Annotated in this window: 38 protein-coding genes, 1 other RNA gene and 1 pseudogene (1 of these 40 running past the window's edge); 27 read left to right on the forward strand and 13 right to left on the reverse strand. The window is 75.4% G+C overall.

Translation table 11 applies throughout. From position 1 onward, the window contains the following. Nucleotides 1-627: pseudogene (locus SCA03_RS27685) on the forward strand (hypothetical protein); the annotation flags it as partial. A gap of 32 nt (nucleotides 628-659) precedes the next feature. On the opposite strand, the gene SCA03_RS27690 reads toward SCA03_RS27685, so the two are convergent. Next, nucleotides 660-3359, reverse strand: coding sequence for a glycosyltransferase family 4 protein (locus tag SCA03_RS27690; RefSeq protein ID WP_086816451.1), 2700 nt, complete (start codon nucleotides 3357-3359; stop codon nucleotides 660-662). A 455-nt stretch (nucleotides 3360-3814) separates the two neighbouring features. Here SCA03_RS27690 and SCA03_RS27695 point away from each other — a divergent pair, with 455 nt between their 5' ends. Both SCA03_RS27695 and SCA03_RS27700 read left to right on the forward strand, forming a co-directional pair. Continuing rightward, on the forward strand, nucleotides 3815-5188 hold the full coding sequence (locus SCA03_RS27695) for an acyltransferase family protein (RefSeq protein WP_086816449.1): 1374 nt from the start codon (nucleotides 3815-3817) through the stop codon (nucleotides 5186-5188). A 141-nt stretch (nucleotides 5189-5329) separates the two neighbouring features. Further along, nucleotides 5330-6265: a class I SAM-dependent methyltransferase gene (locus tag SCA03_RS27700; RefSeq protein WP_086816447.1), complete on the forward strand. Its 936-nt coding sequence runs from the start codon at nucleotides 5330-5332 to the stop codon at nucleotides 6263-6265. A gap of 56 nt (nucleotides 6266-6321) precedes the next feature. Here the strand turns inward: SCA03_RS27700 and SCA03_RS27705 are convergent, their stop codons facing one another. Continuing rightward, nucleotides 6322-8286 carry an arabinofuranosyltransferase AftB family protein gene (locus tag SCA03_RS27705; protein WP_230988951.1) on the reverse strand — a complete coding sequence of 655 codons (1965 nt, stop codon included), beginning with the start codon at nucleotides 8284-8286 and terminating at the stop codon, nucleotides 6322-6324. A 277-nt stretch (nucleotides 8287-8563) separates the two neighbouring features. On the opposite strand from SCA03_RS27705, the gene SCA03_RS27710 reads away from it, so the two are divergent. The 8 genes from SCA03_RS27710 to SCA03_RS27745 all read left to right on the forward strand — a co-directional run bounded on the left by SCA03_RS27710 (nucleotide 8564) and on the right by SCA03_RS27745 (nucleotide 21807). Then, entirely contained in the window at nucleotides 8564-9286 is a 723-nt protein-coding gene (locus SCA03_RS27710; RefSeq protein WP_086816445.1) for an acyltransferase, read from the forward strand. Nucleotides 9287-9432: 146 nt separating this feature from the next. Continuing rightward, the gene (locus tag SCA03_RS27715) at nucleotides 9433-10611 is read left to right on the forward strand and encodes a DegT/DnrJ/EryC1/StrS family aminotransferase (protein WP_086816442.1); all 1179 of its coding nucleotides are present in this window, start codon (nucleotides 9433-9435) and stop codon (nucleotides 10609-10611) included. A gap of 92 nt (nucleotides 10612-10703) precedes the next feature. After that, nucleotides 10704-11792: a Gfo/Idh/MocA family protein gene (locus tag SCA03_RS27720; RefSeq protein ID WP_230988954.1), complete on the forward strand. Its 1089-nt coding sequence runs from the start codon at nucleotides 10704-10706 to the stop codon at nucleotides 11790-11792. Continuing rightward, nucleotides 11789-14572: a glycosyltransferase gene (locus SCA03_RS27725; RefSeq protein ID WP_086816438.1), complete on the forward strand. Its 2784-nt coding sequence runs from the start codon at nucleotides 11789-11791 to the stop codon at nucleotides 14570-14572. The genes SCA03_RS27720 and SCA03_RS27725 overlap by 4 nt, the downstream gene beginning before the upstream one ends. Nucleotides 14573-14682: 110 nt before the next feature. Then, nucleotides 14683-17364, forward strand: a complete 2682-nt coding sequence (locus SCA03_RS27730; protein WP_141275720.1) for a glycosyltransferase — start codon at nucleotides 14683-14685, stop codon at nucleotides 17362-17364. Between the two features lie 261 nt (nucleotides 17365-17625). Then, a complete protein-coding gene (locus SCA03_RS27735) occupies nucleotides 17626-19488 on the forward strand; it encodes a glycosyltransferase family 4 protein (RefSeq protein ID WP_371863994.1) in 1863 nt (620 codons plus the stop codon). Beyond that, on the forward strand, nucleotides 19391-20641 hold the full coding sequence (locus SCA03_RS27740) for a nucleotide sugar dehydrogenase (protein ID WP_230988956.1): 1251 nt from the start codon (nucleotides 19391-19393) through the stop codon (nucleotides 20639-20641). Before SCA03_RS27735 ends, SCA03_RS27740 begins: the two co-directional genes overlap by 98 nt. Then, nucleotides 20638-21807: a glycosyltransferase family 2 protein gene (locus SCA03_RS27745; RefSeq protein WP_051857148.1), complete on the forward strand. Its 1170-nt coding sequence runs from the start codon at nucleotides 20638-20640 to the stop codon at nucleotides 21805-21807. The genes SCA03_RS27740 and SCA03_RS27745 overlap by 4 nt, the downstream gene beginning before the upstream one ends. Nucleotides 21808-21842: 35 nt before the next feature. Here the strand turns inward: SCA03_RS27745 and SCA03_RS27750 are convergent, their stop codons facing one another. The 4 genes from SCA03_RS27750 to dprE1 all read right to left on the reverse strand — a co-directional run bounded on the left by SCA03_RS27750 (nucleotide 21843) and on the right by dprE1 (nucleotide 29250). Continuing rightward, nucleotides 21843-24437 carry a bifunctional glycosyltransferase/CDP-glycerol:glycerophosphate glycerophosphotransferase gene (locus SCA03_RS27750; RefSeq protein ID WP_141275721.1) on the reverse strand — a complete coding sequence of 865 codons (2595 nt, stop codon included), beginning with the start codon at nucleotides 24435-24437 and terminating at the stop codon, nucleotides 21843-21845. A gap of 86 nt (nucleotides 24438-24523) precedes the next feature. Further along, nucleotides 24524-26875: a bifunctional glycosyltransferase/CDP-glycerol:glycerophosphate glycerophosphotransferase gene (locus SCA03_RS27755; protein WP_141275722.1), complete on the reverse strand. Its 2352-nt coding sequence runs from the start codon at nucleotides 26873-26875 to the stop codon at nucleotides 24524-24526. 95 nt (nucleotides 26876-26970) lie between these two features. Continuing rightward, nucleotides 26971-27744 carry a decaprenylphospho-beta-D-erythro-pentofuranosid-2-ulose 2-reductase gene (gene dprE2 / locus SCA03_RS27760; protein ID WP_030889273.1) on the reverse strand — a complete coding sequence of 258 codons (774 nt, stop codon included), beginning with the start codon at nucleotides 27742-27744 and terminating at the stop codon, nucleotides 26971-26973. Nucleotides 27745-27792: 48 nt separating this feature from the next. Then, nucleotides 27793-29250: a decaprenylphosphoryl-beta-D-ribose oxidase gene (gene dprE1, locus SCA03_RS27765; protein WP_141275723.1), complete on the reverse strand. Its 1458-nt coding sequence runs from the start codon at nucleotides 29248-29250 to the stop codon at nucleotides 27793-27795. A gap of 141 nt (nucleotides 29251-29391) precedes the next feature. On the opposite strand from dprE1, the gene SCA03_RS37060 reads away from it, so the two are divergent. From SCA03_RS37060 to SCA03_RS27780, 3 genes are read left to right on the forward strand one after another with little or no spacing between them, the layout of a single operon-like run. Continuing rightward, nucleotides 29392-30450: a phosphatase PAP2 family protein gene (locus SCA03_RS37060; protein WP_308698363.1), complete on the forward strand. Its 1059-nt coding sequence runs from the start codon at nucleotides 29392-29394 to the stop codon at nucleotides 30448-30450. Beyond that, nucleotides 30447-31424, forward strand: coding sequence for a decaprenyl-phosphate phosphoribosyltransferase (locus SCA03_RS27775; RefSeq protein WP_371863995.1), 978 nt, complete (start codon nucleotides 30447-30449; stop codon nucleotides 31422-31424). Before SCA03_RS37060 ends, SCA03_RS27775 begins: the two co-directional genes overlap by 4 nt. 44 nt (nucleotides 31425-31468) lie before the next feature. Continuing rightward, the gene (locus SCA03_RS27780; protein ID WP_086817945.1) at nucleotides 31469-31951 is read left to right on the forward strand and encodes a GtrA family protein; all 483 of its coding nucleotides are present in this window, start codon (nucleotides 31469-31471) and stop codon (nucleotides 31949-31951) included. On the opposite strand, the gene SCA03_RS27785 is transcribed toward SCA03_RS27780, so the two are convergent. The 4 genes from SCA03_RS27785 to SCA03_RS27805 form a co-directional block, all read right to left on the reverse strand. Then, nucleotides 31944-32888 (reverse strand): carbohydrate ABC transporter permease, encoded by a 945-nt coding sequence (locus SCA03_RS27785; RefSeq protein ID WP_086817944.1) that lies wholly within the window; start codon nucleotides 32886-32888, stop codon nucleotides 31944-31946. The two genes, SCA03_RS27780 and SCA03_RS27785, sit on opposite strands and share 8 nt — an antisense overlap. After that, nucleotides 32885-34252 carry a carbohydrate ABC transporter permease gene (locus tag SCA03_RS27790; protein ID WP_086817943.1) on the reverse strand — a complete coding sequence of 456 codons (1368 nt, stop codon included), beginning with the start codon at nucleotides 34250-34252 and terminating at the stop codon, nucleotides 32885-32887. The genes SCA03_RS27785 and SCA03_RS27790 overlap by 4 nt, the downstream gene beginning before the upstream one ends. Before the next feature lie 257 nt (nucleotides 34253-34509). Next, entirely contained in the window at nucleotides 34510-35868 is a 1359-nt protein-coding gene (locus SCA03_RS27795) for an ABC transporter substrate-binding protein (RefSeq protein WP_030889293.1), read from the reverse strand. Between the two features lie 332 nt (nucleotides 35869-36200). Continuing rightward, nucleotides 36201-40805, reverse strand: coding sequence for an FHA domain-containing protein (locus SCA03_RS27805; RefSeq protein ID WP_230988952.1), 4605 nt, complete (start codon nucleotides 40803-40805; stop codon nucleotides 36201-36203). 560 nt (nucleotides 40806-41365) lie between these two features. Between SCA03_RS27805 and SCA03_RS27810 the strand changes: the two genes are divergently transcribed. The 4 genes from SCA03_RS27810 (at nucleotide 41366) to SCA03_RS27825 (ending at nucleotide 47200) form a co-directional block, all read left to right on the forward strand. Then, nucleotides 41366-43168 (forward strand): serine/threonine-protein kinase, encoded by a 1803-nt coding sequence (locus tag SCA03_RS27810; RefSeq protein WP_141275724.1) that lies wholly within the window; start codon nucleotides 41366-41368, stop codon nucleotides 43166-43168. Between the two features lie 363 nt (nucleotides 43169-43531). Next, nucleotides 43532-44824: a serine/threonine-protein kinase gene (locus SCA03_RS27815; protein ID WP_086815563.1), complete on the forward strand. Its 1293-nt coding sequence runs from the start codon at nucleotides 43532-43534 to the stop codon at nucleotides 44822-44824. Nucleotides 44825-44895: 71 nt separating this feature from the next. Then, a complete protein-coding gene (prfB, locus tag SCA03_RS27820) occupies nucleotides 44896-46008 on the forward strand; it encodes a peptide chain release factor 2 (protein ID WP_030889302.1) in 1113 nt (370 codons plus the stop codon). Nucleotides 46009-46282: 274 nt separating this feature from the next. After that, nucleotides 46283-47200 carry a hypothetical protein gene (locus SCA03_RS27825; RefSeq protein ID WP_030889305.1) on the forward strand — a complete coding sequence of 306 codons (918 nt, stop codon included), beginning with the start codon at nucleotides 46283-46285 and terminating at the stop codon, nucleotides 47198-47200. Between the two features lie 293 nt (nucleotides 47201-47493). On the opposite strand, the gene SCA03_RS27830 is transcribed toward SCA03_RS27825, so the two are convergent. Continuing rightward, complete coding sequence (locus SCA03_RS27830; RefSeq protein WP_030889308.1) at nucleotides 47494-47688, reverse strand: hypothetical protein; 195 nt, start codon at nucleotides 47686-47688, stop codon at nucleotides 47494-47496. A 385-nt stretch (nucleotides 47689-48073) separates the two neighbouring features. On the opposite strand from SCA03_RS27830, the gene ftsE reads away from it, so the two are divergent. The 9 genes from ftsE to SCA03_RS27875 all read left to right on the forward strand — a co-directional run bounded on the left by ftsE (nucleotide 48074) and on the right by SCA03_RS27875 (nucleotide 56294). Continuing rightward, nucleotides 48074-48763, forward strand: a complete 690-nt coding sequence (ftsE, locus tag SCA03_RS27835) for a cell division ATP-binding protein FtsE (protein WP_030889311.1) — start codon at nucleotides 48074-48076, stop codon at nucleotides 48761-48763. A 39-nt stretch (nucleotides 48764-48802) separates the two neighbouring features. After that, a complete protein-coding gene (gene ftsX / locus SCA03_RS27840) occupies nucleotides 48803-49714 on the forward strand; it encodes a permease-like cell division protein FtsX (RefSeq protein WP_086815564.1) in 912 nt (303 codons plus the stop codon). Between the two features lie 67 nt (nucleotides 49715-49781). Further along, the gene (locus tag SCA03_RS27845; protein ID WP_086815565.1) at nucleotides 49782-51071 is read left to right on the forward strand and encodes a S41 family peptidase; all 1290 of its coding nucleotides are present in this window, start codon (nucleotides 49782-49784) and stop codon (nucleotides 51069-51071) included. 27 nt (nucleotides 51072-51098) lie between these two features. Further along, entirely contained in the window at nucleotides 51099-51629 is a 531-nt protein-coding gene (gene smpB / locus SCA03_RS27850; RefSeq protein WP_086815567.1) for an SsrA-binding protein SmpB, read from the forward strand. Between the two features lie 216 nt (nucleotides 51630-51845). Further along, nucleotides 51846-52218, forward strand: a transfer-messenger RNA (tmRNA) gene (gene ssrA / locus SCA03_RS27855). Nucleotides 52219-52376: 158 nt separating this feature from the next. Continuing rightward, entirely contained in the window at nucleotides 52377-53024 is a 648-nt protein-coding gene (locus tag SCA03_RS27860) for a GOLPH3/VPS74 family protein (RefSeq protein WP_063764655.1), read from the forward strand. Between the two features lie 215 nt (nucleotides 53025-53239). Next, complete coding sequence (locus tag SCA03_RS27865) at nucleotides 53240-54172, forward strand: oxygenase MpaB family protein (protein ID WP_030889325.1); 933 nt, start codon at nucleotides 53240-53242, stop codon at nucleotides 54170-54172. Between the two features lie 366 nt (nucleotides 54173-54538). Next, complete coding sequence (locus SCA03_RS27870) at nucleotides 54539-55528, forward strand: LysR family transcriptional regulator (RefSeq protein WP_030889328.1); 990 nt, start codon at nucleotides 54539-54541, stop codon at nucleotides 55526-55528. Between the two features lie 175 nt (nucleotides 55529-55703). Then, entirely contained in the window at nucleotides 55704-56294 is a 591-nt protein-coding gene (locus SCA03_RS27875) for a TetR/AcrR family transcriptional regulator (RefSeq protein ID WP_030889331.1), read from the forward strand. Nucleotides 56295-56309: 15 nt separating this feature from the next. On the opposite strand, the gene SCA03_RS27880 is transcribed toward SCA03_RS27875, so the two are convergent. Further along, nucleotides 56310-56852 (reverse strand): MOSC domain-containing protein, encoded by a 543-nt coding sequence (locus SCA03_RS27880; RefSeq protein ID WP_030889334.1) that lies wholly within the window; start codon nucleotides 56850-56852, stop codon nucleotides 56310-56312. Nucleotides 56853-57009: 157 nt separating this feature from the next. Further along, a protein-coding gene (locus SCA03_RS27885; RefSeq protein ID WP_030890807.1) for an SDR family NAD(P)-dependent oxidoreductase crosses the window boundary here: on the reverse strand, nucleotides 57010-57671 show its 3' portion. The gene runs 94 nt beyond the window's last position; the window shows 662 of its 756 coding nt (coding positions 95-756); its start codon lies beyond the right edge, outside the window; the stop codon is at nucleotides 57010-57012.

Consider the following 57671-nt stretch of genomic DNA (forward strand, 5'->3'; position numbering starts at 1 on the left):
GACGCCGGGCGGAACGCGCAGGCGGCCGATCCGGACGCCCGGGCCGCGCTGGAGCGTGCGGCCCGCCGGCTGGACGCGCTCGCCGGCCCGGGGGAGGGCGCCGACGAGGTCGAACTGATGCTCAGGCAGGGGCCGCCGGAGCCGGGCAGGGCCGCGGCCAGGGAGGAAGCGGTGCGCGCCTGGGAAGCGGCCTACTGGGCCGGTGCACCGCCCGGCGCGCACCGAGTCGTCACCGGCCCGCGCCCCTCGCTGTTCAGCTGCTTCAACCAGGCCGACCTGCTGATCTCGGATGTCTCCTCCGTCGTCTCCGACCACCTCAGCAGCGAGAAGCCGTACGCCGTGGCCAACACCAGCGGCATGACGGAGGAGGAGTTCCGCGCGGCGTTTCCCACCGTCCGCGCCGCGACGGTCCTGGGCCCGGACGGCGCCGGGGTGCCCGGGCTGCTGCGTACCGTCCGCGCCCCCGGGCCCGACCCGCTCGCGCCGGCGCGCGCGGCCCTGAAGGTGCGCCTGCTCGGCCCGGCCGAGCCCCCGTCGCTGGTGCGGTTCGGCCGGGCCGTCCGTGCGCTCGCCGCCCAGGCGGAGGCCCGGCAGCGGCGCGCGGAAGCCCGCGAGCCGCTCGCCTGACCCGGGCCTCGGCCTCGCCCCCCCGGGCGGGGTCAGCTCCCGGCCCGGCCGCCTCCTGTGCCGGCCGCCGCCGTCCGCGACTGCTCCTGCTCAGGGCGTGCACCGGTGGCGCCCGGCTGTTCCTGCGGCACCGTGTGCAGCGTGAGCACGAGGTTGTTGTTGACCGAGAAGTACAGCTGGACGGCGAGATCGCTGCCGCCCAGCCGGGCCCGCGGGGTGACATCGGTCTTCTTGCGGTCGGGAAGGTCGCCCAGCAGCCGGCCCATCCGCACCGGCGCGAGCCCCTCGCCGGGTCTGAGCCACAGGTCCCAGACGCCCTTGCCGGCCCCCTCGGCGAAGGCGGCCGGCAGTTCGTACGGCAGCTCGACGACGACCTCGTCTCCGGCGGCGGGCGGCGCTCCGGTCTCGTCCGCTGCCGCCGGGGGCCGTCCGGTCCCGTCCGCCGTCGGCCCCGGCCCGATCACGCCGTTGTCCGGGCCGAACTCCCCGGGAAGCTCGCCCAGCGCCCGCTCCCGCGCCGGGGACGGGCTCCCGCCGAACCTGCCCGGCAGCTCGAACGCGCGCCGCTCGGCGTTCTTGCCGCGCGGTACCGCCACGAGCGCCGGGCCGCCCGCCGGTTCGGTACGGCCCGCCAGCAGGGACGCGTGCGCCGCCTCGCCGTACAGCGCGGCACGCAGGGTGTAGCCGCGGGCGTCCAGCGCGATGGAGGTGACCTCGGCGTGCCCGGCGCGGCGCCAGGCGCGGACCGCGAGATAGCCGTCACTGGTCGTGTACGGCGTCCACGGGGTGAGGGCGCCGCCCGGGCCGATCGGCGCGGGCAGGGTCAACAGCCGTGCGGTCTCCACGAGTTCGGCACGGACGCGGCGGCGCTTGCCGTCGGAGGCGCGCTCGACGTAGGCGTCCCAGCGTGCCTCGGCGAGATGGGTGCCCGAGCGCGGGACGCGGACCTCCGTCCAGCCGTCCGCGGCCTGGTCGCGGGCCGGGAGCGGGAAGCGGACGGCCGGTTCGCCCTCCCGGTGCCGGGCGGTCAGCACCAGGGCCGAGCGCTGCCGGGGCAGCCGTTCGGCACGCAGCCGCACCACGAGCGAGCCGTCGTCGGCGACGCGCACCCAGGCCGTCGGACGTGCGAACGCGCCGCCGCGTGCCTTCCGCCACGCCCGCACCCGGCGGACGACGGGCCGCAGCACCGGCGCGGCCAGCCGGCGCAGGGACATCCGCGGGCGCGGGACGGCCGCCCCGCCCGCGCGCCCCTCCGCTGTCCCGGAACCCCGCGCGGACGACCGCGTGCCGGGGGCGCCGGAGGTCTGTCCGGCGGCCTTGCCGGACGCCGCGGTCTCCGCGGTGGCCGCCGCTTCGGCAGCGGCGTTCCCGGCGGTGGCGTTCCCTGCGGCGGCCCGCGCGGCGGCGGAAGCCCTCCCCGCACCGGCCGCCCCCGCGGCACCGGCGGCGTTCGCCGCACCCGCGGGCGCCGCCGCACCGCTCGCACCGGCCGCGCCCGGCGGCATGAGCGGGGCGTCGGCGGTCGGTGCGGGGGCGTTCGGGGCGCCCAGGGTGCCGGCGGCCGCGCGCGCCCTGAGCAGCTGTTCGATCAGTTCCTCGTACTCGCCCGCGATCCGCCGGGGCGCGTACCGCTCGGCCTTCTCCAGGGCGGCCTGTCCCATCCGGTGCCGCAGCCGCGGGTCCTCGATGAGCTGGAGCAGCGCGTCGGCGTAGGCACGGATGTTCGTCTGTTCGTCGTCGCCGAGCGGGGAGAGCAGCCCGTCCTGCCCGTTGGCGATGATCTCCCCCGGGCCGTAGCGGCAGTCCGTGCTGACCACCGGGACGCCGCAGTGCATCGCCTCCACCAGCGTCATCCCGAAGGACTCGGCGTCGGAGGAGACGGCGGCCACGGCGCCCTTGGCCCACTCCGTCTCGATCGGGGAGTGCGCGCCCATGAGGAACGCCCGGTCGTAGAGGCCGAGTTCGTTGATCAGCGCGCGCAGCGCCGCGTGCTGCGGTCCGCGCCCGTACAGCCGCAGCGACCACTCCGGGTGCTCGCGCGCGACGAGTGCGAAGGCCCGCAGCAGCCGGTCGTACCGCTTGACCTTGATCAGCCGCCCGGCCGCCACGACGAGCCGCGCCCGGCCGTCGGAGGGCTCGACCGGCGTCTGCGGCACGGCGTTCGGGACGCAGGTGATGTGCGTGGTGGTGTCCGGCAGGGCGGCGCGGTAGTCGGCGGCGTCCGCGTAGGAGACGGTGACGAAGGCGTCCAGGTGCCGGATCGCCGCGTCCTGGTGGGTGCGGATGTGCGGGTTGTGCATCGCGTGGGTCAGATGTTCCTGGCCGATGCGCAGATAGGAGCCGGTGCCGTAGGCGGCGAGGTAGTCGTTGACCTTCGGCCGGGTGCCGATGACGACGTCGGCCCGCAGGGTGCTCAGCAGTTCGCGGACGCGGACGTCCACGAGGCGGGTCGAGATGCCCCGCCGGAGGTGGTCGGCGCCCTCGGTGAACCGTTCGCTGGGGCGCTGGTGGAGCGGGTCGTCCCCGTCGTATCCGGGGGAGGAGCGGCGCAGGTCGATCAGAGAGGTCAGGGTGACGCGCGGGTCGAAGGTGAGCGCCGGCTCCTCGCGGGCCCTGCGCAGACTGACGACCTCGACCTGGTGACGGTCGGCCAGCGCCCGGGAGAGATTGACCGTCGACCTGATCGTCCCGCCGATTCCGTAGGCATTGTCCAGCAGGAACACGATCTTCATCGAGGGCTGCTTTCTGTCGCTGTTCTATCGCTGTGGTGTCGCTGTCGTGTCGTTTCCGTGTCGCTTTTCTGCCGTTTTTCCTGCACGGCCGGTCGGCTGTCGTATGCGGTGGTGCGGCCGGTGCGGGTGGTGTAGGGGAGCGGTCCGGCGGCGGCCTGCCGTGCGGTGCGGCATCGCGCCCGCTCAGCGGCGGACAGCCGGGAGTCAGCCGGGAGAAGGGTCCGAAGGAGTATGTGCTCGGTTGCTGTCCGGTCTGTACCGCTATGACGGGTTCTGTCCTTCGTTCGGCGCAGCGGCGGCATGCCGCGCCCGGCCTGTGGAAAACCGCGCCTACTGTCTGATCAATGGTTTTCGAGACCACCGACCGAGCCGGGCCGGGCGGCACGCCGGCCCGGCCCCGCACGGGCAGCGGTCACGCGGCGCTCGCCCGGAACGAGTGAGCCGAGGACGGCGTGATGGCCTGGGAACCTTCGACCGATACCCGAGCGGCGACCGGGGCTTCCGCTCCCTCGCCCGATGCCGCAGCCCGCTTCTCCTATCTCTCGGAGGCCGGCGCGGCGCCGTTCGCTCCGCCCTCGCTCGCGCCCGCGTGGGAGCGGCGGCCCGGCGGAGTGGGGACGGCCGGAGTGGAAGGTTCCGGGGCCGCGCGGGCGGCCGGGCCCGCCGCACCGGAACGGCCGGGCACCGCGCCGGCCGGGGCCGGGGCCGCACGGGCGCGGCGCCCTAACGGCTCCTCGGCCACCGGGGCGCAGGGTCGCGACCCGTTCCTCGACAACGCGAAGTTCCTGCTGACCGTCCTGGTCGTGATGGGGCACAACTGGATCCCCGTCGTCGACGCGAAGACCGAGGGGATGCCGGCCGTCAAGGCCGCCTTCCTGCTCGTGTACGCCATCCACATGCCGGGCCTGGTGCTGCTGTGCGGGTATCTGTCCCGCGGATTCGACGGGCGGCCCGAGCAGGTGCGGTCGCTGCTCGGCCGGATCCTGCTGCCGTACCTCCTGTTCGAGGCCGCCTACTCCGGCGTCTACACGCTCTTCTGGGACCAGCCCTTCCGGTTCACCCCGAGCGTCCCGCGCTATCTGTGCTGGTTTCTGGTGGCGCTCTTCCTCTGGCGGCTGTCGGTGCCGCTGTGGCGGGCCGTGCGCAGGCCGGTGGCGATCGCCGCGGCCGTCTCCGTGCTGGCCGGCTTCACCGACCTCGGCGGTGAACTCGCGCTGCCGCGCGTCCTGATGCTGCTGCCCTGGTTCGTGCTCGGGCTGCGGCTGCGGCCCGAGCATCTGCGTCCGCTGCGCAACCCGGCGGCGCGCCGCTGGGCGCTCCCGGTGATGGTCGCCGGCGGCGCAGGGGCCTGGTGGGTGGCGCCGCGGGTGAGCCGGCACTGGCTGCTGATGGACGCGGGCAGCGCCGATCTGGGCGTGCAGCCGCTGGTGTACGCCGGGATGCGGATCGCGCTGTTCGGCGTCAGCGCCGTGCTCATCGCCGCCTTCCTCGCCCTCGTCCCCTCCCGGCGGACCGGCTTCACGGCGCTCGGCGCCTGCACGCTCTACCCGTTCCTGCTGCACGGGCTGCTGGTCAAGACGGTGGAGGGGCTCGGCGGATACGAGCCGGTGAAGGCCGGCGGGGCGCTGGCGGTGGCGGGAACGACGGTGCTGGCCGGGCTCGTCGCCGTGCTGCTGTGTGCGCCTCCCGTCCGGCGGGTGCTGTGGCCGCTCGTCGAGCCCTACCGGCTGCGCGGGCTGCGGCTGGGCATCCGCAGGGCGGCGGAGCGGGACGAGCGCGCGCCGTCCGGCCCGGGCCCCGCGCCCCGCCGGGCACACAACGCGGGCTGAACATCCGGTAGCCGGGCGACGGCGGCGCGCGGAAGGTCTCCCCACGCGTCCGCTCAGGGAGTGCGCCGGTCTGTTCGAGGGGCCTATACAGGGCTCCAGGCCCCTCGAACGCCACGTGTCAGCAGAGGAGACCCACTCCCCATGAGCACCGCAGCGACCTCAGCCGCGGACGCGGACCGGCCCGGCGAGCACCTGCCGGAGCCCCGCTCCTTCTACGACGTCCCCGGCTGGTTCTACCGCACCGACGTCATCCTGTTCGACTGGTTCCTGCGGCGGCAGCGGCAGTTGCGCGAGCGCGGCGATCTGCTGGAGATGGGCGCCTACATGGGCAAGAGCGCCGTGATGATGCGCTCCTACCTGGAGCCGGACGAGCGCTTCACGGTGTGCGACCTGTTCGACTCCGAGGCGCCCGACGAGGCCAACGGGCGGGAGATGCGCGGCTCCTACGCCACGCTCACCCGGCGCGCGTTCGAATCCAACTTCCTCGCCTTCCACGACGAGTTGCCGCGCATCGTGCAGGCGCCCACGTCGGTGGTCCCGCGCGAGGTCGAGCCCGCCAGCTGCCGGTTCGTGCACGTCGACGCCTCGCATCTGTACGAGCACGTGCGCGGCGACATCGCGGCGGCCCGGCAGGCGCTGCGGCCCGGCGGGATCGTCGTGCTGGACGACTACCGCTCCGAGCACACGCCGGGGGTGGCGTGTGCGACCTGGCAGGCGGTGCTGGAGAGCGGGCTGCGGCCGGTCTGCGTCTCCGGGCACAAGTTCTACGGCACCTGGGGCGAGGCGGAGCCCTGGCAGGACGCGCTGCACACGGCGCTGCGGGAGCGCGGCAAGTGCTGGTTGCAGTGGCAGGAGGTCGCGGACCGGCGGCTGTTGCTGGTCGGCGCGCGCAAGGCCGACCCGCCGCCGGTGCCGGAGTCGCGGCACGCACCGGCCGGCGGCCCGTCCGACGCCGCCCCGTCCACGGTCGGCCGGCCGCGGGTGCCCCGCCCGCGTGCGCTCGCGCGTGAGCTGCTGCCGCCGGTGGTCACACGGGCCCTGGTGCGGCTGCGCGACGGCCGGAGTCCGGGGCGCTGACGGGCGGCGGGCCGGGCGGTCGGCGGCGCCGGGCGGCAGGAGCGGGCGCCGGTGCGTCAGCGGCAGAGGGCGCGTTCGGCCTCCAGCGGGTCGGCGGGGATGCGCAGCCGGGTGCGTTCCCAGGCGCCGGTGAGGTTGTCGACGAAGCGGCCCGGGCTCATCGGTTCCCGTACGGAGGCGAGGAGTTCGGGCAGCGGCCCGCAGGTGAGCGCGTGCCGGGCGGCGGCGACGCGGCGCGGGTCGACCCCGTACGGGACGGGCGTGCCGGGTGCGGTGAGGTCGGCGAGCACCCAGGCGCGGTCGAGGGGCTTCTCGTGTCCGGCCTTGCGGTCGTGGGTGGGCAGGGTGTGGGCGCCCAGCGGGTTGGCGAGGCCGAGCAGATCGACGGCCCGGGCGTCCAGGGGCAGCACGGCCCCGGCGTTGCCCAGCCGGGCCTCGGCTCCGGCGGCCGGCCCCGGCACGTGCGGGGCGAGCGGCAGCACCGGGTAGCCCTTGTCGTTCGGCAGCCGCAGCACCAGGCCGCGGGTGCCGTCGTGCAGGGTGCGGCGCACGGCCGAGGTGAAGGGCCGGGGCCGCTCGGTGTGCGCGGACTGGGTGACGGGGTGTGCGCCGAGGCTGCGGGCGTAGACGGTGTGCGAGTCGTAGACGATGCGGCGGCCCGGCATGTCCAGCGGCGGCCGCAGCAGGGCGAGGCAGACGGCGCCCCACACGGTGACGGCCACGGTCAGCAGGGCGCCGGCGCGGCCGTAGGGGATCAGGAAGAGCGGCAGCAGCAGGAGGAAGAGGGCCGGCAGGACCATCCGGCCGTGCATGAAGTCGCCGCCGATCTTGACGACGAAGAACGCCGACAGCAGGCCCGCCACCACGGGCGCGGCGATCAGGACGGCGTCCGCGTGGCGTGCGGCGTCCCGGGGGCCGCGCCGACCCGCGGCAGCCGGGAGACCGAGCGCCGCGCCCGCCTCCCCGGCCGCGCTCGTCCGCCGGGCCGGGTGCGCTGACCGGGCGGTGCCCGCCGCGTGGGCGGTGCCCGCCGTGCGTGCTGCGCGTGCTGTGCGGACCGTGTGGAAGACGTGGGCGGCCACCAGCGCCAGCGGGATCCACAGGGCGTACGGGAGCAGTGTGTTGAGCAGGTAGTCCCAGCCGTAGCCCCACTGTGTGCCGGCGGCCTCCTTGGCGAGGGCCGGGAGCGGGACGAGGACGCCGTAGTACCCGGCGCGGAAGATCTCGTAGCCGACGGGGAGCGCGCCGGCCGCGCAGATCCAGCCGAGCGCCGTGCGCGCGGTGCGGCCCCGTCCGGCCGCGGAGGGGTCGGGGGACGGTCCCGCGGGCCGGCGCATCAGCCACAGGGCGGCGAGGAACAGCAGGCCAGCGGGGGCCAGATCGGGCCGGACGAGGGGTGCGAGGCCGAAGACGAACGCGGTCAGCGCCAGGGGCGGACGGCGGCGCACGGCGGTGTCGTCGAGCCCGGCGCGGGCGCGGACCAGAAGCCACCAGGAGCCGCCGAGCCAGGCGAACGAGAGCCCCGTCTCCAGCCCCGAGGTGGCGTAGTCCCAGGTGGCGCAGAGCGGCAGCAGGAGCAGCACCCCGAACGGCAGCAGCGCGCCGGACGGGCGGTGCAGCCGGATCAGTCGGCGGGTGCCGTCCAGCGCGAGCAGATATCCGGCGACGGTCAGCACCAGGCCCAGCGCGACGGCCAGCCGCAGCGGGTCGGTGATGCCGGGGACGGTGCCGCCGGCGGCCAGGAGCCACTGCCACAGGGTTCCGGTGGAGGACTCGGCACGCTCACCGACGTTGAAGACGGGGCCGTTGCCCGCGAGGATCTGGCGGACCGCGCGGGTGTAGATCAGCGCGTCGTCGTTGGTCCAGCGGTGCCGGTGGCCGAGGACGAGGACGGTCGCGCCGCAGGCGGTGATCGCCAGCGCGTTCCAGCGTTGCACCAGCGTGCCCGGCAGGCCGAACGGCCGTGCGGCGCGGGTGGGTTGGGGGACGGGAAGCTCTTCCGTTCGGGCCAGGTCGTCCATGGCGCCCACCTTCGCCCGGTGCGTACGGGCCCCTCGCCCACCGGCGCGCGGCCCGTGCCCGGCTCACCCCCGCGGGGGACGCGCACCCGGCCAGGCGCACGCCCCGGGCCGCGCGCGCCCGCCCGGCCGTCCATGCTCGGAACGGGTGCGCGGCGCACGCGGCACACAGCACGCAGCGGGCGCCGGGCACCGGGGCCGGGCCCGGGCAGCGGAGCAGCGGACCGGCCGCAGGAGTACGGCGAGTACCAGCGCACAGAGCGCGGAGAGCGAGGCGCGCATGACGACCACGCCCGAGACCCCGGAGATCCCCGACGCCCCCGGCGTCCGCGGTACGGCGGAGGTCCAGGACCGCACCGGCCCCCTGTCCCGTTCGTTCCCCGGTTCCCTCCGACCGGCCCGGGTGCTGCCCGGCGCGCAGGTCTCCGAGCGGGCGGCCGTGGGGGACGGGACCACCGTGTGGGAGCTGGCGCAGATCCGGGAGGACGCGGTGCTGGGGGAGGAGTGCGTGATCGGCCGGGGCGCGTACATCGGCACGGGTGTGCGGGTCGGGGCCCGGTCGAAGGTGCAGAACCACGCGCTGGTCTACGAGCCGGCGCAGCTGGGCGAGGGCGTGTTCATCGGGCCCGCCGTCGTGCTCACCAACGACCGCAACCCGCGCGCGGTGGCGGCGGACGGCTCTCCCAAGCGTGCCGGGGACTGGGAGCCGGTGGGGGTCCGGGTGGGCCGTGGTGCCTCGCTGGGGGCGCGTGCGGTGTGTGTGGCGCCGGTGCGGATCGGGCGGTGGGCGATGGTCGCGGCCGGTGCGGTGGTCACCGCGGACGTGCCGGACTTCGCGCTGGTCGTGGGCGTCCCCGCGCGCCGGATCGGCTGGGTGGGCCGCAGCGGGGAGCGGCTGCGCGCGCGGGGGCCCGGGAGCTGGGAGTGCCCGCGCACGGGGGAGCGCTACGAGGAGGCGGAGGCGCCCGACGGCTCCGTCACGCTCCGCGACGCCCGGCCCTGAGCGCTGCGTGCCGTGACCCCGGTGTCCCCCGCACGGCCGCACCGGTGTGGGCGGTACGGGCGAATCGTAGGCCCGGACTGCAAGCGGGCGGCCCGGAACGGGACCACATAGGGGCGTAACTGGCCGGAGACCCGAGGGGCGTCCGCATGCAAGGGCCGCGTGAAGAGATGATTCCGGCTGCGAAACCGCAGCTCGGGGACGAGGAGATCGCCGCAGCGGTACGTGTGCTGCGCGGCGGCCGGGTCGTGCAGGGGCCGGAGGTGGCGGCCTTCGAGGGCGAGTTCGGCGCGCTGGTGGCGGACCGCTCCTGCGTCGCCGTCAACTCCGGGACCTCGGCGCTGCATCTGGCGCTGCTGGCGCTGGGCATCGGGCCGGGGGACGAGGTCGTCGTCCCGTCCTTCTCGTTCGCGGCCAGCGCCAACGCCGTGCGGCTGGCCGGGGCCGAGCCGGTGTTCGCGGAGATCGACCCGGACACCTTCTGCCTCGACCCGGACGCGGCCGCCGGCGCGGTCGGTCCGCGTACCGCCGCGCTGATGCCCGTCCATCTGTACGGGCATCCGGCGGCGATGGACCGGCTGACGCAGCTGGCGCGGCGGCACGGGCTGGCCGTGGTCGAGGACGCCTGCCAGGCGCACGCCGCCGCCCTGGACGACCGCCCGGTGGGCGCCTTCGGGGACGCGGCCTGCTTCAGCTTCTATCCGACGAAGAACATGCAGTCCCTGGAGGGCGGCATGGTCGTCGTCCCCGACCAGGCGCACGCGCGCACGCTGCGGCTGCTGCGCAACCAGGGCATGGAGCAGCGCTACGAGAACGAGATCGTCGGCGCCAACATGCGGATGACGGATGTGGCGGCGGCCGTCGGCCGGGTGCAGCTGACGCGGCTGGCGGAGCGGACGGAGCGGCGCCGGGCGCACGCGGCCGTGCTGGACGAGGGGCTGCGCGGGCTCGCGGGCCTGGTCACCCCGCCCGTCGCGGCCGGCGCCCGGCACGTCTACCACCAGTACACGGTGCGGGTGCCCGGCGGCGCCGAGGCGCGGGAGCGGGTGCGGGCCGGGCTGGAGGCCGCCGGGGTGGGCAGCGCCGTCTACTACCCGACGCCGATCCACCGGCTCAAGCCGTACGCCTCGCTGGGTGCCGATCTGCCCGTCACCGACCGGGCCGCGGCCGAGGTGCTCTCGCTCCCGGTGCATCCGGCGCTCACCGGGGACGACCTGGTGCGCATCGTGCGCGCCGCACGGGACGTGACCGCCACGGCCGAGCCGGTCCCCGGGGAGCGGCCCGGGGAACCGGCCGCCGCCCCCGGCACAGCGGAGGTGATCCGATGACCGCGACGACATCCGCACACCCCGGCCCGCACGGCCGGCCCGGCGAGCAGCCGGCCGCACCGCTGCGTGCCGGGCTCGTCGGGCTGGGCGCCATGGGGCGCAACCACGCGCGGATCCTCGCCGCGCTGGACGGGGTCGAGTTCGTGGCCGCCGTCGATCCGGCCGTCGAGGCCGCGGCCGACGGGCGGCCCGGCCCCGGCGGGGTCCCCGTGCTGCGGGACGTCGGCGAACTGCTCGCGCTCGGCGTCGACTACGCGGTCGTCGCCTGCCCGACGGCGCTCCACGAGGACGTGGGGCTGCGGCTGGCCGAGGCCGGGGTGTGCGCGCTGATCGAGAAGCCGCTGGCGCACACGGCGGAGGCGGCACGCCGGCTCGCGGAGGCGTTCGAGGCGCGGGGGCTGGTCGCCGGTGTCGGGCACATCGAGCGGTTCAACCCGGCGCTCCAGCAGCTGCGGGCCCGGCTGGAGGCGGGCGAGCTGGGCGAGGTCTTCCAGGTCGTCACCCGGCGCCAGGGGCCCTTCCCGCACCGGATCGCCGACGTCGGTGTCGTCAAGGACCTGGCGACCCACGACATCGACCTGACGAGCTGGATCACGGGGCAGGGCTACGCGACGCTCTCCGCGCGCACCGTCTCCAAATCCGGCCGTGACCACGAGGACATGGTGGCCGTCGTCGGCTCCCTGGCGGACGGGACGATGGTCAGCCACCTGGTGAACTGGCTCAGCCCGCTCAAGGAGCGGTTCTGCGCCGTCACGGGCGAGCGCGGCTGCTTCGTCGCCGACACCCTCACGGCCGATCTGACCTTCCACGCCAACGGCGCCGTGGCCACCGAGTGGGAGGCGCTGCGGGCCTTCCGCGGCGTTGCCGAGGGGGACACCGTGCGGTACGCCTTCCCCAAGCGGGAGCCGCTCGCCGTCGAGCACGAGCGGTTCCGGGACGCGGTGCGCGGCGCCGCCGGCGGCATCGTCACCGCGCGCGAGGGCCTGCGGACGGTCGAGGTCTCGACCGCCGTCCTGGAGTCGGCACGCCTGATGGCCGACGTCGGCGGCACCGGGCTGCCGGCGCTGCCCGGCACGGCGGAGCCCGACGGGCCCGCTTCCGGCGTCACCGCCACCGTCCTGCCGTCCGGGGCGCCACCGGCGCCGGGAGCGCACGGCCGGGTCGCGGAGCAGACGACATGAGCGCCCCGGAACAGCCCGTGAGCGGGCGTCCGCAGCAGGAGACCGACGCTCCCCGCGCCCCGCTGGTCCATGTGCAGCCCCCGGCCGACCCGCTGCCGCAGGCTCCGGCGGAGCGCCCGCGGCCCACCTCCGGCGGGGAGGGGGACGGCGCCGTCGGCCGGCCCCGGCTGGTCGTCGTCGTGGGCAACCCGGTCACCGGGGACTCCCGGGTGCAGAAGACGGCGCTCGCCGCCGCCCGGGCCGGCTGGGACGTGACGCTCGTCGGCCGCAGCCCCTCCCGGAAGCGGGAGGAGTCCGTCCTCGGCCCGGTCCGCGTGGTCAAGGTGCCCGTCTCCGGGCACATGCGTGCCGCGGCGAGCGCCGCCCGCCGCCGCTCCCGGCTGCGCAGCCGGCTCACCCAGTGGGGGCTGCCCGACGACGGCGCCTGGCTGCGGGCCCGCTCGGTGCACGCCGCCTGGGTGCGCGAGCACACCACCCGCGTCGGCTGGCTCGCCGAACGCCCTTCCGGGGTGCGGACGGCCGTGGCGCGGGAGGCGCTCAAGGGCTGGGTGCGGCTGCGCCGGTACGCGCACAAGGGCCGCGGCAGGCTCTACCAGTGGGAGCGCCGGCACGCCGCCGAGCCGCGGCCCACCGGCGACTGGCGGCGCGACTGGCCCGAACTTCTCGACTTCGACCTGGCGTTCGGCCCGGTCATCGAGGAGCTGCGCCCCGATGTGCTGCACGCCAACGACATCGCCATGCTGCCCATCGCCGCGCGCAGCGCCGCCCGGCTGCGGGCCCGGGGGCACCGCACCGCCTGGCTGTACGACGCGCACGAGTACGTCCGCGGCATCGAGTGGCCCGACGCGCTGCGCCGTGCCGCGTTCCCCGCCGCCGAGGACGCCTTCATCCGCCGCGCCGGCGCGGTCGTCACCGTCTCCGACGAGCTGGCGGCGCTGCTGCGCGAGCAGTACGGGCTGCGGCGGTCCCCGCTCGTCGTCGCCAACGCGCCCGTGCGCGCGGCGGTACGCGGCGCCGCGGCCGGCGAACGCGCCGGTGTGCGGGACGTGTGCGGGCTGGAGGGGGATGTGCCGCTGCTGGTGTACGCCGGGTGGATCGGGCCCGAGCGGGGGCTGGACGTCGCCGTCGAGGGCCTCGTCGGGCTGCACCGGGCCCATCTGGCGCTGGTCGCGGGCAGCAAGCCGAACGCCACCCTCCAGGCCCTGCTGGCGCTGGCCGAGCGGCTCGGGGTGCGCGAACGGGTGCACGTGGTGCCCTATGTGCCGCAGGAACAGGTGCCCGACTACCTCTCCTCGGCCGACCTCGGCCTGATCTGCTTCCGGCACGTGCCCAACTGCGAGATCTCGCTGCCCACCAAGGCCGCCGAGTATCTGCACGCCGGGCTGCCGATGGTCACCAGCGGGGTCCGCACCCTGCGGGCCTTCGTCGAACGCACCGGCGTGGGCGAGGTGTTCGTCGCCGAGCAGCCGCGCTCCTTCGTCGCCGCCGTCCGCCGCGCGCTCGCCCGGCGCGACACCCTCGCCGGGCACATCACGGACGAACTGCTCCGCGAGCTGTCCTGGGAGCACCAGTCGGACGGGCTGCTGCACCTGTACGAGGAGCTGGCCGGGCCGCGCGCCGCCGGCCGGCTCGTGCCGCGCGACGTGCCCTGGTCGGCGGCCGAACGCCCCGGTGCCGGCCGGGCGGCGGAGCCCGCCGGCGCCGGGGACACCTGCACCGCACCCGGCGGCTGGCGCCCGCTGACCAGCACACCCGTACGGCTCGGGCTGGGCTGCGCCAACTCGGCGGGCCAGCTCGCCCAGTTCGCGCGCGCCCTGAGCGAACGGCGGGCGGACCTCTCCGCCGAGGTCGTCATGCACACCCACGAGCAGAGCGTGCGCTACCCCGCCGATGTGCACACCCCCGCGGAACGCGCCGCGGAGCTGGGCCACCAGCTGGAGCGCGCCCGCCGGGTGCTCGGCTCCTGCACGCACTACCTGTCCGACTCCTTCACCCCCGCGCTGGGCCGGCTCAACGGCGGCCACATCCGCGACGACCTGCCGGCGCTGCGGGCCGCCGGGATCAAGGTCGCCCTCCTCGCGCACGGCAGCGACGTGCGCGACCCCGAGCGGCACATGGCCCGCTATCCGCACTCCCACTACCACGCGGCCGACGAGTCCGTGCTCGCCGCGCTCACCCGGAAGAGCGCCCGCAACCGCCGGTTCGCCGCCGAGTGCGGACTGCCGCAGTTCGTCACCACCCCGGACCTGCTCGACGATCTGCCGGGCGCCCGCTGGGCCCCGCTCGTCGTCGACGTCGCGTCCTGGGAGAGCGAGCTGCCCGCGATGGAACGCTGCCGCCCCGTCGTCGTGCACGCCCCGTCGAAGCGCTGGACGAAGGGCACCGAGCGGGTGGTCCCGGTGCTGGAGGAGCTGGACCGGCGCGGCCACATCGAATTCCGGCTGGCGACCGGGGTGCCCTGGGAGAGGGTGCGGGAACTCGTGCAGGACGCCGACATCGTCGTCGACCAGTTCGCCGTCGGCACCTACGGGACGTTCGCCTGCGAAGGCATGGCGGCGGGCCGCCCCGTCGTCGCCTACCTGGACGAGCAGGTGCACCGCGCCGCCGGCATCGAACCGCCCGTCGTCGGCGCCACTCCGCGCACCCTGCGCAGCGCACTGGAATCCCTTCTGGACGACCGGGAATTCGCCCGGCGCACCGCACGGCAATCCGTGGAATATGTGCGCACCTATCACGACGGCGGCTACACGGCCGCGGTCCTGGATGAATTCCTGCGCTGAGCCGGGGTGTTCCTTTCCCGGCCCCTGAGACGCCCTGTCATGGTGAGGCACCGGTAACAGGAATCAGCGCGCGCCCGGGGCGCAGCGCGGAGCGTCCAGGAGAAATTTCCATGGAGAATTGCGGCACCCGTCCGAGGCTCGCCGTCGTCGTCGGCGGGCCCCTCCAGGACGACGCCAGGGCCGAGCGCACCGCCGTGGCAGCCGTCCGCGCGGGCTGGGACGTCACCCTGATCGGCCGTTCCTCCTCCCGCCGCAGGGAGGAGCGGACGCTGGGCGGTGCGGCGGTCGTCAAGGTGCCGGTGGGCACCGAGATGCAGGAGCAGGCCCGGCTGCGCGCGACCGCGCCGCGCGGCCCGCACGCCCTGCTCACCCGCTGGGGCCTGCACGACGAACGGCCGCTCGCGCGTGCGGAGGCGGCGCACGCGGCCTGGGTGCGCGAGCACACCGCCCGCATCGGCGCGCTCGCCGCCCGCCGCTCCGCCGCCTTGGCCCCGCTCGCCCTGCTGCGCACCGCGCCGCTGCGGGCCCGGGTGCGGGTACGCCGCCGCCTCCACCGCGCCGTCCTGCGCCTCTACCGCGCCGACTGGCTGCCCGGCGCCCGCGGCCGCAACTCCGCCCGCCCGACGGGGAACTGGCGCACCGACTGGCCCGCGCTGCTCGATCTGGACCTCGCCTACGGGCCCGTCGTCGAGGAGCTGCGCCCCGACGTCCTGTACGCCTGCGGGGTCACCGCCGTCGCCGCCGTCGCCCGCAGCGCGGCCCGGCTGCGCGCCCGCGGCCTGCGCACCGCCTGGGTGTACGACGCGCGCACCTACGTCGCCGGCACCACCTGGCCCGACCCCGGCCGGGCCGGGGCCCTGCCCGCCGTCGAGGACGAGTTCGCCGGCCTGGCCGACGCCGTCGTCGCCCCCTCCGACGAGCTGGCCCGGCTGCTGTGGCAGCGGCACGCGCTCTCCTCCGCGCCGCTGGTCGTCGGCGACGCACCGGTGCGCGGCACCGTCGGCGTCGCCCGGCACACCTGCCCCACCGTGCGCTCCGTGTGCGGCCTGGCCGACGAGGTGCCGCTGCTCGTCCACCACGGCCCGGTCGGTGCCGGGCGGGGTGTGGAGACCGCCGTCGAGGCGCTGGGCGTGCTGCCGGGGGTGCACCTCGCGCTCGTCGGCGCCGACCCGCAGGACGCCACGCTGCGGGCCCTGCTGGACGGCGCGGCCAGGTCCGGCACCGCCGACCGGGTGCACGTCGCGCCGCGCGTGCCGCACGCCCAGGTGCCCGACCACCTCTCCTCCGCCGACCTCGGCCTCGTCTGCGGGCGCCACGCACCCGACCGGGAGGTCGTGCTGCCGGCGGCCGTGCCCGAGTATCTGCACGCCGGGCTGCCCGTCGTCAGCAGCGATCTGCGGACCGCCCGCACCTTCCTCCAGGAGCACGGCGTCGGCGTCGTCCACGCGGCGGGCGAGGCCACCGCCCTCGCGGCCGCCGTCCAGCAGGCCCTCGACCGCCGGGCCGAGCTGGCCGCGAACATCTCCGGGCAGCTGCTGCACACGCTCTCCTGGGAACAGCAGTCGGCCCCGCTGCTCGCGCGGTTCGCCGCCCTGCTGCCCGCGCCGGACGGCTCCGCCTCCGCGGCGCACCGGCTCGTCCCCCGCGAGGTGCCCTGGCCCGGCAGCGCCGAGCGCCGGGACCGCCAGGAGCGCCGCAGGCCCGGGGTCACCGTGCCGGACTGGCGGCCCGTCCCCGCGCAGGGCAGGCCCGGGCAGTCCCGGGTGCGGCTCGGCATGGGCTGCGCCAACCACGCCGGGCAGCTGTCCGGCTTCGCCCGTGCCCTGTGCCGGGCCCGCACGGACGTGTCCGTCGAGGTCACCATGCACACCAGCGGCAGCCCGCTGAACGGCTACCCCGCCGATGTGAAGATCCCGCGCGGCCAGCTCGGCGCCCGCGAGGCCAAGCTCGACCGCGTCAACCGGGTGCTCGGCTCCTACACCCACTACCTCGCCGACGCGTTCACACCCGCCTTCGGCTGGCTCAACGGCCGCCACATCGAGGACGATCTGCCCGCGCTGCGCGGCGCCGGCATCGAGGTCGCGCTGCTCGCGCACGGCAGCGACGTCCGCGACCCGGAGCGCCACCGCGAGCGCTACCCCGACTCCCTCTTCCACGCCGCGCCGGAGGACACCCTCGCCGTCCTGGTCCGCAACAGCGCCCGCAACCGGCGCGTCGCCGCCGAGAGCGGGCTCCCGCTGTTCGCCACCACCCCGGACCTGCTCGACGACCTGCCCGGCGCGCAGTGGGCGCCGCTCGTCGTCGACGTGGACGCCTGGGCCTGCGACCGGGCCGTCATGGAGCGGCCCCGGCCCGTCGTGGTGCACGCGCCCTCCCGGCGCTGGACGAAGGGGACCGAGCGGATCCTGCCCGTCCTGGAGGAGCTGGACCGGCGCGGCGCCATCGAGTTCCGGCTCGCCGAGGGGCTGCCGTGGGCCGGTATGCGGGAACTGGTGCAGGGCGCGGACATCGTCGTCGACCAGTTCGCCGTCGGCACCTACGGGACGTTCGCCTGCGAGGGCATGGCGGCGGGCAAGCCCGTCGTGGCCTTCGTCGACGAGCGGGTGCACAAGGCCGTGGGGGCCGTGCCCCCGATCGTCAACGCCACGGCTGGGACGCTGCACACGGCCCTGGAGAACCTCCTCGACGACCGGGCCATGGCCGCCGCGACGGGCCAGGAGTCCCTCGCCTACGTCCGCGCGTACCACGACGGCCGCCACACGGCCCGCGCTCTCGACGCCTTTCTCACCTGACCCGCCGTGCTCCTCGGGGCCGCCGGCGGAATGCCGCCCGTGCGGTGTGCCGAAAGGCCGGCGGCGCGGGAATGGCGGGCCCCGTCCGAAGGGCGGGTAAGAGGAATTCGAAGAGAACGGGAGAGCGGAGGAACAATTCTCCCGCGGCTCACTCGGATCCCGCACGGCCCAAACGCTGCGCGGGTGAATACCCGTGAGAGCCCATGCCGGTCCGGTAATGCGCGGATAGTCTCGTGCGGGGGCGACGGAAAGGGGTGGCCCATGGGATTCGACCGTGAATCGACGCCCGGACCGGCAGCGGATTCCGCCTCGGACGACAGACCCCACCGCGGCCGCGTGGTCATGCTCGTGTGCAACGGCGTGAGCGCGGATTCCCGGGTCCAGAAGACGGCGCGTTCGGCGGCGGCGGCCGGCTGGGACGTCACCCTGCTGGGCTGCTCGCCGGACGGCCGCCCCCGCTCCTGGCACCTCGGCGGCGCGACGGTGCGGCTGCTGCCCGTGCCGACACCGCTGGCGCATCCACCGCGCACGGCCCGACGCCCGCTGCTGACCCGGCCGTTGGCCTACCGCCCCGGCCCGACGGCGCGGTACCGGGCACAGCGGGTGAAGGCGTGGCGGGACGAGCTGCGCACCCGGCGTGCCGAGGTGGCGGCCGGGGGCGCGGGGGGTGTTCGCGGGGCGCGGGCGGTGCGGTGGTGGGGGAGCGCGCGGCTGACCGTGCCGCGCGCGGTGGCGAAGGCCGCTTCCGGCTGGGTGGGCCTGCGCAGACGGCAGTTGGACGCGGCGGTGGCGGCCCGCGCCGCCGGCACGCTGCGGGACCGGGCGGCCGTGGCGCTCTGGCAGCGGCTGCTGGGCGACCGCAGCTGGCGGATGCTGTGGCCGAATCTGTACGACTTCGAGCTGGCGTACGGCCATGTGCTGGACGAGCTGCGGCCGGATCTCATCCACGCCAACGACTTCCGCATGCTGGGCGTCGGCGCCCGCGCGAAGGTGCGGGCCCGCGCCGCGGGCCGCGAGGTCGCGCTGGTGTGGGACGCGCACGAGTTCCTGCCGGGGGTGCGGCCGTGGCGGAACGATGTGCGCTGGCTGCCCGCGCACATGGCGCACGAGCGCGAGTACGTGCCGTACGCGGACGCCACGGTGACGGTCTCGGCGGGGCTGGCGCGGCTGCTGCGCGAGACGCACGGCCTGGCCGAGGAGCCGACGGTCGTGCTCAACGCGCCCGAGGCACAGCTGACCCGGGACCGTCCGGCCGCCGGGCCCGGGACCGGTGTTCCCCAGGCCCCCGGGGCGCAGGACGCGGCCGGGGCGGAGGAGACCCCGGGCGCCGCGGAGACGTCCGGGGCGCAGGCGCCCGGGCTGCGGGCGCTGTGCGGGGTGGGGCCGGACGTCCCGCTGGTCGTCTACAGCGGTTCGGCGGCGCCGCAGCGCGGGCTGGACACGATGGTCGAGGCGCTGCCGCAGCTGCCGGGCGTGCACACGGCGCTGGTGGTCGGCTCCCCGACGGCGCCGTATGTGCGCGGGCTGCGGGAGCGCGCGGAGCGGCTGGGGGTGGCCGAGCGGCTGCACGTGCTGCCGTACGTGCCCTACGACCAGGTGGTGCCGTTCCTGTCGGAGGCCGACGCGGGCGCCATCCCGATCCACCACTGGACCAACCACGAGATCGCCCTGATCACCAAGTTCTTCGAGTACGCGCACGCCCGGCTCCCGCTGGTCGTCAGCGACGTGCGGACGATGGCGGCCACCACGCGGGAGACCGGGCAGGGCGAGGTCTTCCGGGCACAGGACACGGCCGACTACGTGCGTGCCGTCCGCGCGGTGCTCGCCCACCCCGGCCGCTACCGCGCGGCGTACGACAGGCCGGGGCTGCTGGAGCGGTGGACCTGGGAGGCACAGGCCCGCGAGCTCGACCGGCTCTACGGCCGGCTGCTGCGCACGGCAACGGACGGGGACCACCGGGAAGAAGGAGACGAGGGGTATGCGGATCTGTGTCGTGGCGCTCGGGAAGATCGGGCTGCCGCTGGCCGTGCAGTTCGCGGCGAAGGGGCACCGGGTGACCGGGGCCGACGTGGACGCGGGCGTGGTCGCCTGCGTGAACGACGGGGTGGAGCCCTTCCCCGGTGAGGAGGGGCTGGCCGGAAAGCTGTCGGAGGCGGTAGCCGCCGGGCGGCTGACGGCCACCACGGACACCACGGCGGCCGTCGGGCAGGCGGACGCCGTGGTGCTCGTCGTTCCGCTCTTCGTCGACGAGCGGGGGGAGCCGGACTTCGGCTGGATGGACGCCGCCACCCGCTCGGTCGCGGCGGGGCTGCGGCCGGGCACGCTGGTCAGCTACGAGACGACGCTGCCGGTCGGCACGACCCGGGAGCGGTGGGCGCCGATGCTGGAGGAGGGCTCCGGGCTGGCGGCCGAGCGGGACTTCTCCCTCGTCTTCAGCCCGGAGCGGGTGTTCACCGGCCGGGTCTTCGCCGATCTGCGCCGCTACCCGAAGCTGGTGGGCGGCGTCGGCCCGGCGTCCGCGAAGGACGGGGTGCGCTTCTACGAGTCCGTACTGGACTTCGACGAGCGGGACGATCTGCCGCGGCCCAACGGGGTGTGGGACCTGGGCTCGGCCGAGGCCGCCGAGCTGGCGAAGCTGGCGGAGACCACGTACCGGGACGTCAACATCGCGCTGGCCAACCAGTTCGCACGGTTCGCCGACCGCGCCGGCATCGATGTCGACGCCGTCATCGACGCCTGCAACACCCAGCCCTACAGCCACATCCACCGGCCGGGCATCGCCGTCGGCGGCCACTGCATCCCCGTCTATCCGCGGATGTACCTGTGGAACGACCCGGAGGCGGCCGTCGTCCGCGCCGCGCGGGAGACCAACGCCGGAATGCCCGAGCACGCCGTGGACCTGCTGGCCGAGGCGTACGGCGAACTGGCCGGCGCCGATGTGCTGGTGCTGGGCGCGGCCTACCGGGGTGGGGTGAAGGAGACGGCGTTCTCCGGGGTGTTCCCCACCGTCCGGGCGCTGCGGGAGCGGGGCGCCCGGGTGTGGGTCTCCGATCCGCTGTACACGGCCCGCGAGCTGGCGGACCTGGGGCTGCCGCCGCACGCCGGGCAGCCGGTGACGGCGGCCGTCGTCCAGTCCGACCACGAGGAGTACCGGCGGCTGGGCGCCGACCGGCTGCCCGGGGTGCGGGTCCTGGTCGACGGGCGGCGGGTGACCGATCCGGCGCTGTGGGCCGGGGTGCGGCGCATCGTCATCGGGGACGGGGCGGGCAGGCGATGAGCGGATCGAGGCCGAGGTCCGCGCAGGCGGCGGGCGCCAGCTCCCCCGCGGGCGCGCGCGGGGCGCACGGCGGGGCGCGGGTGCCCGATGTGAGCGTCGTCGTCGCCGTCTACAACACGATGCCGTATCTGACGCGCTGTCTGGAGTCGCTGGTCGCCCAGACCATCGGGCACCGGCGGATGGAGGTCCTCGTCGTCGACGACGGCTCGACCGACGGCGGCAGCAAGGAGATCGCCCGGTTCGCCACCCGCTACCCGTATCTGTTCACCGTGGTGCGCCAGCCCAACTCCGGCGGCCCCGCGGCGCCCAGCAACCGGGGCCTGGCACTGGCCCGCGGGCGGTACGTCTTCTTCCTCGGCGCCGACGACCATCTCGCACCCCAGGCGCTGGAGCGGATGGTGGAGCGGGCGGACGCCTGGGAGTCGGACGTGCTGCTGTGCAAGATGGCCGCCGTCGGTGAACGGACCGTTCCCGAGGGGGTGTTCCGCGCCAGCGCGCCCGCCATCCGGCTGCTGGGCGACGGGCTGCCGTGGGCGCTGTCGAACACCAAGCTGTTCCGGCGCTCCCTGATCGAGGAGCACCGCATCCGCTACGACGAGACGATGCCGGCCTTCAGCGACCAGCCGTTCGTCCTGGAGGCGTGTGTGCGGGCCCGGCGGATCTCCGTGCTGGCCGAACAGGAGCTGTACTACGCGGTGCGCCGGAAGGACTCCGGCAACATCACCTTCCGGGCCTGCCCGGAGACCCGACTCGCCTGCGCGGAGCGGCTGTTCGACTCGGTGTGCCGGCTGCTGGAGCCCGGGCCGCTGCGGGACGGCTTCCACCGGCGGCACTTCCACGTCGAGCTGTACCAGCTGTTCGGGCCCGACTTCGCCCGGCTCTCCCCCCAGGTGCGCGAGCGGGTGTGCGCGGGCGCGGCCCGGCTGATCGGGGCGCACGGCGACGGGGTGCTGGAGGAGCTGGACGAGCACCGCAGGCGCGTCCTGGAGCTGGCCTGGCGCGGCGAGGTGGAGGCGCTGTGCGCCCACCCGGCCGACCGCCCCGGCGGCCGCCCGGAACGCGAGCCCGGCCGCTCGGCGCTGGTGCGCTGGCTGCTGGCGCCGGTCGGGCGGGGGCTGCCGGCCGGCGGGGAGGACCCGTGGGCGGGACGGCTGCGGCGTCGGTGAACCGGGCCCTGCGCCGAACAGGCGGCTGACGGGCGTCAGTTGAGCGGCTCGGGCGCGGACGCGGGCGTCGCCGGCTGCGGGCCGTCACCGTCGGCGCCGCCCGCCGCCGTGCCTGCGGGAGGGCCGTCCGTGGCGCCGTCCGCGGTTCCGGCTGCGGTGCCGTCCGCGGTGACGGTCGCGGTGCCGTCCGGGGTGACGGCCGCGGTGCCGTCCGGGGTGACGGCCGCGGGGCCGTCCGCGGTCTCCTGCTCCGGTCCGGTGGCCGGTGACGCGTCCTCGTGCGGGAGTTCGCGCGAGACGGCGTCCGGGAGTTCGTGGGGGACGGCACCCGGGAGGTCGTCCGGGCGGTCGTCCCGGAGGTCGGCCGGGTGGTCCGTGGCCGTCGTACGGGCGGCCGTACGGGCGAAGGCCGCCGCCGGGGACGGGGCCGGGCGGCGTTCCGCGAGCGGTACGACGGGCGGGAGCGCGGCCGGGTCCTCGCCGAGGAAGACGCGGCGTACGACGCGTTCGGCCGCGTGGCCGTCGTCCCAGGGGCAGAACCGCTCCCGGAAGGCGGCGCGCAGCGCGGCGGACTCGGCGCCGTGCCACGCCCCGGTGCGGAAGACCGCGGCCAGCTGCTCCGTGGTGCGGGTGACGGGGCCCGGGGTGTCGCCGGGCCGGCCGGAGAGCAGATCGAAGCAGACGCCGCGGGCGGCGCGGTAGGCGTCCCAGTCGGGTGCGTGGACGACGAGGGGGCGATCCAGGCAGGCGAAGTCGAACATCAGGGACGAGTAGTCGGTGACGAGCGCGTCCGCCGCCAGGCACAGCTCCTCGATCGAGGGGTGCCGGGAGACGTCCCGGATGACGCCCCGTGCGTGCAGCTCCCGCAGATGGCGCCGGCGTCCGTAGAAGTAGTGCGTGCGCACCAGCAGGACGAAGCGCTCGCCGAGCTGTTCCGCCAGCTCCTCCAGATCGAGGTCGGGGACGTAGTCGGTGCGGTAGTCGCGCAGGGTCGGCGCGTACAGCAGCGCGATGCGGCCGGGCGGCAGGCCGAGGCGTTCCCGGGCGGAGACGACGTCGGCCGCGGTGGCCGTGGTGTAGCGGTCGTTGCGCGGATAGCCGTAGGGGAGGTCCTCGTAGGAGCAGGGAAAGGCGCGGTGCCACACCTCGGCCGAGTGCGGGTTGGAGGTGAGGCTGTAGTCCCAGCGTCCGGCCCGCTCCAGCATGCGGGCGAAGTCCGTGCCGTTGGCCGCCGCCGGGTGGGGCAGCTGGTCGAGGCCCATGGTCTTCAGCGGCGTGCCGTGGTGGGTCATCAGGTGGCGTTGGCCGGGGCGGCGCACCAGGTGGTCGGGGAAGTTGACGTTGTTGACGAACCAGGTGGCGCGGGCGAGCACCTTCCAGTAGCGCAGGGTGCGGGGCACCACGTGGTCGGTGCCGGGCGGCAGCGTCGGCACGGCCGCGCGGCGCACGATCCACACCGGGTGGAGGTGCGGGGCCAGTTCGCGCGCCGTGGCCTCGATGGCGGCCGGGTTGCAGGCCACGCCACGGTTCCAGTAGGCGGAGTAGACGGCCAGGTCACGGTCCAGCGGGAGCCGGCGCTGCCAGGCGTAGTAGGCGCGGTGCACCGGCGCCGCGAGCTTCGCGCGGGCGGGGCCCTGGGCGCGGCGCAGCGCTCCGGCGGTGCGGCGGACCGCCTCGCGGGCCGCGAACAGCGGGTAGGCGTGCCGGGCGAGCAGGGCTGTGTCCCGGGCGGCGCGCGGCGCGGGGCGGTAGCCGGGCGGCAGGTGGGCGCGGTAGAGGCGGGCGGCCTCGCGGAAGAAGGCGGGCCGGTCGGCGAGGCGGACGCGGTCGCGGCGGCGGACGCAGAACAGCAGGTGCGCCACCATCCGTTCGAACAGCAGCGGCCGGTACCGGTCGAGGTCGGGGCGGCCGTCGAGGAAGGCGAACAGCGAGGCGTACTGCCCGAAGATGTCGAAGTGCCGGCGGCCCGGGGTGGAAGTGATGGCGCCCCGGTGGCGCTGCCGGTAGTCGACGCAGATCCGGGAGAGGCAGCCGATGGAGCGGGCGGTGACCATCGCCGCGTGCGAGACCGGCGCGTCCTCGTACAGGCCCGGCGCGAAGCGGAGCCCCTCGCGCTGGTAGAAGTCCCGCCGGTACGCCTTGTTCCAGGCGACGTGGAAGAGGGTGAGCAGCTCGGGCCGTTCGGCGACGGTACTGGTGGCCGTCCCGGTGGCGGCGAGCTGGGCGGCGAAGGAACTGGGCTCGGTCCGGCCCGTCCAGTAGGAGCGCTGGTGGTCGAAGACCAGCAGCTCCGGGTCGCCGCAGGCGGTCAGCCGCCGGTCGACGGCGGCGAGCGCGCCGGGCAGATAGGTGTCGTCGCTGTCGAGGAACAGCAGATAGTCGCCGCGCGCCTGTTCGACCCCGGCGTTCCGCGCCCGGCCCAGCCCGACGTTCCGCGGCAGGTGGAGCACCTTCACCCGGGGGTCGCGCCGGGCGTACTCGTCGAGGATGCGGCCGCTGTGGTCGGGCGAGCGGTCGTCGACGGCGACGACCTCCAGATCGGTGAACGACTGCCCGAGCACCGAGTCGAGGCAGGCCCGCAGATAGCCCTGCACCTCGTACACCGGGACGACGACGCTGAAGCGGGGCATGACCACGTTCCTCCGGTCGGGGCTGGTCGGGGCTGGGGCTTTCGCCGGTGGGGGCGGGGCTTTCGCCGGGTGGCCGGGGGCGGGTGTCAGCTCGTGGGCACCGGGGCCGCGGACGGGGGCTGCGGCTCGGCGGGCGGCGGCTGCCGGGTGCCCGCGCTCTCCTCGGCGGGCGGCTGCGCCGTCGCTCCGTGCCGGTGCGCCGGGCAGGCGGCGGGCGCCGGGTGCCGTTCCGTGGGCGGTACGGGCGTGGGCAGCGCGGAGACGGGTTCGCCGAGGAAGACATGGCGCACCACGCGTTCTGCCGCGTGGCCGTCGTCCCAGGGGCAGAACCGCTCCCGGAAGGCGGCCCGCAGCTCCCGGGTGTGCGGGGCGGCGTGTGCGCCGGAGGCGAGCAGCTCGGTGAGCTCGTCGGTGGTGCGCACCACGGGCCCGGGCGGGGCCGCCGTGATGTCGAAGTAGGTGCCGCGCGCGGCCCGGTACGCCTCCCAGTCGGGCACGTGCAGCACGAGCGGCCGGTCCAGGTTGGCGTAGTCGAACATCAGGGAGGAGTAGTCCGTGACCAGGACGTCGGCGGCCAGGCACAGTTCCTCGACGGACGGGTGCGCGGAGACGTCCAGCAGGCCCTCGGGCAGCTCCTCGGCGGGCGGGGACCCGGTGGCGGGCCCGGCCGGGTCGGCGTGGAAGTAGTGCGGCCGCACCAGCAGGACGAAGCCGGGCCCGAGGTCGCGGGCGAGCCGGGCGAGGTCGAGGTCGGGCAGCCAGCCGCGCCGGTAGTCGCGGTGGGTGGGCGCGTACAGCACGGCCGTCGCCGTCTCGGGGACGCCCAGCGCGGCGCGGATGCGCAGCACGTCGGCCGCCGTGGCGTGCTGGAAGACGTCGTTGCGCGGATAGCCGAACTCCAGCGTGGTGTACGGGGAGGGGTAGGCGCGCTCCCAGACCAGGGTGGAGTGCGGATTGGCGGACAGGCTCAGATCCCAGCGGTCGGTGTGCTCCAGCAGCCGCCGGAAGTCCATCCCGTCGGCGCCCGCCGGGTAGGTACGCAGGTCGAGGCCCATGTGCTTGAGGGGTGTGCCGTGGTGGGTCTGGAGCAGGGTCTGGCCGGGCCGTTTGCGGTGGCCGTGCGGCAGATTGACGTTGCTCACCAGGAACCGGGCCCGGGCCAGCGCGCCCCAGTGCCCGGCCGAGCCGGGCTCCAGCCGGCGCACCCCGGGCGGCAGCGTGTGCGCGTACCGCTCCGGGCAGACCCACACCGTCCGGATGTGCGGGGCGAGTTCGCGCACCTTCGCCTCGATCGCGGCCGGGTTGCAGGAGTAGCCGCGGTTCCAGTACGCGGAGAAGACGGCGAGCCGGGCGTCGAGCGGCCGCAGCCGCTGGAGCCCGTGGTGGAGCCGCAGCACGGCCGTGCGGGCCCGACGGCGCGCGGTGCGCAGCCGCACCAGGAGCGGCCGGTGGACGGCGCCGGCCCGGGCGAAGGCGCGGAAGACCCGGTGCGCGCCGAGCCGGACGAGCGCCCGGCGCAGCCGCAGCCGCGCCGAGGCACGCGGGGTCAGGGCGCCCGCCGGGGTGCGGTAGCGGCGGCAGTGGGCGCGGGCCCGGCGGAAGAAGACGGCGCGGGCGGTGGGCGGCAGTCGGACGGCGCTGGCGTGGATGACGGCGAAGTGGTCGGCCATCCGGCCGTAGAGCGCGCCGCGCCAGCGCTCCAGCTCCGGCCGTGCGTCGAGGAAGCCGAAGAGCCGGTCGTACTGGGCGAAGACGTCGAAGTGCCGGCGGCTGGTCGTCGACAGGATGCTGCCGGCCCGGCGCTGGCGGTAGTGCACGCACACCCGGTCGAGCGTGGCCAGCGACCTGGCCGTCATCAGCGCGGGGAACGTCCAGGGGGTGTCCTCGTACCAGCCGGGCGGGAAGGTGAGCCGTTCGCGGCGCACGAAGTCGCGGCGGTAGGTCTTGTTCCACGGGAACGCGGAGGCGCGCAGCAGTTCGGGCCGTTCGGCCAGCGTGCACACCTCGGGCCCGGAGCCGGGGGCGAGCAGCCCGTGGTACTCGTCCCGTACGACGCGGCCGTCCCAGTAGGTGCGGGCGTGGCCGAAGAGCAGGAGGTCCGGGTCGCCGGTGTGCTCCAGCCGTTCGGCGATCGCCCGCAGCGCGCCCGGTACGAGGGTGTCGTCGCTGTCGAGGAAGAGCAGGTAGTCGCCGCGCGCCCGGGCCGTTCCGGTGTTGCGTGCCGGGCCCAGGCCGATGTTCCGCTCCAGGTGCACGACGGTGATCCGCGGGTCGGCTGCCGCGTAGGCGTCCAGGATCGCGCCGCTGGCGTCGGGGGAGTGGTCGTCGACGGCGATCACTTCGAAGTCGGTGAAGGACTGGGCCAGCACGGAGTCCAGGCACTCGTGCAGATACGCCTGCACCCGGTGGACGGGGACGATCACACTGAAACGAGGCACGGCAGTTCCACGGGTCGTCGTGACAACGGACAGTTAGTGCGATTTGTCCTACATATCCCACAAACGTCCCGTGGCTACACGGTCCCCGCCCCGCGTCAGCCGGGCAGACGGCGGAAGACGGCGTGCGGCAGGTGCCGCAGCACGCTCATCACCGGACGCAGCACGCCCGGCACCCACACCGTCCGCGCCCGGCGCCGCACCCCGTGCGCGACGGCTTCCGCCACCGCCTCCGGCGTGGTGGCGAACGGCGCCGGCTCCATCCCCTCGGTCATCCGCGTCGCGACGAAGCCCGGCCGGACCACCAGCACATGGACGCCGGTGCCGTGCAGCGCGTCGCCGAGCCCGTGCGCGAACGCGTCCAGGCCCGCCTTGCTGGACCCGTACAGGAAGTTGGCCCGGCGGGGGCGCTCGGCCGCCACCGAGGAGAGCACCACCAGGGAGCCGTGCCCCTGGGTGCGCAGCGCGCGGGCGCACACAAGAGAGCTGGAGACGGCCCCCGCGTAGTTCGTCCGGGCGAGCCGTTCGGCGGCGCGCGGGTCCGCCTCGTCCCGCTGCTGGTCGCCCAGGACGCCGAAGGCCAGCAGCACCAGATCGATGTCGCCCTCGGCGAAGACCTTGCCCAGCACCTCCTCGTGGTCGTCCGGGGCGAGCGCGTCGAACGGGACGGTGTGCACGCGTGCCTCGGCGCCCTGCTCGGCGGCCCGGGCGCGCAGCTGCTCGGCGGCCTCGTCCAGCCGCGGCGAGGGCCGGCCGGCCAGCCAGACCGTGCGGGTGCGGCGGGTGAGCAGGCGGCGGACGGTGGCGAGCGCGATCTCGGAGGTGCCGCCGAGGACGAGCAGGGACTGCGGGGTGCCGAAGGCGTCCTTCATGGGTGACTCCTGTGGTGTGCGGGGTTTCCGGATCGATTCCGGTCGGGGCTAGATGCCCAGGCGGCGGGCGAGGTCGGAGGTGAAGACCCCGTGCGGGTCCAGCTCGGCGCGCAGGGCCCGGAACCGCTCCAGCTCCGGGTACATGACGGGCAGCAGCTCCGGCCGCATCCGGGCGTCCTTGGCGAGGTAGAGGCGACCCTGGACGGCGGCGACCTCCTCGTCGAGCGTGTCGAGGAAGGCGCCGAGCCCGGGCAGCCCGGCGGGCAGGTCCAGGGCCAGGGTCCAGCCGGGGCGGGGGAAGGAGAGCCAGCCGGGGTCGGCCGCGCCGAAGCGCTTGAGCACGGCGAGGAACGAGGGGCACGAGCGGCGGGAGATGCGCTGCACGATACGGCGCAGCGCGTCGTCGTGCTCGTGTCCGACGACGCACTGCCACTGGACGAAGCCGGCGCTGCCGTAGATCCGGTTCCAGTGTCCGACCCCGTCGAGCGGGTGGAAGAACGACGCGAGGCGCTGCGGCTCGCCCGTCCGGCTGCGCGGGGCCTTGTGGTACCAGAGCCGGTTGAAGGCGCCGACGGTGCTGGTGCGCAGCAGTCCGCTCGGCAGTCCGCGGGGCGCGGGCGGCAGCCGGGGCGGCCGGAAGGCGAGGGGGGCGCGGCGGGCGTGCCGGGGGAGGGCGGCGGGCGGGGCGTGGTCGCCGCGGGTGAGCACGGCGCGGCCGGCGGCCGGGCCGCGGGCCAGCAGATCGATCCAGGCGACGGAGTAGCGGTAGCGGTGGTCGCTCTCGGTCATCCGCGACAGCAGGGTGTCCAGGTCGGGCAGGCGTTCGGTGTCGACGGTCATCCAGGAGGTCTCCACCGGCAGGAGCCGCAGCGTGACGCTCAGCACCAGGCCGGTGAGGCCCATGCCGCCGGCCGTCGCGTCGAACAGCGGGTCGCCCGGGGCGAGGGTGCGGACGCGGCCGTCGGCGGTGAGCAGCTCCAGGGAGACCACGTGCCGGCTGAAGGAGCCGGAGACATGGTGGTTCTTGCCGTGGATGTCCGCGCCGACCGCGCCGCCGACCGTCACGTACCGGGTCCCGGGGGTGACCGGCACGAAGCGGCCCAGCGGCAGCAGCACCTCCATCAGCCGGTGCAGGCTGACGCCCGCCTCGCAGGTCACGGTGGACGCCTCCAGATCGATGGCCCGGATCCGGTCCAGCCCGGTGGCGTCCAGCACGGTGCCGCCCGCGTTCTGCGCCGCGTCCCCGTAGGCGCGGCCCAGCCCGCGCGGGATGCTGCCGCGCGCTCCCCGCTCCCGTACGGCGTCGACGGCGGCGACGGCCTCCTCGACGGTGCGGGGGCGGTGGACACGGGCACCGGTGGGCGCGGTGCGGCCCCACCCGGTCAGCAGCCGGGTGCGGCCCCGTTCGGGCTCGCTCAACCCGGCCTGTTCGCTGGGGCGTTGGGGCTCCGGCAGCGGCGCGGTGCGGGCCGGGCCGCGGGGGCTCTGCTGGTGCGAAACGGACATGAGCGTGACCGTATCGCCGGGTATCGCCCTGCGTTGCGCGCTCTGTACGGCCACACCCTGAATGTCGCTGAAAGGGTGAAAGGCCGAGTGTCGGATCGTATGGTCGACGGGCGGTCGCGGGACGGCCGGGACAGTCGTCGTGTGGCAGCGACAGCGATGCGACGGTGGGAAGGGCGGCTGCTGGCCGCGCTGGGGGACTGTGCGCGGGAACCCCGGGTGGCCGGTGCCGCGCGGGCCCTGTCCTGGAGCGGTGAGCACGCCGCCGTCTGGCTGCTGGCCGGGGGCGCGGCGGCGCTCGCCGACCGCGACCGGCGGGCCGGGTGGCTGCGCGGCACCGGGCAGGTGGCCGCGGCACATCTGGCGGGGATGGGGCTCAAGCGGGTCGTACGCCGGCCCCGGCCCGGCCTGCCCGGCCGCCCGCCCCTGGTGCACACCGCGGGCCGGTACTCGTTCCCCAGCGCCCACGCCGCCTCGGCCGGCGCCGCCGCCGTCGCACTCGCCCGGGTACGCCCCGGCGCCCCCGCCACCGCACTGCCCGCACTCGCCGCACTCGTCTGCGTCTCCCGTCTGGTCGCGGGCGTCCACTACCCCTCGGACGTCCTCGCCGGCGCGGCGCTCGGCGCGTTGACGGCCCACCTGGGCAACCGGTTGCTCCCGGCCGGGACCGCCGACGCCGGGGCGGCTGCCGTCGGAACTGTGGGCGTCGGGGCCGCTGATGCCGGGTCTGCTGGTGTCGGGGTCGCTGCCGCCGGTACTGCCGGTGCCAGGACTGCCGACGCTGGGCCCGCTGCCGTTGGGATCGCCGGCGCCGTGGCCGCCGAGGTCGGGCCCACCGGCGCTCGGACTACCGAGGTCGGGACGGCCGACGTCGGGAGCGCCGGTGCCAGGACTGCTGATGCCGGGTCCACCGATGTCGGGACCGCTGGCGTCGGGACCCCCGATGTCGGGACCGCCGACGCCGGGGCCGCCGCCGTCGGAGCCTCCGGCGCCCGGGCCGCCGACGCCACGGCCACCGCCGACGCCCCAGCCACCGCCGACGGAGCGGCGTCCGTACCGGCCCGCGCGCCCGCGGCCTTCCGCCCGGCGGTCTCCCGTCCGGGGGGCCTTCATCCGGCGGCTTCCCGTCCGGCGCCCTCCGGCCCGCTGCCTCCCGGCCCGGCGGTCGGGGACGCGGCGGCCGTCGACGGGAGGTGGCGGTGAGCGAGCGGGTCACGTTGGCGGGGCAGTCGGCCGGGGAGGAGGCGGCGGCCGTACGCCAGTTGGTGCCGGCCTGTCCGGAGCGGCCGGCGGGCTTCGCCGGGAGTCTGGCCGGTGGGCTGCTGCTGACCGCGCGCCCCCGGCAGTGGATCAAGAACCTGCTGGTCGTCGCCGCGCCGGCCGCCGCCGGGCAGCTCGGCTCCGGCCGTACGGTGCTCCAACTCGCCCTGGTCTTCGTGCTGTTCACGGCCGCCGCCGCGGCCGTCTATCTGCTCAACGACGCCCGGGACGCCCCCGCCGACCGGGCGCACCCGCACAAGTGCCGCCGTCCGGTGGCCGCCGGTACCGTGCCGGTGCCCGTCGCCTACGCCGTGGGCGGGCTGCTCGCGCCGGCCGCCGTCGCCGGCGCCGCGTGGCTGTGCAACGCCGCGACGGCCGCGCTGATCGGCGGCTACGTCCTCGTGCAGATCGCCTACTGCGTACTGCTCAAGCGGGTGCTCGTCGTCGACCTCGCCGTGGTGACCGCCGGGTTCGTGATGCGGGCGATGTGCGGCGGGCTGGCGCTGGGCATTCCGCTCTCGCGCTGGTTCCTGCTGACGGCCGGGTTCGGCGCGCTGTTCATGGTGGCCGCCAAGCGGTACTCCGAGGCCCTGCTGATGGGCGAGGGCGAGGGCGGGACCCGCACGCTGCTGCGCGAGTACACCGTCGGCTATCTGCGCTTCGTGTGGCAGTTGGCCGCCGGGGTGGCCGTGCTGACCTACTGCCTGTGGGCGCTGGAGGGGCGGGCCGGGGACGCCGCCTCGCTGTGCCGGCAGCTGTCGATGGTGCCGCTGATCCTCGCGGTGCTGCGCTACGCCGTGTTCGCCGACCGGGGTGCGGCCGGGGCGCCGGAGGACGTCGTGCTCAAGGACCGGCCGCTCGCGGTGACCGCCCTGTGCTGGGGGCTGCTGTACGGGCTGTCGGTCGCGGGGTTGTGAGCCCGCGGGCGCGTGCCCGGACGCGCGGGCGCGGGACGCCGGGCGTGCGCGCCCGGGAGTTCGGCGCCGAGCTGGGCGGCTTCGCCGTCGTCGGGCTCTGCGCCTACCTCACCGACGTCGGGCTGTTCCTGTGGCTGCGCGGGCCGCTCGACCCGATGGCCGCCAAGGCGCTGTCGTTCGTCGCGGGCTGCGCCGTCGCGTACACCGGCAACGCGTGCGGCCCGTACCGGATGCGCGGGCGGGCGGCGGGCGGGCGACTGCGCCGGGTCGTCGTCTTCGTGCTGGTCAATCTCGCGGGCGCGGCCGTGCAGTTGGCCTGCCTCGGGATCTCCCGGCACGGGCTGGGGCTGACCTCGGCGCGGGCCGATCTCGTCGCGGGCGCCGGGGTGGGGATGGCCCTGGCGACGGCCCTGCGCTTCTGGGGGACCCGGACGTTCGTCTTCCGGGTCGGGCGCGGGGGCGGGGCCGCCCGCGCGCCGGCCGGCGACGGCGCGGAGGCGAACGCCCGTGCGCCCGGGGCTACTTGACGGCTCCCGCCATCACACCGGAGACGAACTGCCGCTGGAAGGCGAAGAAGACGGCCAGCGGCACCAGCATCGAGACGAACGCGCCGGGCGCCAGGACGTCGATGTTGTTGCCGAACTGCCGCACCTGCTGCTGGAGCGCCACCGTGATCGGCGGGTTCGTCGAGTCGGCGAAGATCAGCGCGACGAGCATGTCGTTCCACACCCACAGGAACTGGAAGATGCCCAGCGAGGCGATGGCCGGGCCGCCCAGCGGCAGGATGACGCGGGTGAACAGCCGCAGCTCGCCCGCCCCGTCGAGCCGGGCGGCCTCCAGCAGTTCCCGCGGGATCTCGGCGAAGAAGTTGCGCAGCAGGAAGATGGCGAACGGCAGCCCGAAGGCGGTGTGGAAGAGCACCACACCCGTCGTCGTCTCGAAGATCCCCAGCGCGCCGAACAGCTTGGCGACGGGGATCAGCGCCACCTGCACCGGCACCACCAGCAGCCCCACGACCCCCAGGAACCACCAGTCGCGGCCGGGGAACTCCATCCACGCGAACGCGTATCCGGCCAGCGCACCGACGATGACGACGAGCGCGGTCGCCGGCACCGTGATCAGCACGGTGGTCAGCAGGGAGTCCATCACCTGCTCGTTGGCGAACAGCGCTTCGTAGTTGGACCAGGTCAGCTGGGAGCGGTCGATGATCCAGGGGAAGCTGCCGTTCAGGTCGAAGATCTTCCACCAGCCGGAGACGGAGATGTCCGCCGGGTCGCGCAGCGAGGAGCTGAGCAGCCCCGCCGTCGGCAGCAGCCACACCAGCCCGATGACGACGAGCGCCAGCCGCACCGCCCAGTGCCCGGTGAGCCCGGCGATCCGGGAGGCGAGCGACGGCGCGGCCGGCCCGGGCGCCGCGGGCGCGGGCTTCTCCGGGGCACCGCCCGGTGCGGTCGCCGTGGTCATCGGCGCGACTCCCTCCGCAGACGGCGGATGTTGACGACCATCACCGGCACCACGAGCAGCAGCAGCACGACGGCGATCGCGCTGCCCACGCCCTGGTCGGCGCTGCCGCCGAAGGACTTCAGATACAGCTGGAGCGCCAGGACGTTGGCGTCCTTCTGGGTCGCGCCCGGCGCGATGATGTAGACGAGATCGAAGATCTTCAGCACGTTGATCATCAGCGTGACGACGACGACCCCGAGCACCGGCGCCAGCAGCGGAACGGTGATCCGGCGGAACACCTTCCACTCGCTCGCGCCGTCCACCCGGGCCTGCTCCAGCAGTTCGCGCGGCACCCCGGCCAGCCCCGCCGCGATCAGCACCATCGCGAAGCCGGCCCACATCCACACGTAAGAGCCGATGATGGCGGGCGTCACCAGTGCCGGACCGAGCCAGTCGACGCCGTTGTAGGGCGCGGCGAAGTTCGTGGCGGGCAGCCGCAGCCGGGCACCGTCGGCCGCGGCCGGCAGCGTGAACGTGCCGTCGGCGCGCGTCGTGGTGCTCGCGACCTTCCGGCCGTCCTTCACCGCCTCCACCGTGACGCCGCTGAGCGCCTTCTCCCGCTGGTCGACGACGCCGTGCTCGCTGCGCCCGCCCTTGACGAAGTCCAGCCAGACGACGCCGGTGACCTCGCCGTTCCCGCCCGGTGCCGGCCGTGCCGCGGGCTGCTCCCCGGCGGCCTGCTTCGGCGGGATGCCGACCAGCGGCAGCGCCACCGGGTCACCGGCCCGCGCGATGTCCCGCGTCGTCCAGTCGCCGTGGCCCGAGGAGCGCAGCGGGGCGTCCTGCCGGGGCCGGGCGTCGGGCCAGGGCGAGGTCTCGGCGAAGGTGTCGTGCACCGTCGTCCAGGCCGCGTTGGCGATGCCGCGGTCCGGGTCCTGCTCGTAGACGAGCCGGAAGATGATGCCGGAGGCCAGCATGGAGACGGCCATCGGCATGAAGACCAGCATCTTGAACGCCGTTCCCCAGCGCACCCGTTCGGTCAGCACCGCGAAGATCAGCCCCAGCGCGGTGCACAGCGCCGGGGCCAGCACCACCCACACCAGGTTGTTGCGGAAGGCCGTCAGTGTCTCGTCGTCGGTGAAGATCGCCCGGAAGTTGTCCAGCCCGGCGAACCCCGAGCCGTCCGCGTCCATGAGGCTGCGGTACACCGAGTAGCCGATGGGGTAGACGACGAGCGCGCCGAGCAGCACCAGCGCCGGCAGCAGGAAGACGGCCGCCAGCCAGGGCCGGCGGCGCAGCACGCCGGTGCGCCCGGCCTTCGGCGGCCGTGCCGTCGGATCCGGGCCACCGCCCGCCGCGTGCGGGACCGTCGCTGTCGTCGCCATGACGCTGGTCTCCCCTGCCTCGATCCTGCTCGGTGGATCCGGTCCCGGCCGTTCCCGGGTCCGATCCCGGGCCCGTCCGCGGGTCCGTCCGTGGACCCGTTCCGGGGCCCGTCCGGTGTTCCGTCCCGTGCCCGTACCGGGAGCTGTCCGGCGAGCGGGCCCCGGGCCGTCGGCGGCGCCCGCACCGGCCGCGGCCGGCGCCGGTGCCGAGGGCCGGGGGCGTCACCACGCCCGGCGGGCGCCCCCGCCCCTCGTCCTCACTGCTTCTCGTACGCCTTGGACGCGGCGGCCTCCAGCGCGCGCTGGGCGCCCTCGACGTCCGACGGCTTCCGCAGGAAGTCCTGCAACGCCTTCCACTCGCCCTGGCCCTTGGTGCCTCCGAACGCCGCCGGGGCCTGGTCCGACATGTCGAAGCGGAAGTCGTCGCCCGCGCCCACCAGGGCCTTGGCGATCTCGCGCTGCGGCTGGTTCGGATAGGCGGACAGCTCCAGCGACTTGTTCGGTGTGACGAAGCCGCCCTCGGCCGCCCAGATACCGGCCGCGTCGGGCGAGGCGAGATAGGTGGCCAGCGCCTGCGCCCCCTTGTTCTGCTTGAGCAGACAGGCCGCGTCGCCCGCCGTGACGACCGGCCGCGGCCCGTCGACCTCCGGGAACGGATAGACCTGTGCGTCCTCGCCGATCCGGGCCTTGGTGTCGCCCTCGATGTTGATACCGGCGAAGTCCGCGCCGAACACCAGGCCGCCCTCCGGCGCGGCGATGTCACCGAACACCTGCGTGACCGACTTGGGGAAGTCCGTCTGGAGCGCGCCCTGATTGCCGCCCGTCAACAGGTGCTTCTCGCGCAGCAGTTGGCCGAAGGTGCGCAGCGCGCGGGCGACCGAGGGATCCGTCCACTTGATGCGGTGCTCCGCCAGCTGGTCGTACTTCTCGGGCCCGGCCTGGGACAGATAGATGTTCTCGAACCAGTCGGTGAGCACCCAGCCGTCGCCGCCGCCGATCGAGACCGGGTCCACCCCGGAGTCGGAGAGCGTCCGCGCGTCGCGCAGGAAGTCCTTCCAGGTCTTCGCCTCGCCGACCCCGGCGTCCTCGAAGGCCGTGGTGTTGTACCAGATCAGCGACTTGTTCGCGGCCTTGTAGTAGATGCAGTACGGCGTGCCCTCGTACGAGCCGAGATCGCGCCATCCCTTGCTGAAGTTCTTCTTCGTCTCCGCCAGCGCCTGCTCGCCCAGCGGCTTGAGCCGGCCGCGCTGTGCGAACTGCCGCAACACACCCACCTGCGGCATCATCACGATGTCCGGCGGGGCGCCGCCCTCGATCTTCGAGCCGACATAGGTGGCGACGTTGTCCCCGGTGGGCACGAACTCCACCTTCGCGCCCGTGCGCCGCTCGAACTCGTCCAGCACCTTGCGGAAGTTCTGCTGCTCGTTGCCCGTCCACACGGCCGCCACCTGGAGCTTCTGGCCGTGCAGCCGCGGCAGTTCGACGGTCGGCTCGTGCGCCTTCGCCCAGGCGCTGCCCTCGTCCTCGGCCGCGCAGCCCGAGGCGGCGAGGGTGAGCGCGAACGTGGCAGCGAGCGCGAGAGCCCTGCGCGCAGCGCGCGCCGTACGCGTGGACACGCCGTCTCCTTCCCCCGAAGAACCCCGCGCGGCCCGCGGTGCCCACCAGGCCCGCGGACCTCCGGGGCGCCCGGCCCCGGACCCCCGCACCGCGGAAGGCGGCGCGGAACGGACAGCGGAGCGACAGCGCGCCCTCACCGTCTGTGCGGAAGTTTGTACGCCCGCGCGTGTGGTCCTGGCAACACCGTGTCGCCGCCCGCCGAGATCTTGATCAGTCCGTGACCCGGACCCGGCCCGGCGACGGCCTCACCCGCGAACTCCCGGGGCAGCGCGGGGAGTTGGGGCGGCAGGGGGCCGACGTGCCGGAGCGGTACGGCGCACCCCGTGCCGCCCTACGAGGAACGGGACACCTGCTGTGCCGCACGGGCCACGGCGCTCGCCAGCAGCGCCAGATCCGTGGGCCCGTTGCCCAGCTCCCGCACCGGCCGCCGCGCCGGCGGATCCCCGGCACGCGACCAGTCCAGCGGGACGACGGTCGGACGCAGCGTCGCCGTCCGCGGGATCCGCCCGGTGACCCGCCCCGCCTGGAACGGCACCGGCGGCACGGCCGATCCCGCGACGGTGAGGGCGCCCCGGCCCGGCACCTGCTCCTGCCCGTCGTCCGTCGTGCCCGTCAACCGGGCGTGCAGCGCGGCCCCTTGGGCGACCGCCGTGGCCTCGGTGCGCTCGGCCCGGCCCGTCGCGGCGATCAGATGCACCCCGAGCCGCGCCCCGGAGCGGGCCACCGCCTCCAGCGCCCGGACGACCGAACCGGCCGCCGGACGGCCCGGGTTGCCGAGCGCGGGGGCGACGAGCGTGTCGAAGTCGTCGACGACGACGGCCAGCCGGGGCAGCGCGTCCTCGTCCCCGCCCGGCAGCGCGAACGCGCTCAGCGCACGCCCGTCCGTACCGCCCCGCTCCTCTCCGTCGCGCCGGCGCAGCCGCAGCGTGCGGCGGGTGACATCCGGTTCGGCCTGCTCCCCCCACTCGCGGGGGCCCGCCTGCCCACCGGCCGCGCCCTCGCCCGGCCCGCCCCGCCCGGCGCCCGCTCCCGGCTGCTTCGGCGCACGCCCGGCCGCGCCCTCCGCGCCGGGCACACCCCGGCCGCCCGGAGCCGCGCCGTGCGACCCGACGCGCTGCTCCGGCGCCCCGGCCGGACGCGCTTCCGGCGCACCGGAACCGCCCTGCTCCCGCCCGGCGGGGACACGCGCCCCCTCCGCCCCGGAGCCCCGCTGCCCCTGCACACCGGGCCCACGCCACTCCTCGGCCCCGGAACCGGGGACGGAGCCCGGCGCGGATTCCCGCCTGGAACCGGAACCCCGCCCGGACCCGTGGCCCGAGCCGGAGCCGGAGCCGGAGCCGGAGCCGGAGCCGGGGGCGGAGCCGGGGGCGGAGCCCTGCGTGGATTCCCGGCCGGGGCCGCCGGCGGGGCCTCGCGCCGTCTCCCGTCCGGGGGTTGAGCCGGGGACGGAGCCCGGCGCGGGCTCCCGCCCGGGAGCCGAGCCGCTGCCGGTGCCCCGCACGGAGCCGGAGCCCGAGCCGTCTCCGGCGCCTGCGCCGCTGCCGGTGCCGGAGTCGGCGCCCTGCCCGGGCGTCGGGTCCGGTGCGGACGCGGGCACCCCGGCGGTGGGCTCCTGCCCCGTCCCGGGCACACGCGCCGGCCCGTCCGCCGGCTCGCGCGGTGCCTGCGGCGGCAGGGTGTCCAGCCCGCCCCGCTCCTCGGCGTGCGCCGCGCCCTGCCGCGCCTGCCCGCCGCCGTCGGCCCGCTCCTGCACCCGCGCCTCGGCCCGCTCCTGGGCGGCCTCCGCCGCCACCACGGCGTGCGCCGGGCGCTCGGCGGGGCGGCGCTGGGCCACCACCCGGCCGCCGGGCCGGGCCGCGAGGCCCATGTACTCCTCGTAGTCGCTCTGATCGCCGATCAGCTCGGCGCGCCGCTTCAGCTCGGCGCTGAGTGCCTGCGCGAACTCCCGCATCCGCACCGGGTCACCGGCGGTCAAGTGGCCGGTGACGTGCGGGAGTTCGGTGCACGCCCGCAGCCCGTCCCCGGCCTCGGGGCCGCCGCCGTCCACGAGGACGAGCGCCAGCCGGTCCGGCCGTTCCCCCGCCGCGAGCGAGGCCGTCAGCGCACGCAGCAGCTCCGTCTTGCCCGTGCCGGGACCGCCGCTGACCAGCGCGTGCCCCGGCGTCCCGGACGACGCTCCCGCGCCGGGCCCCGCGTCCGCCCCGGAGCCCGTGACCGGCGGGACACCGGCCCCACCGGCCCCACCGGCCCCACCGGTCCCGCCGGTCCCGCCGCTCACGTCCGCCAGATCCGCCTCCAGCGGGCCGTGCGGCCCGGCGCCCAGCACCAGCGGTACCCGCCCGGCCGGGCCGTTCCGCTCCGACCAGCGGGCCAGGAGTGCCGCCGGGGTGGCCCGCGCCAGCCCCAGCTCGTCGAGCAGACGGCAGCCGCGCGGCAGCGTCACCGCGGGCCGCGTCCCGGCGCGCGTGCCCTCCTCCTCCGGCTCGCGCAGCGGCGCCAGCGAGCGGGCGAACCGCTCGGCCCACGCGGCGGACACCGCGTCCACCGCGGCCACCGGCCCGGTGGGCGCCGTGAAGTCGGCCGTGCCGGAGCCGAACACCGTCCGCTCCTCGGCCGCGTTCCAGCCCGCCGTGCCGCTCTCGGCGCCGGGCGCCGGGACCTGCGGCGGCGCCGCCGACGCCGGGCCGTGCGGGGTGTGCGGGGCCCGGTACAGCACCCGGACCGCCGTCGCCACGTCCCCGCTCAGCAGCGCCAGCGCGCCGCACTCGGCGAAGGCCGGGCAGGTGGCGTTCGCCGCCTCGACGGTGGCCGCCACGGGCGAGGCCGGGCTGGCCGCCGGCGTCTCGGCGAGACACAGCACATGGACACCGGCCGCCGCGCCCTCCCGTGCCAGCCGCGTCACGTTCTCCCGCAGCCCGGCGGAGCCCGGGTCGCCGTCGACGACGACCAGGACGTGGTGGTCCGGCTCGGCCGCGGCCGGGTTCGGCGCCGTCTCGCGGGCCTCCAGCCGCCGGAGCAGCTCGGCGGTCCGCGCCGCCGCCTGGTCGCGGTCGTGCGCCGTCAGCAGCGTGCAGTCCTGCCCGTGCGCCGGGCGCAGATGGGGCAGCCAGCCCAGCCAGGACCACTCCTCGGCGTGCGCCTGCGGGGTCCGCGACCGGTCGGCCGCCAGCAGCACGATCTCCAGGCTGCTCGGCCCGTGCAGCGCCGCCAGCTGCGCCACCACGGAACGGGCCAGCCCCGCCAGCCGGGCCCGCGGCCCCGCCAGTCCCAGTGCGCCCGCCTGCCGCAGATCGACCGTCACGGGCTCGCCGTGCCCGTCGGCGCGGTGCGCGCTGCCGAGCCGCACCGTCAGCGCGTCCGGGTGCGCGGCGTCCCGCTCCCACAGCCGGGGCCCCGGCCCCAGCGCCGTCAGCAGGACGGCCGCCGGGTCCGGCCACCGGGCGGCGGCCTCGCCGGTTCCGCGCGCCGTGCGCTCGCCGGGGCCGTACCCGCCGGGGCCGTAGGGCGCCGGATGCGGCACGGCGCCGGGCCGGCCGGGGCCCGGCTGCGGTGCGCCCGGGGTGTGCTCGGCCGCCGCGTCGTGTGCCGCGCCGTCGACGCCGCCCGCGGCGCGGCCCGCCGCGTACGGGCCCTCCGGCGCCGCGGCGGAGCCCTGCTCGTACGCGGCGGACTCCTCCTCGCCGCGCGCTCCGGTGAACCGGCGTGCCCAGGCGCTCAGCCCGCGCGCCCGGCGCCGGTCGGTGCCGGGCCCGCCGGGCAGCCGGGGCGGCGGTGCCTGGGATGCCTGGGGTGCCTGGGGTGCGACGCCCGCGCCGTGCGTCCCGTCGGCGCCGGGGAACGGTCCTGCGGGCGCGTACGCGTGCCCGCCGGCGTCCTGCGCCGGGTGACCGGGCGGCGCCGCTGCCGCGTCCGGCGGGACCGGGGGCACGCCGCGCGTGCCCTGCTCCCCGGCCGGGCGCGCCGCCTCCTGCGCCGTGCGGCGGACCCGCAGCCGGCCCTCGCCGTCGGGCTCCGTCGGCAGCGCCAGCGGCGGGGGCGCGGGAACGGCGGGCGCGCCGTGGGCGTCCGGCGCGGGTGCGCCGGTGGCCTCCAGGCGGACGGCGCTCTCGCCGATCCGCAGCGTCGAGCCGGGCCGGAAGAGGACGGGCTGGGTGCCGACGGGTGCGCCGTCGAGCGCCGTTCCGTTCGTCGAGCCGATGTCGGCGACGGTGACCGTCCCGCCGTCGGTGACGGTGACCGAGCAGTGCAGCCGTGAGACGTCCGGGTCGTCCAGCGGGACGTCGGCGTCGGCGGAGCGGCCGAGCAGGACCTTGCCGCCCTGGAGCAGATGGATGCCGCCCGCGTCCGGCCCGGCGACCACGTGCAGCCGTGCCTTGGCCGAGCCGTAGGCGGAGACCGCGGCGCCGTGCGCCGGCAGCGCGGCCGGGGTGACGGGCGCGTGCAGCGAGATCACGGCGCCGTCCAGCAGCGGGGGTTCGCCGATGATCTGGCGGTGCGGATCCAGCCGCCGGGTGCCCGCGTAGACGACGACGGGCTCCTGCTGGCCTTCACCGCCGGCGGCCCCCGGGGCGCGGCCGGCACCGGACTGCGGGCCCCGGCCCTCGTGCGGTCCGGAGGCGGGAGCGGGGGAAGGGGGCGAGGCGGGGGACGCGGCGGTGGCGGCCGTGGACGCCGTGGATCCGGCGGCCCCGGAGGACCCGGGGGACCCGGTGGACGGGGCCGGGCCCGCGGCGAGGGCTGCGGCTGCCGAGGAGGCGAGGGCGCCGGTCACCGCCGCGAGCACCGTGCCGGCGGGGGCCGTGACCAGGACGTTCGCCGAGGTGGGCGGCGGCGGTCCGGCGCTGTGCCGGGGTGGATGCGGGCCCGCGGCATCTCTCGCGTCGCCGGCGCCCCGGCCGCCGCGCGGCGGCAGAGCGACAGTCAGCCGGATCTGCATCGGCCCCTCCAGTCCCGTCCGTGCCCCGTGCCCGGCGGGCCGCCCACCCGCCGCGCGCTCGCCTCGGCACGCTCACTCGTCCACTGCTGCTGTGCTGATGCAGGATGCATACTCGCACCCGCGGCCGACAGTCACCGACCGCGTCGACACCGCTGTCGGTCACGCGCCCGCCGGACGACCACCCTAATGATCTTGAGTCCCCGGGGCCCGTCACACACCACCGGCGCCACCCGTCCCTCCTGCCCCGCTCTCCGTGAGCGCACCCGGACCGTCCGTCACCGCACGGGAATTCTCCGCAACGAGTCATGGAGTGAGCGCGCGGGGGCAGAAGGATTCGGACAAGTATCAGATGGCACTCGGGGATTGATCATTTCCTGTCCGCTCCGGGAAGCTCGGCTCCGTACGGACGGCCGGTGCCGCAACCATCGGGAGGCGCACCGCGTCTTCCCCGGAGCCGCCCGGTTCCCGCCTGCCTCAGCAGCATCCTCGGCCGGGGCGGGCCGCCGCGGCGCGGCACTATTGTGGGCGGGATTGCAGTACGAGACCAGGGAGCGCATGACGTGCGGCCGGTAGGCAGCAAGTACCTGCTCGAAGAGCCGCTCGGACGCGGCGCCACGGGCACCGTCTGGCGTGCCCGCCAGCGGGAGACGGCGGGCGCCGAGGCGGCCGTGGCCGGGCAGCCGGGCGAGACCGTCGCCATCAAGGTCCTCAAGGAGGAGCTGGCGAACGACGCCGACGTGGTGATGCGTTTCCTGCGGGAGCGCTCGGTCCTGCTGCGGCTGACCCACCACAACATCGTCAGGACCCGCGATCTGGTCGTCGAGGGCGATCTGCTCGCGCTGGTCATGGATCTGATCGACGGCCCGGATCTGCACCGCTATCTGCGCGAGAACGGCCCGTTCACGCCGGTCGCGGCCGCTCTGGTCACCGCGCAGGTCGCCGACGCGCTCGCGGCCAGCCACGCGGACGGCGTCGTCCACCGCGATCTGAAGCCCGCGAACGTCCTGCTCACCGAGGACGAGAACGGCATGCGGCCGATGCTGACCGACTTCGGCATCGCGCGCCTCGCCGACTCCCCGGGCCTCACCCGCACCCAGGAGTTCGTCGGCACCCCCGCCTATGTCGCCCCGGAATCCGCCGAGGGCAGGCCGCAGACCTCCGCCGTGGACATCTACGGCGCGGGGATCATGCTGTACGAACTGGTCACCGGGCGCCCGCCGTTCAGCGGTGACAGCGCGCTCGCCGTGCTGCACCAGCACCTCGCCCAGGAGCCGGAGCGCCCCGGCGGCCTTCCCGAGCCGCTGTGGACGGTCATCGAGCGCTGTCTGCGCAAGCAGCCGGAGGAGCGGCCCAGCGCCGTCAACCTCGCCCGTGCGCTGCGCACCGTCGCGAACGGCATCGGCGCGGGGGCGAGCCCGGAGGCGGCGAGCGCCGCGATGGGCGTCGCCGCGCTCCTCGCGCCGGACCCGACGCCCGCACCGGTGCCCGGCACCGGCGCGGACGGCCAGGCAGCGGGGAACGCCGGGAACGCCGGGCACGCCGGGAATGCAGATCCCACCCAGGTGCTGCCGCACCGGGGCGCCGCGGGTGCGGCCGCCGCCGGTGCCGCGGGCGCCGCCGCCGGTGCCGCCGCGGGCGCGGCCGCTGCCGGGTACGACCCGTCCGCCGAGACGAACGTGCTGCCGACCACCGGCACCCAGGGCGGTCAAGGCGGCCAGGGCGGCCAGGGAGGCCAGGGCGGTCAGGGTCCCGGCGGGAACGCCGATCCGACGCAGGTCATGCCGCCGATGCCGGGCGGGCCGCCGCAGGGCGGGCAGCAGCAGCCCGAGGGCCCGCACCCCTGGGAGGGCCAGATGCAGGCCGCCCGGGACCGCAACGAGCAGACGCAGGTCCAGCCCATGGACCCGTCCCTCGATCCGCTGCGCCGCCGCCCCCAGCGCCGCCCGGGCCCGCCCCCGCCGCAGCAGCCCCCGTACGGGCAGCAGCAGTACGGCGCTCCCGGTGGCCCCGGCGCTCCGTACGGGCAGCAGCCGCAGCGCCCGCCGATGCAGCCGCCGCCCCCGCAGCAGTACGAGCCGCAGCCTCCGCCGCGCCGGGAGCCGCCCCGCCGGGAGCCCCCGCCGCGACGGGAGCCGCGTGAGCCGCGTGAGCCGCGCCGGCGCAGCGCCAACCCGATGCGGATCCCGGGTCTCGGCTGCCTCAAGGGCTGCCTGTTCATGATCCTGATCCTGGTCGTGATCTGTGTGCTGGTGTGGAACTTCACGCCGGTGCCCGAGTGGTGGGCGCAGGGCAAGAGCTTCTGGGACTCCGCGACGGATCTCGTCGGCAAGATCGGGGACCTGATCGGAAAGCTCGGCAACTGAGCCGCGGCGGGGGCCGGGCCGCCGGGCTTCCCGGTGTCCCCGGCGCCTCCGCCGCGTCGCTCTCCGGGCGCTCGTGCGCCCGTCCCCGGTGGTCGGCACGGTGATTTGTCGACTTGTTCCGAGGGATTTCCCCTACAGAAGTGACGCTTCGTCGCATCCCGGGCGCACTGCGCGTGTGTCGCCGCGTAGCTTTGTCGGCACGGTTCGGCGTGACCGCGGGCGGTGAGAATCCCCCAGGTTCTTCCCTGCCCGGAAACGGGAGCCGCCGGCCGGCGGGCGGACGCGTGTGCTGCCCGGCCGCCCGCAGGGGCGGTGAGGAGCCTGCACAGGGTGTCGACGTCGCTGACCCCCGCGAGGAGACTGATGGCACGGAAGATCGGCAGTCGCTACACCGCGCACCGGATCCTGGGGCGCGGAAGTGCCGGCACGGTGTGGCTCGGGGAGGGTCCGGACGGTCCCGTCGCGCTCAAGCTGCTGCGCGAGGATCTCGCCAGCGACCAGGATCTCGCCGAGCGGTTCGTCCAGGAGCGCAGCGCGCTGCTCGGGCTCGACCACCCGCGCATCGTGGGCGTCCACGACCTGGTGGTCGACGGCAACGATCTCGCTCTCGTCATGCAGCTGGTACGCGGCACCGATCTGCGCACCCGCCTCGAACACGAGCGCAGGCTGGCGCCCGAGGCGGCCGTCGCCATTGCCGCCGATGTCGCGGAGGCGCTGGCCGCCGCGCACGCCGCCGGCATCGTGCACCGTGACGTCAAGCCGGAGAACGTGCTGCTGGACGCGCTCAGCATGGAGGGCCCGGGCGGGGCGCCGCCCGCGCTCCTGACCGACTTCGGCGTCGCCAAGCTGATCGACTCCCCGAGCCGCACCCGCGCCACCTCGATCATCGGCACGCCCGACTATCTGGCACCCGAGATCGTGGAGGGCCTTCCGCCGCGTGCCGCCGTGGACATCTACGCGCTGGCCACCGTGCTCTACGAACTCCTCGCCGGTTTCACCCCGTTCGGCGGCGGCCACCCCGGAGCCGTGCTGCGCCGGCACGTGACGGAGTCCGTCGCGCCGCTGCCCGGCATCCCCGACGAGCTGTGGCAGCTGATCCACCAGTGCCTGGCCAAGGCGCCGGCCTCGCGGCTGCGCGCGCCCGAGCTGGCGGCCCGGCTGCGCGAACTGCTGCCGGCCGTCGCCGGTATACCGCCGCTGGACATCGACGAGCAGTCCGAGGACGGCTACGAGGCGGAGCAGCCGGACGCGGCGGCCGAGCGGTCCGGTGCGGCGGGAGCCGACGCCGCCGCGGTGACGGGCGCGCACGCCGCCTCCGCCGAGGGGCCCCCGGCGGGCGCGGTGCCGCTGGTGCACGGCGGTGCCGGTCCCGACGCCAACCGGGACACCCACACGAGCATGCGGGTGCCCGGCGCCGACGAGCTGGCCGGGGGCGCGCACGGCACCGCGCGGGCGCCGCGCGCCTCGGGCGAGCCGCGGGCGGGGTCGGCGCGCAACCGCTCCGGTGTGCCGGTCCCGGTGCAGCGGCGGCGGCTGAAGGTGGGCGCGGCTGCCGTGCTGGTGGCCCTCGTCGTGGCCGTCGGCGGCTGGCTGGCCTCCTCCGACGAGGAGACGGGTTCGCAGCCCTCGCCCGCCGCCGAATACTCGTCGCGCTGACGCCGTCACCGCCGGTTTCCGGGTTCCCCGGCGCGGTAACCGCCGCCCGGCAGGACGTTAGGCTGGGGAGCGTGGCAGTCGTCGATGTATCCGAAGAGCTGAAGTCCCTCTCCTCCACCATGGAGTCGATCGAGGCCGTCCTGGACCTGGACAAGATGCGGTCGGACATCGCCGCGCTTGAGGAACAGGCAGCCGCCCCCGACCTGTGGGACGACGTGGAGAACGCCCAGCAGGTCACGAGCAAGCTGTCCTACCTCCAGGGCCAGCTGCGCCGGGCCGAGGAACTGCGGGGCCGTATCGACGATGTCGGCGTCCTGTTCGAGCTGGCCGAGAGCGAGGGCGACGAGGACACCCGCACCGAGGCGTTCGCCGAGCTGGAGTCGGTGCGCAAGGCCGTGGACGAGCTGGAGGTGCGCACGCTGCTCTCCGGCGAGTACGACCCGCGCGAGGCCGTCGTCAGCGTCCGCGCCGAGGCCGGCGGTGTGGACGCGGCGGACTTCGCCGAGCAGCTGATGCGCATGTATCTGCGCTGGGCCGAGCGCCGGGGCTACCCCACCGAGGTCTTCGACACCTCGTACGCGGAGGAGGCGGGCATCAAGTCCGCGACGTTCACGGTGAAGGCGCCGTACGCCTACGGCACGCTCTCCGTCGAGCAGGGCACGCACCGGCTGGTGCGCATCTCGCCGTTCGACAACCAGGGCCGCCGGCAGACGTCCTTCGCGGGCGTCGAGGTGCTGCCCGTCGTCGAGCAGGTCGACCACATCGACATCCCCGAGAACGAGCTGCGCATCGACGTCTTCCGGTCCTCGGGGCCGGGCGGCCAGTCGGTGAACACCACGGACTCGGCGGTGCGGATGACGCACCTGCCGACCGGCATCGTCGTCTCCTGCCAGAACGAGAAGTCGCAGATCCAGAACCGGGCCGCCGCGATGCGCGTCATGCAGGCCCGGCTGCTCGCCCACCGCAGGGCCGAGGAGCAGGCCAAGATGGACGCGCTCAAGGGCGACGGCGGCAACTCCTGGGGCAGCCAGATGCGTTCGTACGTGCTGCACCCGTACCAGATGGTCAAGGACCTGCGTACCGAGCACGAGGTCGGTAACCCCCAGGCCGTGCTGGACGGCGACATCGACGGCTTCCTGGAGGCCGGGATCCGCTGGCGCAAGCGGCAGGAGCAGGACGCGTAGCACCGCGCGGCACCCCCGCACTCCGAACTCCCGGTGTCAATACGGACATTCCGCGCTGACCTCGCTTGACGGGTCTGTGAGCGCTGGGGAAAGCTGTTCGCTCGGCATGCCTGTTTCAGGGGCGCACGGAAGGGGCGGAGAGCCGCCCCGGTGATGATCGACAGTGGCCCGGGGTGGGGAAGCAAAGGTTCGCCTCAAGGAAGCCCGGTGCTCCAGCGCGCTCCCGTACACGGCTGCCCCATTGACGAGTACAGCTACTGGGGGTAGTTGGCAGATGACCACTTCTAAGACGCGGCTGCGTGTGGCGCGCATAGCCGCCGGCGCGGTCTTCGCCGCCGGCGCTTCGCTCACCGCGGCCGGCGCCGCCCAGGCCGCGGGCCTGGGCGAGACGGACGTCAGCAACGCCAAGAGCGGCGGCGACGTCTCCGCCAAGGCCGAGGCCAAGGACGAGGGTCTGTTCGGCGGCCTGTTCGGCGGCGGCGACTCGGGCGGCGACGACGGCGGCAGCAGCACCATCGGCGGCGGCGACGACGGCGGCGTCATCGGTGGTGACACCGGCGGTGACGACGGCGGCTCCAGCGGTGGCGACACCGGTGGCGACGACGGCGGCACGGGCGGCACCGTGTCCGGCGGTGACGACGGCGGTATCGGCGGTATCGGCGGTATCGGCGGTGACGACGGCGGTGCCGACGGTGGCAACGACGGCGGTGCCGACAACGGTGGCAACGGCAACGGCGGTAACGGTGCCGGTGGCAACGACGGTGGCGCCGACAACGGTGGCAACGGCAACGGCGGCAACGGTGCCGGTGGCAACGACGGCGGTGCCGACAACGGCGGCAACGGCAACGGTGGCAACGGCGGTAACGGCGGCCACTCCGGCGGGAACGGCGGCAGCGGCGGTGGCGACACCGGCGGCGGCCAGGAGCCCGCGACCATCGGCGGTTCCGGCGGCGGTGACGACGACACCTGCGAGCTGGACGACTCGACGGTGAACTGCGAGGGCGGCACCAACCCGGACAGCGCCGGCAGCCAGCCCGTCGTCGACAGCAAGCCCGAGCAGCCGAAGCAGGAGCTGGCCGAGACCGGTTCCGGCGAGACGACCTTCCTGCTGGTCGGCGCGGCCACGATGATCGCCGGCGGTATCGGCTTCCGGCTGATGCCCCGCGTGATCAACCGCCGTACGGCGGCCTGACACCGGACGCCGGAGGCGTACCCGGGCAGGAGCGACAACGACAACCGCACAGCGCGGAGGGCCGGAACATCACCCGATGTTCCGGCCCTCCGGCGTTCCGTGACCGCGCACGGGCGGCGCGGCAGCCGTACGGAACGCACTCGTGCGTGTGATGCGGTATCTCGTCGGCGGGCGGCGTCAGTTGCGCGCTGTGCCCCCTCGGTGACCGGATGTCCCCCCTCGGACGTGCCCTGGCCGTCGTCCGGCCGTCTTCCGACTGCCGGACCGGGGTGCGGTCGCCGGCGGGCCGGTCGTCAGAGGGTGGCGAAGCGCTGGGCGACCAGCGCGACCGCGACCAGCGTCAGCAGCAGCCCGATCAGCGCCGTGGGCGACAGGCCGGCCAGCGGGGACGCACGGTGCAGGCGCTCGCGGTGGGCGCGGCACACCGCGCAACGCCCTTCGCTCACGGGCCCCGCGCAGTTGGCACACACCAGTCGATCGCATGTCATGCGAACTCCTCCTTCTCGCGCCCACCCGGGAGTGATGCCTTCCCCAGGGGTGCTCGTCTCCACTGTGCCAGGTGTGCGCCCGCCGCGCAGAAACCTCCTGGTGGGAAGCGGGCGCCCGGCCGCGCTCGGGGCGCGGGCCGGCCGTCCGGCCGCCGTCGGCGTGGAGTTGCCCGGTTGATGCCGCCCTGCGCCGCGGTCGAAACCGCCCGCACGGGCGGGGCGCGGCCGTCGGACTCCGGGGGCGGGCGGGGCGCATACCCGGCGACACCGGACCAAGGGCAGAGCCCGACTGCGCGGCACCGACGGCTTCGCGTATGGTCTCGACACCGACAGGGGGCCGCTCCGCGGCTTCCGCTGCCCCTACCCAGGTCGACGTGGTGTATCCGTGATCCGATTCGACAACGTCTCCAAGTCCTACCCCAAGCAGAACCGCCCTGCCCTCCGCGAGGTCTCGCTGGAGATCGGCCGGGGCGAGTTCGTCTTCCTGGTGGGCTCCTCCGGCTCCGGAAAGTCCACCTTCCTGCGCCTCATCCTCCGCGAGGAGCGCGCCTCCCACGGGCAGGTGCACGTCCTCGGCAAGGATCTGGCCCGCCTGTCCAACTGGAAGGTTCCGCACATGCGGCGCCAGTTGGGCACCGTCTTCCAGGACTTCCGGCTGCTGGCCAACAAGACGGTCGGGGAGAACGTCGCGTTCGCGCTGGAGGTCATCGGCAAGTCGCGCGGGCAGATCCGCAAGACGGTGCCGGAGGTGCTCGACCTGGTGGGTCTGGGCGGCAAGGACGACCGGATGCCGGGCGAGTTGTCCGGTGGTGAGCAGCAGCGGGTGGCCATCGCGCGGGCGTTCGCCAACCGTCCCATGCTGCTGATCGCCGACGAGCCGACGGGCAACCTCGACCCCCAGACCTCCGTCGGCATCATGAAGTTGCTCGACCGCATCAACCGCACCGGCACGACGGTCGTCATGGCCACGCACGACCAGCAGATCGTCGACCAGATGCGCAAGCGCGTGGTCGAACTGGAGATGGGCCGCCTCGTGCGCGACCAGTCGCGCGGCGTCTACGGCTACCAGCACTGAGCCCGCCCGTCCTCCGTCCCCCTGCGCAGAAAGGACGCCATGCGCGCCCAGTTCGTACTGTCGGAGATCGGCGTCGGTCTCCGTCGCAATCTCACGATGACCTTCGCGGTCATCGTTTCCGTCGCCCTGTCGCTCGCGCTGGCCGGCGGCTCGCTGCTCGCCCGGGAGCAGGTGAGCACCATGAAGGGCTACTGGTACGACAAGGTCCAGGTCTCCATCTACCTGTGCAACAAGAACGACGCGTCCTCCGACCCCAATTGCGCCAAGGGCGCCGTCACCGCGCAGCAGAAGAAGGAGATCAAGACCGACCTGGACAAGCTCGACGTGGTCGAGCGCGTCTACCACGAGTCGGCCGACGACGCGTACAAGCACTACAAGGAGCAGTTCAAGGACTCGCCCCTGGCCGACTCCCTGACGCCGGACCAGATGCAGGAGTCCTACCGCGTCAAGCTCAAGGACCCCACCAAGTACCGGGTGTTGCAGACGGCGTTCTCCGGCCGGCAGGGCGTTCAGGAGGTGCAGGACCAACGCAGCCTGCTGGAGAACCTGTTCAACCTGCTCAACGGCATGAACATCGCGGCGCTGTGTGTGATGGCGCTGATGCTCGTCGTCGCGCTGCTGCTGATCGTCAACACCGTGCGTGTGTCGGCGTTCAGCAGGCGCAGGGAGACGGGCATCATGCGGCTGGTCGGCGCCTCCAGTTTCTACATCCAGATGCCGTTCATCCTGGAGGCGGCCATCGCGGGCCTGATCGGCGCCGGCTTCGCCTGTGTGCTGCTGATCGGCGGCAAGTACTTCCTGATCAACAACTGGCTCCAGGAGAAGATCGTCCTGATCAACTTCATCGGCTGGGACGCGGTCGTGAAGGTGCTGCCGCTCATCATCGCCGTCGGCGTCCTCATGCCGGCCGTCGCGGCCTTCTTCACACTGCGCAAGTATCTGAAGGTCTGAGCGGGCAGGCGGGCGCCGTTGGGCCGACGTCCCGTACGGCGCCCGCGTCTGTCCTACACTCCCGACCATGCCGGGCCAGTGGTTCACCGAGACGCGCCCGCGCCGACTGCGGCGCGGAGCGGCACTGTCGTTGGTCTTCGCCGGAGTGCTGGCGACCGGGGCCGCCACGGGCGCCTTCGGTGGCGAGACGGCGCCGCGCCGCCCGGCAGCCGACGCCCGGAACGCCGACTCCCGCACCGCGCCCGGCCCCTCCGGCACCGCGCCGCAGGGCGGCACCGGCCGGGTGCCGGAGCCGGAGCGCGGCCGGGACGCCGCACACGAACTCGTCAGCCGCAGCGGCGACCGCTGGTCGGCGGCGTACTCGGCGCGGGAGTACGAGGGGCTGCGGCAGGCCCTCGACGGCAGTTACGTCGGTGTCGGCATCTCCGTCCGCGAGGTGCGCGCCGCCGCGCGGCACGGCGGGGACGGCAAGCACACCGGGGGCGACGGCAAGAACGGCGCCGGGCACGGCGGACGCCCGCCGCGCGCCGTCGAGGTCGACCACGTCGAGCCCGGCAGCCCGGCGGCGCGGGCCGGGGTGCGGGCCGGGGACCGGCTCAGGGCGGTGGGCGACCGGCCGGTCACGGGGATGCCGGTGACCGATGTGGTGGCCCTGCTGCGCGGGACGCCCGGCGCGGACGGGCCCGGCTCGTCCGTCACCCTGGAGCTGTCCCGCAACGGCCCGTCGGGCGCGGAGGGCAGCTGGCACACGACGCTGCGCCGTGCCCGGCTGGACACGGACGCGGTCACCGTCGACCGGCTCGGCCCCGGGGTCACCCGGATCAAGGTCGCGGCCTTCACCAGGGGCGCGGGCGAACAGGTGCGCAAGGCGGTGGCGGAGCGGGTGCCCGAGGGCTCCGGCGTCCTGCTGGATCTGCGCGGCAACGCCGGCGGCCTGGTGGACGAGGCCGTCACCGCCGCGTCGGCCTTCCTGGACGGCGGTCTGGTCGCCACCTACGACGACGAGGGCACCCAGCGCGCGCTGTACGCGCCGCGCGGCAAGGGCGACGACGAACTGCCCGTCGTCGTCCTGGTCGACGGGGGCACGATGAGCGCGGCCGAGCTGCTCACCGGGGCGCTCCAGGACCGGGGCCGTGCCGTGGTGGTCGGCTCGCACACCTTCGGCAAGGGCTCGGTGCAGATGCCCCGCAGGCAGCGGGACGGCTCGGTGGCGGAGCTGACCGTCGGTCACTACACGACTCCGTCGGGTCGCGACGTCGAGGGTCGGGGTATCGCGCCGGATCTCTCGGTGGACTCCCGGGACGGGGCGACGGAACGGGCGAGGACGGTATTGAGTGGCCTCGAACCCCCCTCCTAGTGGGAGAATGGCCTGGTTATGGCGAAGATGAAGACGACTCGGGCCACGGCGAAGAAGGCCAAGGCCAAGGACGACAAGGACGCCCGCAAGCTCGTCGCCCAGAACAAGCGGGCCCGGCACGACTACCTCATCCTCGACACCTACGAGTGCGGCATCGTGCTGACCGGTACCGAGGTCAAGTCGCTGCGCCAGGGCCGCGCCTCGCTGGTGGACGGCTTCGCCCAGATCGACGGCAACGAGGTCTGGCTGCACAACGTGCACATCCCGGAGTACGCGCAGGGCACCTGGACCAACCACGCGGCCCGCCGCAAGCGCAAGCTGCTGCTGCACCGTGCCGAGATCGACAAGCTGATCGGCAAGACGCAGGAGACGGGCCACACGCTGGTCCCCCTCCAGCTGTACTTCTACCGGGGCCGGGCCAAGGTCGAGATCGCGCTGGCCAAGGGCAAGAAGGAGTACGACAAGCGGCAGGCCCTGCGGGAGAAGCAGGACCGGCGCGACGCGGACCGGGCGATGTCCGCGGCCCGCCGCCGGCAGCGCGCCGCCGCCCGCGCCTGACCGGGGGTTTCGCCCCGCGCTCCGGCCGGTGGTCCGGCCCGGGACAGCGCGGGAATACCCCGGGGCGCTCCGGGGTTGAAGGGGGTGCGGACCGTGGGAGCGGAGTCCGGCGGCCCGGTGGCGGCCCGATCGAAAGGGTTGGCGCGGGTGCGCGGTGTTCGCTTACCATGAGCTGTGGCTACGCCCGAGAGGGCGGGCAGTTTGTCAACTCAACATGGGGATGATCGGTTTCGACAGCGAATGTCGAAGTAGGGGAAGCGAGCCGAGGAACGCGGCAATGATCTCGTTAACCACGTGCCGCAAAAAAATAATCGCCAATCAGAAGCGCGATTCCTTCGCCCTCGCTGCCTGAGCAGCGACCTGCGAAGTGTCAGCCCGGGGTAGTTCCCGCCCCGGTTCCTGGCATCAGCTAAGGGAACTCACCGCGTAGACCCGGTCACGGGGTCTGCCGGGACATCACACAGTGACTGGGCCCGTCGGAGACTTGTCCGTGTGATCTCCGGGGCCGAGAAAATCGCAGCGGACTGCGCTCGGAGAAGCCCTGCTTCTGCTTCGTTGGACGCGGGTTCGATTCCCGCCATCTCCACCATCAGGTGCCGTACGGCACCGCCCATGTTGAGGCCCTGCCCGGCGGATCCCGCCGGGCAGGGCCTTTTTGCTGCGCGGACTCCTTGTGCAGGCTTCGTGCACAGGCGGAAGCCCGCACACCGGGTGCGCCCGCTGTCGGCCGCGTGCTGGGATGTGGCCATGGAACGAGTGACCGACAGCCTGCCCGCCCGGATCTTCCTGCTCGCCTGCAATCCCGACAAGGAGCGGCGGGCGTGGGGCGACACTCTGGGATACGCCGTCCGGGCCGCGGTGCTCGTGGAGTTGGCCGAGCGGGGCTGTCTGAGCGATGCGGACGGCAAGGCGCGGCCGGTGGGGGACCGGCGCACCGGGGACCCGGTGCTGGACGCGGTGCTCAGGGGGCTGGCCGAGCACGGCAGGCCCCGGCGGTGGCGCACGCTCGTGGCGAGGGCGCGGCGGCAGACACTCCAGTCGCTGGAGGAGCAGTTGGTGACGGCGGGGGAGATCCGGGTCGAGCGGCGGGCACTGCGGCGCGACCGCGTGGTGCTGCGCGAGCCCGGGCTGCCGGGCCGGTTGCGGGCCGAGGCGCTGGAGACGCTGGAGTCCTCGACGCCCGTCGAGCAGGTGCCCCGTGCCGAGGCGGCGCTGGCGGCGATGGCCGCGCTGGGCAAGCTGGCCCCGGAGCTGAACTGGCAGGTGCGGCACCGCAATCGGAAGCGGATCAAGGAGCTGACGAAGCGGGGCGGTCCGGCCGTGACCGGGCTGAAGAAGGCGCTCGACAGCCGCAATGCCGCCGCGGCGTCGAGCGCGAGCTCCAGCGCCTCCTAGCGGGCCCCGCCCGGCCCTGCCTGCTCCTGCCCCGTCCCGCTGCGTCCCTGCCCTGCCCTGCCTTGTCCTCTCCGCGGACGGGGTCCGGGGGCTGTTTTCGGCGGCTCGTGCATCTATCCTGCCGGGGCAGGAAACCGGACATATGTCCCCTTCTGTGGGGCGGGCGCGCACGGCGGGTGCGGTGCCGTCCGGTGCGCAGCGGAAGGAGCACGCGTATGCCCTCGCAGGACGAGGCTCCCGAGCCGCTCGGGCCCTCCTCCCTGACCTGGCGGTACTTCGGCGACTGGCGCGGGGTGCTGCTCGCGCCGTGGGCCGGCGCCATGCAGAACATGCACCCCGGGCTCGGTGCCGGGGTGGCCGGGCACTCGCGGTTCTTCGAGGAGCGCTGGCAGCGGCTCTTCCGTTCGCTCTACCCCATCGGCGGCGTCGTCTACGACGGGCCCCGCGCGGCCCGCACCGCCCGCGAGGTGCGCGGCTACCACGACGCCGTCAAGGGCGTCGACGAGCGGGGCCGCCCGTACCACGCGCTGGACCCGGACACCTTCTACTGGGCGCACGCCACGTTCTTCGTGCTCACGCTGCTGATCGCCGACCGGCTCGGGCCCGGGCTCGACGAGGCCGCCAAACGCCGGCTGTTCGACGAGCACGTGCAGTGGTGGCGGCTCTACGGCATGAGCATGCGCCCGGTGCCGGGCAGTTGGGAGGAGTTCCAGCGCTACTGGGACCGGATGGCCGCCGAGGTGCTGGAGGACAACCGGCCCACCCGCGACGTCCTGGACATGCGGCGGCTGCCGAAGCCGCCCGCGCTGCGGCTGCTGCCGGACGCGGTGTGGCGGGCCGTGCGCGGGCGGCAGGCGCGGGCCTTCGAATGGTTCACGGTCGGTTTCTTCCCGCCCGCCGTACGGCACCGGCTGGGCTATGTGTGGACGGTGCGGGACGAGCGCAGGCTGCGCCGGATCGGCCGGGCCGTGCACCGGTGCTGGCGGCTCGTCCCGCCCGCGTGGCGCTACCACCCGAGGGCCCGGGCCGGCTGGGAGCGGGCCCGGGGACGCCGGGCGCCGGACGCCCCGCCGGTGGAGACCCCGGCACGCAACCTTCCGCCCGCCGGCCGGCGGGGGCTGCCGCAGCACTACTCGCCCCGGCTGTGATCCGTCCCCGGGGCGGGTGCGCGCCCCGGCCACCGGAGCCGGCCGCGCCGCCCGCGCCGGCGCCCGCGTGCGGGCTCGCGTCCGCCGCGCCGCCGGGGCCAGGCCGCGACGAGGACCGACCCGGCCAGCGCGAGGAACGGGCCGCCGGGGGAGTCACCAGAGGAGTCGCCGGGAGAGTTGCCGGGGGAGTTGCCGGAAGAGGGACGCGTGCCCGGGGCGTCGCCGGGGCGGTGGTAGCGGGGTGTGCTCGGGGGCAAAGGCATGGCCTCAGCTTCCGGGCGGTGCGTGGGCACGGTCCAACACCTGTGAACGCCCCTTTCACGCACGGCTGTTGTGAATCGCCGGGCCCCGGCCTATGTTCGCCCGATGCCGAGCGATGTCTCTCCCGCCCCGCGGCTGCTGCGCGCGTTCGTCGCCGTCGCCGAGGAGCTGCACTTCACCCGGGCCGCCGGCCGGCTGTACGTGGCCCAGCAGGCGCTCAGCAGGGACATCCGGACGCTGGAGCGGGAGCTGCGTGCCGAGCTGTTCGTCCGCAGCACCCGCCGGGTGGTGCTCACGGCCGAGGGGGAGCGGCTGCTCCCGCACGCGCGCCGGGTACTGGCCGCCTATGCCGCGCTCGGCGAGGAGTTCGGCCCGCCGGGGCCGGCCGGGGACGGCGGACGCCCGCTGGCCGTCGACGCCGCCGCGCCCGTCTCCACCGGTCAGCGGGTGCTGGACGCGGCGCGTGCGGCGGCGCCGGAGCTGGAGTTCGTCGCCCGCTACCGCTCCGGTCTGACGGGCGCCGCCGCCGAGATCCACGCCGGGCGGCTGGACGCCGCGTTCGGCCGGTACGCGGGGCTGCCCCGGGATGTCCGGGCCGGCCTGAGCCACCGGCTGGTGCGGTACGAGCGGGTGGCGGTGCTGCTGCCCGGCGGGCATCCGCTGGCGCAGCGCGAGACGGTGCCGCTGGCCGCGCTGGCCGGCGAGACCCTGTACGCGGGCGCCGGCAACCCGGACACCGAGGAGTGGACGGACTACGCGCGCACGCTCTTCGAGGGCCGCGGCATCCGGCTGGCCGGCCCCTTCCCGAAGCTGGAGGGCGAGCAGGAGTTCAGCCGTGTCGTGCGGGCGCGCGGCTGGTCGGTGCTGGCCACGGAGGTGTTCATCGGCGTGCCCGGCATGGTGCTGCGTCCGCTGGCCGAGCCGGTGCCGCTCTCCCCGGTCTCCCTGGTGTGGCGGCGCGGCCTGCGCCACCCGGGCCTGCGCGTCCTGACGGAGGCGGCCCGCGCGCTGGGCACCCGGGAGGGCTGGTGTGTGCGCCCTCCTGGCTCCTGGCTGCCGGAGCGGGACGCGGCGCTGCTGCGGGCCGGTGGCTGAGCGGCGGTCGGGCGCCGGCGGGTCCGGGCGCGTTCGACGGTGCCGTCCCGCCCTCGTCGGTGCCGTCCCGTCGGCGGGCGGGGCGCCGGGGCTCTGGCATCATGACCAAGCGGAGCCCGGCTCCGATTGAGTCCCGGGGAGCGGGCCGGGGCGGGGCAGCGGAGGGAGCGGTGCGGTGAGCGGCGGCGACGGGGGCGCGGGCGGACAGGTCCGTGCCCGGCGGGCGGACGCCCGGCGCAACGAGAAGGCGCTGCTGGACGCGGCGGCCGCGGTCTTCGTGGCCTCCGGGGTGGAGGCGCCGGTGCGGGACATCGCGGCGGAGGCCGGGGTCGGCATGGGCACGATCTACCGCCACTTCCCGACCCGCGCCGATCTCGTCGTCGCCGTCTACCGGCACCAGATCGAGTCCTGCGCCGAGGCGGGCCCGGCCCTGCTGGCGAGCGGCCCCACCCCGCACGCCGCGCTGGGGCGGTGGATCGACCTCTTCGCCGACTTCCTGGTCACCAAGCACGGGCTCGCCGCCGTGCTCCGGCCGGACAGCGCGGGTTTCGAGGCGCTGCACGCCTCGTTCCTCGACCGCCTGGTGCCGGTGTGCGCCGAGCTGCTCGACGCCGCGGTCGCCTCCGGTGAGATCCGTGAGCGGCTGAGCGCCTACGAACTCCTGCGCGCCGTGGGGAACCTGTGCATCGGCGACGACCAGGATCCCCGCTACGACGCGCGCCGCGCCGTCCGGCTCCTCGTCGCGGGGCTGGCGCGGCCGGAGTGACGGCGGCCGGTCGGGTCAGACCCGCTCCAGCGGGCGGTGCGGGCCCGTCGGCAGCTCGGCCTTGACCGGATCGCCGGGGCGGACGACGCCGCCCTGCTGGACGACGCCCATGACGCCTGCCTTGCGGACCGGGCCGCCCTCCGTGTCGCGGCCGACGACCTCCTTGAGCAGGCCCTTGCTGAAGCGGTCGATCTGGTAGCAGGGGTTGCGCAGCCCGGTGATCCGCACGACGGCCTCGTCGCCGAGGTGCAGCAGGGTGCCCTCCGGCAGCTCCAGCAGGTCGATGCCGGCCGTGGTGATGTTCTCGCCCAGGTCGCCGGGCGCCACCCGGTGGCCGTGCGCCGCCACCTCGTCGAACAACTCCGCCTGGAGCAGGTGCACTTGGCGCAGATTCGGCTGTGTGGGGTCCCGGCGTACCCGGGAGCGGTGCTGGACGGTGACGCCGGCGTGTGCGTCACCCTCGACGCCGAGCCCGGTCAGCAGCCGGACGCTCTCCCGGTTCGGTTTGGTGAATCCGTGCCCGCTGTCGCTGCTGACCGCGGTGACCGTGCCCTCGATGCTGCCGTGCTCGTCGTTCACCTGGCCCCCTCGCTGCGCGGGCCGGTCCGTCCGGCCCCGGCCCTTCGATCGTACGGCGGCCGGTGGCGCGCCGTGAGCGTGCTTTCCGCCCTCCGGGGGGGGCGGTGCCGGGGCCGGTGGCCGGGCGGGCGGGGTGTCAGGCGTTGGTTCCGGCGTCCACGAGGACGGACGTGCCGGTGATGTTGCCGGCGTCCGGGCTCGCCAGGTGCGCGACGGTGTGGGCGATGCCGTCCGCCGTGCCGTAGCGGCCGAGCGCTGTCAGCGAGCGCTGGAAGTCGGCGCCCTCACCCCCGTCGGCGGGGTTCATCTCGGTGTCCGTCGAGCCGGGGTGCACGAGGTTCGCGGTGATGCCGCGGGGCCCCAGATCGCGGGCGAGGCCCCGGGTGAGCCCGTTGAGCGCGGCCTTGGAGGCGGAGTAGAGGGTGATGCCGGGCATCGTGGCGTGGTCGGCGAGGTTGCTGCCGATGCTGATGACGCGGCCGCCCGCCGTCATGTGCCGGACGGCCGCCTTGGTGCCCAGCAGCGCGGCGCGCACATGGATGGCGAGCGTGCGGTCGATCTCCTCGACCGTGACCTCCTCCAGCGGGCCGCTGGGGAAGATGCCCGCGTTGTTGACGAGGATGTCGAGCCGGCCGAACTCGGCGGCGGCCCGGTCGACGGCCGTCACCGGATCGTGTGCGTCCGCGCTGTCGGCGCGGATCGTCAGCGCCCTGCGGCCCAGCGCGCGGATGTCCTCGGCGACTTCCTCGGCGCGGCTGCGGGACGCGGCGTACGTGAGCGCGACGTCGGCGCCGTCGG

Source organism: Streptomyces cacaoi, from assembly GCF_006539165.1.
Taxonomy (GTDB): Bacteria; Actinomycetota; Actinomycetes; order Streptomycetales; family Streptomycetaceae; genus Streptomyces; species Streptomyces cacaoi.

Coding starts and splice junctions, on each gene's coding strand:
- ftsX (WP_086815564.1), top strand. CDS start 48,803: ATGCGCGCCCAGTTCGTACTGTCGGAGATCGGCGTCGGTCTCCGTCGC.
- SCA03_RS27825 (WP_030889305.1), top strand. CDS start 46,283: ATGACCACTTCTAAGACGCGGCTGCGTGTGGCGCGCATAGCCGCCGGC.
- smpB (WP_086815567.1), top strand. CDS start 51,099: ATGAAGACGACTCGGGCCACGGCGAAGAAGGCCAAGGCCAAGGACGAC.
- SCA03_RS27725 (WP_086816438.1), top strand. CDS start 11,789: ATGAGCGCCCCGGAACAGCCCGTGAGCGGGCGTCCGCAGCAGGAGACC.
- SCA03_RS27735 (WP_371863994.1), top strand. CDS start 17,626: ATGGGATTCGACCGTGAATCGACGCCCGGACCGGCAGCGGATTCCGCC.
- SCA03_RS27720 (WP_230988954.1), top strand. CDS start 10,704: ATGGGGCGCAACCACGCGCGGATCCTCGCCGCGCTGGACGGGGTCGAG.
- SCA03_RS27695 (WP_086816449.1), top strand. CDS start 3,815: ATGGCCTGGGAACCTTCGACCGATACCCGAGCGGCGACCGGGGCTTCC.
- SCA03_RS27700 (WP_086816447.1), top strand. CDS start 5,330: ATGAGCACCGCAGCGACCTCAGCCGCGGACGCGGACCGGCCCGGCGAG.
- SCA03_RS27715 (WP_086816442.1), top strand. CDS start 9,433: ATGCAAGGGCCGCGTGAAGAGATGATTCCGGCTGCGAAACCGCAGCTC.
- SCA03_RS27815 (WP_086815563.1), top strand. CDS start 43,532: ATGGCACGGAAGATCGGCAGTCGCTACACCGCGCACCGGATCCTGGGG.
- SCA03_RS27790 (WP_086817943.1), bottom strand. CDS start 34,252: ATGGCGACGACAGCGACGGTCCCGCACGCGGCGGGCGGTGGCCCGGAT.
- SCA03_RS27690 (WP_086816451.1), bottom strand. CDS start 3,359: ATGAAGATCGTGTTCCTGCTGGACAATGCCTACGGAATCGGCGGGACG.
- SCA03_RS27845 (WP_086815565.1), top strand. CDS start 49,782: ATGCCGGGCCAGTGGTTCACCGAGACGCGCCCGCGCCGACTGCGGCGC.
- SCA03_RS27830 (WP_030889308.1), bottom strand. CDS start 47,688: ATGACATGCGATCGACTGGTGTGTGCCAACTGCGCGGGGCCCGTGAGC.
- dprE2 (WP_030889273.1), bottom strand. CDS start 27,744: ATGAAGGACGCCTTCGGCACCCCGCAGTCCCTGCTCGTCCTCGGCGGC.
- SCA03_RS27870 (WP_030889328.1), top strand. CDS start 54,539: ATGCCGAGCGATGTCTCTCCCGCCCCGCGGCTGCTGCGCGCGTTCGTC.
- dprE1 (WP_141275723.1), bottom strand. CDS start 29,250: ATGTCCGTTTCGCACCAGCAGAGCCCCCGCGGCCCGGCCCGCACCGCG.
- SCA03_RS27705 (WP_230988951.1), bottom strand. CDS start 8,286: ATGGACGACCTGGCCCGAACGGAAGAGCTTCCCGTCCCCCAACCCACC.
- SCA03_RS27730 (WP_141275720.1), top strand. CDS start 14,683: ATGGAGAATTGCGGCACCCGTCCGAGGCTCGCCGTCGTCGTCGGCGGG.
- SCA03_RS27860 (WP_063764655.1), top strand. CDS start 52,377: ATGGAACGAGTGACCGACAGCCTGCCCGCCCGGATCTTCCTGCTCGCC.
- SCA03_RS27750 (WP_141275721.1), bottom strand. CDS start 24,437: ATGCCCCGCTTCAGCGTCGTCGTCCCGGTGTACGAGGTGCAGGGCTAT.
- SCA03_RS27710 (WP_086816445.1), top strand. CDS start 8,564: ATGACGACCACGCCCGAGACCCCGGAGATCCCCGACGCCCCCGGCGTC.
- SCA03_RS27745 (WP_051857148.1), top strand. CDS start 20,638: ATGAGCGGATCGAGGCCGAGGTCCGCGCAGGCGGCGGGCGCCAGCTCC.
- SCA03_RS27785 (WP_086817944.1), bottom strand. CDS start 32,888: ATGACCACGGCGACCGCACCGGGCGGTGCCCCGGAGAAGCCCGCGCCC.
- SCA03_RS27805 (WP_230988952.1), bottom strand. CDS start 40,805: ATGCAGATCCGGCTGACTGTCGCTCTGCCGCCGCGCGGCGGCCGGGGC.
- SCA03_RS27865 (WP_030889325.1), top strand. CDS start 53,240: ATGCCCTCGCAGGACGAGGCTCCCGAGCCGCTCGGGCCCTCCTCCCTG.